This is a genomic window from Streptomyces sp. NPDC096339 (assembly GCF_044762985.1).
GTDB lineage: Bacteria > Actinomycetota > Actinomycetes > Streptomycetales > Streptomycetaceae > Streptomyces.
On sequence record NZ_JBIWFI010000005.1, the window covers coordinates 54670 to 110527 of the forward strand.

Here is a 55858-nt window from a genome sequence, read left to right on the forward strand (position 1 = left end):
CCGGGGTGCCGGGACGGGGCTGGGCTGGACCGGACTGTCCGCGGCAGCGAGTGCGAGTGATCCGCGACTGCCGCTGCCGCTGCCGGGACTACGGCAGGTACCGCTCGATGACCTGCGGACCCTCCTTCTCCATGAGCTGGCGCGCCTTCTCGACCCGCTCCGGAGTCGGGTCGTGTCCTGTCGCCATCACGAGGTCTTCGGGGTCGTACGGCCGTTCCCCGCCCGTGAAGAGCTGGTCCGACCGTGTGGGCTGCTCGTCGGGTTCACTGACCATCGCGTACCTCCTACGGTTTCCCCTGGCCCCATACTCCGGCCACGTCCCCATGAACGCACCTCGGACGGGGGCCGGCCTGCCGTGCGGGCGTGCGGTACGGGCAGAACGCATCCAGAATCGTTACTGCTCGTTAGCCGCCCGGGGGCCGAAATCCTAAGGACAGGTGAATGCACGCTCTCGACGTCGACTGGGACCACCCCTCCGACCCACCCCCCGGCCCGCGCCTCGACCACGTCCACGCGTACACGAGCACGGCGGGCGCCGACGGACACCTCTGGCACGGAGTCCTCACCCTCCTGCTCACCACCCTCGACCGCGCCACCGGCCGCACCGCCCGGACCCCGCTGATCTACGGCACGGACGAGGACCGGCTGATCGTCGTGGCCGCCGGATACGGCGCCCCGCAGCATCCCGCCTGGTACCGGAACCTCACCGCCCATCCGGAGGTCCGCGTCCAGGTGGGCGCCGCGCTCTTCACGGCGACGGCGCGCACGGCCACGCCCTGGGAACGGGACGCGTACTGGGAGATGATGGCCGGCCTGTGGCCCCCGTTCGAGGACGACCAGGCCCGGACGGCCCGCGAGATCCCGCTGGTGATCCTGGAGCGCTAGCCACTCGTTCGAGTCATCTCTCGGCCGGTGGCCGGCGCGACCGTCCCCCCATCCGCTAACAACAGGGCGGGAAGGGGGGATGGTTGAACACGAACACCCGCAGGCAGGAACACCAGGGGCAGGGCGACGACGGCCCGTTCCTCCTCGCCAAGGTCCTGGCCGACGCCCTCGTGACCGTCGTACGGCAACCGCAGCCGCAGCCGCCGTCCGCCGCGCAGGAGGGCCGCCCCGCCGTCTGCCGCCTCTGCGGCGAAGCCGCGTACTGGCACAGGACGGTCCGGGGCAAGTGGCTCCTCGTACAGCCCGGCGAACGGCCCGGCCACCTCGTACCGGCCGGCCGGCGCTGGCGCATCGCGGGCGACGGCACCGCCGTGAACCTGGGCGCCGCCCTCCCCTCGGACACCTGCCGGGTCAGCCACTTCGACGTGTGCCCGGCACGGCGGACGGAACGCGGGTGAAGGAGCGCCGGTAGGCCCGGGGCGGCACGCCCCGGCGGCGTACGAACTGCTCCCGCAGCACGGCCGCACTCCCGAAGCCGACCCGGCGGGCGATCTCCTCCACCGGCAGGTCCGTGGTCTCCAACAGCTCCTCGGCACCGCTGAGGCGCAGGTTCAGCAGCCAGGCGTGCGGGGTGGTACCGGTGGCGGCGGCGAAGCGGCGGGCGAAGGACCGTTTGCTCATCATGGCCCGCCGGGCCAACTCCGCGACGGGCAGCGGCTCGTCGAGGTGCTCGCGGGTCCAGGCCAGCACCTCGGAGAGCCGCTCGTCCTGACAGTCCGCGGGGACGGGGGCCGCCAGGTACTGGGCCTGCCCGCCGTCGCGGTGCGAGGGCAGTACGAGGTCCCGCGCGATGGCGTTGGCCGTCGAGGCCCCGTGCTCGCGCCGCAGCAGGTGCAGGCAGAGGTCGAAACCCGCCGCCGCGCCCGCGCCCGTCGCGATCCGCCCCTCGTCGACGTAGAGGGCCTCGGCCTCGACGGCGACGTCCGGGTGGCGGTCGGCCAGCAGCCCGGCGAACCTCCAGTGGGTGGTGGCCCGCCGCCCGTCCAGCAGCCCCGCGGCGGCCAGCGCGAACGTCCCCACGCAGTGGGCGGCGACCAGCGCGCCACGCGTGTGCGCGGCCGACAGCGCGTCGAGCACGGCGGGAGGCGGAGGCGTACGGAAGTCGGCCCACGGCAGCGCGATCACCAGATCGGCGTCGGCCAGCCGCTCCAGCCCGTGCTCGACGGCGACCGGCACCCCGACGTCGGTGGCCACCGCCCCGGGCCGCTCGGTGCACAACCCGAAGTCGAACCGCGGCAGCCCCGCCCCGCGCACCCCGAACACCTCGGCGACGATCCCGACGGCGAGCATGCCGACCCCGGGCGGGGCGTAGGCGGCGACGGTGGTGAAGGGGGCCATGCGGGGAGTCTGCCAGTCCGGCGATCGGGCATCGCGGCGGGCCGGCACGATTCCCGCGATCACTGGCAGCAGTGCCACTCGTGAACGACGCTTGCCCGGACCAGGATTGAGGACATGACGAACGCACAGACCAACACCCACGCCGGCACCCGGACCAACGAGCAGACCGACCCGCAGACCGACACGCCGACGGACGGCCCCTCCGACGCGCCGCTCGGCCGCACCGCGACCTACACGATCCTGACCACCGGCTACACCCTCTCCACCGGCCCCGGAGTCGCCGCCACCGTCTCCTACGTCTCCGACGGCGACCGGCACGTGATCGTCGACCCGGGCATGGTGGCGAGCCGCGACCGCATCCTCGGCCCGCTCGCGGAACTCGGCCTGGGCCCCGACGACATCACGGACGTCATCCTCAGCCACCACCACCCGGACAACACCATGAACGTGGGCCTCTTCGGCCGGGCCCGGGTCCACGACCACAAGGCCGTCTACGAGGCCGACCAGTGGACCGACCGCGACGCGGAGGGCTACGAACTCACCCCGTCCCTCCGGCTCATCCGCACCCCGGGCCACAGCCCCGAGGACATCACCCTCCTCGCCGGGACGCAGGAGGGCACCATCGCCTTCGTGGGCGACCTGTGGTGGCGCCCCAACGGCCCGGTCGACGACCCGGTCGCCCCGGACCACGACGTGCTGCGCGGCTCACGCCTCCGCGTCCTCGCGGCCACGGACGTGATCGTCCCGGGCCACGGCCCGGCCTTCCCGGCCGACGACACGGCCCCGCGCTAGGCGTTGGGCGTTGGGCGTTGGGCGTTGGGCGTTGGGCGTCAGGCGTCAGGCGTCAGGCGTGGTCGTAGACGGTGACCTCCACGTCCCGCGCGCACAGTCGATCACTGATCAGCGGCTCGATCCGCGTCCACGTGCCGCCGGCCAGTCCACATCCGATGCGCGGCATGTGCACACTGGCCCCGAGCTCGACGGCATGCCCCGCCAGCGCGGCGAGGCACCGCTCCACCGCGTCGTAACGTATCGGCGGCCCGCCGCTGCCGGTCCGTATCCCGCGCTGCCCGACCATGTTGGCGACCCACACATCGGGCTGGACCCGCACCAACTGCACGGCCCCCAGCCCGAAGTCGTTCCCACTGCGCCCCCGATGCCACGCCCGGAACGCCTTCTCGGGCTCGGGCCACCGCTTCGAAACGGCCAGCACGAACCCCTTGCCCCATCCCCCGAGGTCGTTGCACACATGGGCGATGACCTTGGGCCCCTTGGCCTGCGGACTGGTCGCGTCCCCGGCGATGATCCTGAGCGGTTTCATCCCCTCACGGTAGACGTCGCCACCGACAACGGCCGGGGGTCTTCCCGCCCTATCGGGACGCGCGGCAGGCCGAGTTGGCGTCGTTCGCGGAGACCCCGGCCCCCTGGAGGGTCGCGACACAGCTGGTCTGGTTGCCGATGGAGCCCTCGTAACACGCCTGGGCCACGTCGGCCGTGGCGGGCTTGCCGTGCGACATGACGTTCTGCTGACAGGCCTGGACGTCGGCGGAGGCGGCCGGGGCGGCGAAGAAGGCCCCGCCGGCGGCGAGGACCAGGCCGGCAAGGATGCTGGGGATACGGGCCGACGGACGCATGCGGATGCACCTGCTCTCTCGCTCGGTCACGCGATCCGCGAGTACGCCGGACCACGGGCGGGGGCGGCGCGGAGCAGGCACTCCGGGGGGCGACCGGCTCGACGCATCGCTCACCCCCGCCCTTCCGACGCTAGAACACCGCACAGCCGCCCGCACTCCGGTCGAGGGGCTCGCGGTACCGCCGTTCGCCCACCGCCGCCACACGCGGCGTCCCCCACCGGTTGCCGACCCACCCCCGCCTCTGCTTTAATAAATGAACATTCATTCACTAATGATCGGGAGGTGCGGCCATGGCCCCGCCCGGCCGTCCGCGCGGTATCGACGACGCCGCGATCCTTCGGGCCGCCGTCGACGTCATGGGCCGTACCGGGCCCGCGCGGCTGACGTTGGCCGCCGTGGCCAAGGAGGTCGGGCTGGTGCCGGCCACCCTGTCGCAGCGGTTCGGCTCCAAGCGCGGGTTGCTGCTGGCCCTCTCCGAGCGGGGTGTCGCGGAGATCGGGCGGCTCCACGAGCGGGTCCGGGCGGAGCACGCCTCGCCCCTCGACGCGCTCGCCGCGCTGACCGCCGGGGCGTGGAGTGCGGTGGTGACGCCGGAGGAGGTCGCCAACCATCTGGCGTTCCTGTGCGCCGATCTCGCCGACCCGGAGTTCCACCGCCTGGCCCTCGCCGCCGAGCAGGCCCAGCAGGACGCCGTCCGTTCCCTGCTGGACGAGGCCGTCGCGGCCGGCGAGCTCCGCCCGGACACCACGACCGCCCTGCTGGCCCGCTCGGTCCGGCAGGCCACGACCGGGGCCGGGGTGCTGTGGGCGGTGGACCGGGAGGGCACCTTCACCGGCCGCCGGCTCGACGCGCTCGAAACCACCCTGCACCCGCACCGCGCGGCCCCGCCCCGCCCGACCCCACACCGACCTGAGGAGACCCAGTGAGCAACACGCCGAGCCCGCGGGAGCGGGACTTCCGGACCGCCGTCACGATCGGCGTCAGCCTCGACGGGTTCATCGCCCGCACCGACGGCGACATCGAGTGGCTGACCTCGTACGCCGAGGAGGAGGTCGGGGACACCGGCTACCACGAGTTCATGGCCGGGATCGACACCCTCGCCATGGGCCGGGCCACCTACGAGAAGGTGCTGACCTTCGGCTTCTGGCCGTACGAGGGCAAGCGCGTGGCCGTCCTGAGCACCACGCTGACCACCGACGACGAGCGGATCACCGTCTACCGCTCCCTCGACGAGCTGCTGGCCGGCCTGACCGCCGCCGGGGCGAAGGGCGTGTACGTGGACGGCGGCAAGGTCGTGCAGACCTTCCTCCGCGAGGGCCTGCTCGACGAGCTGACCATCACCACGGCGCCGGTCCTCATCGGCACGGGCATCCCCCTCTTCGGCGAGCTCGCCGGCCGGGACGTGAAGCTCACCCTGCGCTCCACCAGGCCGCTGGGCGCGGGCTTCACCCAGGCCACGTACGACCTCTGAGCCCCCGGCCCCCTCCGTGGTCCCGGGGCAGGGTGACGAGCGCAACATCGCGCACCGCTCCCGCGGCCGCACACACCCATTCCGCAGGTCGGAACGGGGGCCCGCCCCGGATTCCAAGGGTGGGCGGCATCGCCGCCTGCCCATCGCGCGAAACGGGACATATCGTCCCTGCGCGTTCGGTCTAATTGGCCCAGCGGGCGATCGGCAGGACCCCGTAAGCTCCCGTCATGCAGGTGATCCAGTCAACGAAACTCGCCAATGTCTGCTACGAGATCCGCGGACCCGTCCTCGAAGAGGCGATGCGGCTCGAAGCAGCAGGTCATCGCATCCTCAAGCTCAACACCGGCAATCCCGCGGCCTTCGGCTTCGAGTGCCCGCCGGAGATCCTTGAGGACATGCTCCGCAACCTGGGCAGCGCCCACGGCTACGGGGACGCGAAGGGGCTGCTCTCCGCGCGCCGCGCGGTCATGCAGCACTACCAGACCAAGGGCATCGAGCTGGACGTCGAGGACATCTACCTCGGCAACGGGGTCTCCGAGCTGATCCAGATGTCGATGCAGGCGCTGCTCGACGACGGTGACGAGGTCCTCGTCCCCGCCCCGGACTACCCGCTGTGGACCGCCTCCGTCTCGCTGGCCGGCGGCACGGCCGTGCACTACCGGTGCGACGAGCAGTCCGACTGGATGCCCGACCTCGCCGACATCGAGCGCAAGGTCACCGACCGCACGCGCGCGATCGTGATCATCAACCCGAACAACCCGACCGGCGCCGTCTACGACGACGAGATGCTGCGCGGGCTCACGGACATCGCGCGCCGCCACAACCTGGTCGTCTGCTCGGACGAGATCTACGACCGGATCCTGTACGACGGGGTCACGCACACGAACACGGCCGCCATCGCGCCGGACCTGCTGTGCCTGACCTTCAACGGGCTCTCGAAGAACTACCGCGTCGCGGGCTACCGGGCCGGCTGGATGGCGGTCTGCGGCCCGAAGAAGAACGCCGCCTCGTACATCGAGGGCCTCACGATCCTGGCGAACATGCGCCTGTGCGCGAACATGCCCTCGCAGCACGCCATCGCCACCGCCCTCGGCGGCCGGCAGTCGATCGAGGACCTGGTCCTGCCCGGCGGGCGGATCCTGGAGCAGCGCAACGTCGCGTACGACCTGCTCACCCAGATCCCGGGCGTGACGTGCGTGAAGCCGAAGGGCGCGCTGTACGCGTTCCCGCGGCTGGACCCCTCGGTCTACAAGATCAAGGACGACCGGCAGATGGTCCTGGACCTGCTGCAGGCCGAGAAGATCATGGTCGTGCACGGTACGGGCTTCAACTGGCCCGAGCCCGACCACTTCCGGATCGTCACGCTGCCGAGCGCGGCGGATCTGGCCGATGCGGTGACGCGGATCGGGAAGTTCCTCGACGGCTACGGCCAGCCGTAAGGGGAGCGGCGGGTACTGGATCTCCGACGGGACACGCGCTCAATCGATCAACAGGATTGAGCTCAACTTTAGAACGGATCCAATGTAGGATGGTCTCCTGACAACGCAGGAGGCCACCTCATGTACGAGCCGATCCGCACGAAGTCGCCGTCGGTCGTCCACCGCATGGGCGCCGCCGCCACCGAAAGCACCGCCGACTACCCGCAGCGCAGCCGCGCCGAGGCGCTGGACATCCAGCTCGCCGGGCACCTGGCGGCGCTGCTCGCCGTGACCGACGAGCTCGGGCTCGCCGAGAGCGCCGCTGAGATCGCCGCCCAGGTGACGCGGCTGCGCGGCGCCGAGCCGGCGCGGGCCCCGCGGGGCTTCACCGAGGCCTCGCCGGCCCTGCACCAGCGCGCGCACGACCTCGCCGCCCGCGCGCTCCTCGTCGCCGCGTCCCGCGCCGACACCACCGTCGCGATCCTCGCCGCCGAGCGGATGGACGCGCACGCCGCCGCGCTGGAGTCCCAGGACCTGGCCGGCGCCCTCTGACGGCCCCGGTCCGGGGCCGCGGAGGCTCCGGACCGGGCGCCACGACCCCTGCGGGGGGCTCGGCGGAAAAAGCGGGCCCTGCCGTGCCCGCACCCGCCTGGGGGCTCCGCCCCCGAACCCCCGCGCCTCAAACGCCGGCGAGGCTGGTTTTGCCCCGGCAGCAGCCACAATCCAGCCCCTCCGGCGTTTGAGGAGCGGGGTCTGGGGCGGAGCCCCAGGAGCAGAGCGGCAGACGGGCGGCATGCGCACCGCGGGTCAAAGGCGGAGCCGCAGCGGCGGCGCGCGGCCCGGTCATCCCGCCGCCGTGAACTCGGCGGCAGCGACACCGCACCACGGCGTCGTCGCCGCCGGCCAGACCGGGCCCAGGGCTTCCCCGTACTCCGTCGCGCCCGGGGCGACCCCCGGGATCCTCACCAGGGCTTGCGCCGCACGGCCACCCGCCGCGGCCCGGTCACGGAACTCCACCGTGACCACGTACGCGCCCGCCCCCTCCGCGCGGCCCGTCGCCTCCACCGTCGCCGCGATCCTGCGGCCCGCCGGATCGACGCGGCACCCCGTGACCCGTACGTACTCCACCGCCGGCCGCGGCGCGGCCTCCGGCAGGGCGCCGCCGCTCGCCCACACGTACAACCCCAGCGGGGCGAACACCAGCAGGCCCGCCAGTGTCACCAGACCCACCAGCCAGCCCTGCCACTTCAAAGCGCTCGTGCTCGTGCTCACGGCCATGCCCCGATCCTCCTCGGCGACCGGCCCGCCCACCAGCACCACCGGGCCCACACAGCATTTCGAAGTGGGACCGCCCCGTCACCCGACGTTCATTCAACCGGCCGCGGAATGTGGGTTTCCGCGAGCACGCTGCACCCGTGAGACGCATCCTGGGAATCATCCTGGGCCTCCTCCTGATCGGCGGCGTCGCAGGCGTCGTCCTCCTCAAGGGGCAGGACCCGGAATCCACGGCAACGAAGACCGTGCGTGGCGTCATCGGCTCGGAGAAGTCCGACTTCTTCCGCGATCCGGACGTCGTCAAGGCCCTTGCGGACAAGGGCTACACCGTGAAGGCGGAGTCCTCCGGCTCCTGGGCGATGGACAAACTCGCCCTCAAGGATTTCGATTTCGCCTTCCCCAGCAGCAGTGAGCCCGCCAAGGAGGTCGAGGCCGCCGCAGGGATCCAGGGAGCCCAGGAGGCCAAGCCCTTCTTCTCCCCGCTCGTCGTCATCGCCCGCCCGAGCGCCGCGAAGGTCCTGAGTGACGGCGGCCTCGTGAAGATGTCCGGCAAGAACACCGGGACCCTGCTCATGGGCCCCTTCCTCAAGGCGGCCGAAGAAGACCGCAACTGGCAGCAGCTGCCCGGCGCCGCCGCCCACCCCGAGCTGGCCGGCAGGGTGTTCATCAAGACGACCGACCCGGCCACCTCCAACTCCGGCGCCCTCTTCCTCGCCCTCGCCTCCAACGTCGCCAACGGCAACACCGTCGTGGCCGACGACGCCGGGATCGAGCGCACCGCGCCGCTGATGCGCAAGCTGATCTCCGTACAGGGCGCCCTGGAACCCAGCACCGACGGCCCGTTCCGGGCCTTCATCAGCGGCAGCGGCGAACCCCTGATCCTGGCGTACGAGTCCCAGGTGGCCTCGATGCTGCTCCAGCACCAGGACCCGGGCGACATGGTCGTGCTCTACCCGGACACCACCGTCAACTCGGCGCACACCTTCGTCCCGCTGAACGAGAAGGCCCGCGACCTGGGCACCCTCCTCACCACCGACCCCGCACTGCGCGACCTCGCCATGCAGCGCGGGTTCCGCCCGCAGGAGGGCATGGCCCTGTTCACCGCCGCCACCGCCCCGTACGCCGACCACCTCAACTCGGGTCTGACCGGCATCCGCCAGGTCGGCACGCCCACCGTCAAGATCCTGATGGCGCTCGCACAGCGCGCCAAGGGCTAGGGGGACCGATACACGATGACACTCACGCCTCCCGAGGACGGCACGTTCGTCCTCAACGCTCCCGAGCCCGTCGCCCCCGTCCGCCGCGAGCAGGCCTCCGGCCTGGTACCGCTCCAGGACGGCGTACGCGAGGAGATGGCCCGCCGCGCCGACGAGTACGTCGGCCGGCTCGCCGGGATCGACACCCGCTCCCCCGAGTTCGCGACGCGGATCGGCGAGATCGCCGGGCTCGGCACGGCGGACATCCGAAGCGCCGCCCAGCAGTCCAACCGGATGCTGGAGCGGGCCGTGCGCTCCCTCGGCTCGGACGGCGGCGGCGACGCGCAGGCCCGGGTCGCCGGGTCACTCGTCGAACTGCGGCGCACCGTCGAGGACCTCGATCCGCGGGACGCTCCCGCGAAGGGGTTCGGCAGGCTGCTCTCGAAACTGCCGGGCGGCAACCGGTTCCGCGACCACGTGGCGAAGTACGCCTCCTCGCAGGCGACCCTGAACCGGATCGTCGGCGCGCTGCGCGGCGGGCAGGACGAGCTGCGCCGCGACAACGCGGCGCTGCACACCGAGCGGGCCCGGCTGTGGGAGACCATGGGCAAGCTCCAGGAGTACGCGGTGCTCACCGAGGCCCTGGACACGGCCGTCGAGCAGCGGATCGCGGACACCCTGCTCACGGATCCGGCGCAGGCCGACGCGATGCGGGCGGACGTGCTGTTCCCCGTCCGGCAGAAGCACCAGGACCTGCTGACGCAGCTCGCGGTGTGCGCGCAGGGCTACCTGGCGATGGACGTGGTCCGCCGCAACAACGAGGAACTGATCAAGGGCGTCGACCGGGCCGCGACGACGACGGTGTCGGCACTGCGGATCGCGGTGATGCTGGCGTCGGCGCTGGACAATCAGCGGAAGGTCGTCGAGCAGGTCAACGCGCTCAGGGGGACGACGGAGGAGCTGATCCGGGGGAACGCGGAGATGCTGTCCTCGCAGAGCGGCGAGATCCAGCGGATCGCGGCGGATCCCGCGGTGGGGGCGGAGACCCTGCGGGTGGCCTTCGCGCAGATCTACAAGACGCTGGACGCGATCGACACGTTCAAGGTGCAGGCGACGGAGAGCATGGCGGCGACGGTGGAGTCGCTGACGGACGAGCTTCGGACCGCTTCCGACTACTTGGCGCGGACGCGGACCGCCTCCGCGCTTGAGGGTGGTGCGCAGTGAGTGCCGTCGAGCGGGGCGGGCCGCCGCGCGGAGCTTTCCCCCGCCCCGCCCCTTCCCGAATCCATGGGCTCCGCCCCCTGACCCCCGCGCCTCAAACACCGGCGAGGCTGATCACGCGACGCTGGGTGGCCGCGCTGGCCGTCGTCAGCCTGATGGCCCTCACCGGGTGCAGTTCCGAGTCGGCCGACAAGCCCGACGGGACGAAGCCGTCCGTCTACAAGGACGGCACGCTGCGGGTGTTGGCCTCCAGTGAGCTGGGCGACATGAAGCCCGTGCTGGAGCAGGCCAAGAAGGCCACCGGGGTCACCGTGGAGCTCACCTGGTCCGGGACGCTCGACGCCGTGGAGCAGGTCGCCTCCGGGAAGGCCGACGGGAAGTACGACGCGATCTGGCTCTCCTCCAACGACTATCTGCGGCTGCGCCCCGAGGCCGCCGGGAAGCTCGCCAACGAAACCCCGGTGATGTCCTCGCCCGTCGCCCTCGGTGTCAAGCCGGAGGCGCTGGCACGCCTCGGCTGGCAGCCCGCGGACGTCACCTGGTCCAAGGTGCACGAGGCCGTCGCCGCCGGGAAGCTGACATACGGGATGACGGACCCGGTGCGGTCCAACTCCGGTTTCTCCGCCCTGATCTCGGTGGCCTCGGGCCTCTCCGGCGCCCAGGCCGCGCTGACCGACGCGGACGTGAAGGCGGCGCAGCCCAAGCTGAAGGAGTTCTTCTCCGGGCAGAAGCTGACCTCCGGCTCCTCGGGGTGGCTGGCCTCCGCCTACACCAAGCGCGCGGACGTCGACGCCCTGGTCAACTACGAGTCCGTGCTGCTCTCGATGAACCGGGACTCGAAGACGAACCTCCAGGTCATCCGGCCCTCCGACGGTGTGGTCACCGCGCACTACCCGCTGACCCTGCTGACCTCGGCCCCGGCCGGCGCCCGTGAGTCGGGTCGGGTGCTGACCGACTACCTGCGCGGGCCCGAGGCACAGCAGGCGATCACCGGGCAGACCTTCCGCCGCCCGGTCGCCTCCGGGATCTCCCCGGCGCCGGGGCTGGGCGCCGACAAGCGGCGCGAGCTGCCCTTCCCCGGCTCGCGGCAGGTCGCCGACGGGCTGCTGGCCTCGTACGAGAACGAGCTGCGCCGGCCCTCGCGGACGGTGTACGTGCTCGACACCTCGGGTTCGATGGCCGAGCAGGACCGGATCGGGCGGCTGAAGTCGGCGCTCACCGACCTGACGGGCACGGGGACTTCGGAGACCGGGCACCGGTTCCGGGACCGCGAGGAGGTCACCCTGCTGGCCTTCGGCTCGAAGGTGAAGTCGACCCGTCCGTACGTGGTGGAGCCGGGCAGGCAGCAGAGCGCCCTGGACGCCATCCGCGCCGACATCGACGGCCTGAAGCCGGAGGGGGGTACGGCGATCTACAGCAGTCTGGAGGCGGCGTACGAGCACATCGGCAAGGGCGGCCAGGACGCGTTCACCTCGATCGTGCTGATGACGGACGGGGCGAACACGGAAGGGGTGGGGGCCAAGCACTTCGACTCCTTCTACGCGGGGCTGCCCGAGGCGCGGAAGGGCACGCCGGTCTTCGCGGTTCTCTTCGGGGACTCGGACCGCAAGGAGCTCACCCACATCACCGAACTGACCGGCGGGCGGCTCTTCGACGCCACCGAGGGCAACGGTTCGCTGAACGGAGCGTTCGAGGAGATCCGTGGCTACCAGTAGCGGGAAGCTGCTCCGGTTCCTGGAGTCGAAGAAGAACCTGGCCGGCAGCGCCTGCGGCGTGGCCGGGGTGGGTCTCGCCCTGACCGGGGCGGCCGGCGCGTGGTGGCCGGTGGTGGTGGCCGGGCTGTACGGGGCGGGCGCGCTGATCGCCCCGCCCGAGCGGACGGCGCCACCGCCCTTCGATCCGAACGCGGAACTCGACGTACTGCGCGCGGACTTCGGGCTGCTGCGCGAGTACCTGGCCGGGGTGGAGCTGCCGCAGGCGGCCGGGGACCGGCTGACCGAGCTGATGGGCTTCTACGAGGCCCTGCTCGATCCGGGGTGGGTGGCGGAGGTGCTCGTCGCCGATCCGGAGTCGGTGCACGCGGTGTCGCGTGCGGTGCGCCGGGACGTTCCGGAGTGCGTGGACACCTTCAACCGGACGCGCTGGTGGGCGCGGCTGACGCCGGGCGGCGAGTCGCCCGAGCGGCAGCTGGAGCGGCAGCTGGACCTGCTGCACGCGGAGGCGGAACGACTGACGGCCGACCTCCGCGAGGCGGAAGCCGGCCGTCAGCAGTCGCACACGACCTATCTGGAGGAGCGCGGACAACGCTCCTGAAGGAGGCCGGGTGCTGCGGTGGGGGCCGCTTGGTCGGGGGCTCCCACAGCGGTGGGCGCCGCTTGGTCGGGGGCTCCCACGTTCATCGGCCCGGTGCTACCGGGTTCGGGCTCTCAGCCCAGGCGCTCGACGAGCGCGTGGTACTGGTCCCACAGCTCCTTCGGCGTGTGGTCGCCGTAGGTGTTCAGGTGCTCGGGGACCAGGGCGGCCTCCTCGCGCCAGACCTCCTTGTCGACGGTGAGGAGGAAGTCCAGGTCCTCGGCGGGCAGGTCCAGGCCGTCGAGGTCGAGGGAGTCCTTGGTCGGCAGGATGCCGATGGGGGTCTCGGTGCCCTCGGCGGTGCCGTCGAGGCGGCCGACGATCCACTTCAGGACGCGGCTGTTCTCGCCGAAGCCCGGCCACACGAACTTGCCCGCGTCGTTCTTGCGGAACCAGTTCACGTAGTAGATCTTCGGGAGCTTGGACTGGTCCTTGTCGGCCGCGACCTTGACCCAGTGGGCCATGTAGTCGCCCATGTTGTAGCCGCAGAACGGCAGCATGGCGAAGGGGTCGCGGCGCAGCTCGCCGACCTTGCCCTCGGCGGCGGCGGTCTTCTCGGAGGCGATGTTCGAGCCGATGAAGACGCCGTGGTTCCAGTCGAAGGACTCGGTGACCAGCGGCACGGCGGAGGCGCGGCGGCCGCCGAAGAGGATCGCGGAGATCGGGACGCCCTTGGGGTCCTCCCACTCGGGGGCGATCGTCGGGCACTGCGAGGCCGGGACGGCGAAGCGGGCGTTGGGGTGGGCGGCGGGGGTCTCCGAGTCCGGAGTCCAGTCGTTGCCCTTCCAGTCGATGAGGTGCTTCGGCGCCTCTTCGGTCATGCCCTCCCACCACACGTCGCCGTCGTCGGTGAGCGCGACGTTGGTGAAGACGGTGTTGGCGTACATCGTCTTCATGGCGTTGGCGTTGGTGTGCTCGCCGGTGCCGGGGGCGACGCCGAAGAAGCCGGCCTCGGGGTTGATCGCGTAGAGGCGACCGTCCTCGCCGAAGCGCATCCAGGCGATGTCGTCACCGATGGTCTCGACCGTCCAGCCGGGGATGGTCGGCTCCAGCATGGCGAGGTTGGTCTTGCCACAGGCGGACGGGAACGCGGCCGCGACGTACTTCGTCTCGCCCTCGCCGGCCGGCGGGGTGAGCTTGAGGATCAGCATGTGCTCGGCGAGCCAGCCCTCGTCGCGGGCCATGACGGACGCGATGCGCAGGGCGTAGCACTTCTTGCCGAGCAGGGCGTTGCCGCCGTAGCCGGATCCGAAGGACCAGATCTCGCGGGTCTCGGGGAAGTGCGAGATGTACTTGGTGGTGTTGCACGGCCACGGGACGTCCGCCTGGCCCTCTTCCAGGGGGGCGCCGAGGGTGTGCACGGCCTTGACGAAGAAGCCGTCGGTGCCGAGCTCGTCCAGGACGGGCTTGCCCATGCGGGTCATGGTGCGCATGGCGACCGCGACGTAGGCGGAGTCGGTGATCTCGACGCCGATCGCGGAGAGCTCGGAGCCGAGGGGGCCCATGCAGAAGGGGACGACGTACATCGTGCGGCCCTTCATGGAGCCGCGGAAGATGCCCTTCTCTCCCGAGAAGAGGTCCTTCATCTCCGCCGGGGCCTTCCAGTGGTTGGTCGGGCCCGCGTCCTCCTCCTTCTCGGAGCAGATGAAGGTGCGGTCCTCGACGCGCGCGACGTCGGAGGGGTCGGAGGCGGCGTAGTACGAGTTCGGGCGCTTGGTCTCGTCGAGCTTCTTGAACGTGCCCTTGGCGACGAGCTCCTCGCACAGACGCTCGTACTCGGCCTCGGAGCCGTCGCACCAGACGATGCGGTCCGGCTGGGTCAGGGCAGCGATCTCCTCCACCCAGGAGATCAATTCCTGGTGGGTCGTCGGGACGGAAGTGGGAGCCGCGTTGTCGCGCGCCACGATTGCTCCTTGTTGAGGGGTTTGTTTGGTGTAGGCCCCGTGGGGGCTGCGACCCGGACGCTTCGCGCTCCGCTCATCCGGTGTCGACCGCACTCATCTGATCATCCGGTGGATGTGCGCATATGTCCAGAGGGCCTCTCACGTGAGCATCGCCACGTCCGTCAATCTTCCGTAAAGAGGACTAACAGAAACCTACGGACCCGTAGGTAGCATGTGGTTCATGACTTCTGACGCCGCCGCCGCACCGGCAGAGCCGGAGGCCAAGCCGCTGATGCGCGGCTGGCTGCACACCGGAATGTTCCCCGCAGTGGTGGTCGCGGGCCTGGTGTTGATGGCCTTCACCGACTCGACGAAGGCGCGGGTCGCCTGCGGCGTCTACATCCTCACGGCCTGCCTGCTCTTCGGCGTCAGCGCGGTCTACCACCGCGGTACGTGGGGCCCGCGCGGCGAGGCGATCCTGCGGAGGCTCGACCACGCGAACATCTTCCTGATCATCGCGGGCACGTACACGCCACTGACCGTGCTGCTGCTCCCGCCGTCCACCGGGCGCACCCTGCTGTGGGCGGTGTGGATCGCGGCCGCCGCCGGGATCGCCTTCCGCGTCTTCTGGGTCGGCGCCCCTCGCTGGCTGTACACCCCCTGCTACATCGCCATGGGCTGGGCGGCCGTCTTCTTCCTCCCCGACTTCATGCGCACCGGCGGCATCGCCGTCCTGGTGCTGGTGATCGTCGGCGGCCTGCTGTACAGCGTGGGAGGGGTCATCTACGGGATGAAGCGCCCCAACCCCTCCCCCCGCTTCTTCGGTTTCCACGAGGTCTTCCACTCGCTGACCCTCGCCGCCTTCGTCGCCCATTACGTCGGCATCTCGCTCGCCGCCTACTCGCACTGAGCCGGGCCGGCTCCGCCCCCGCCCCTCACCGGTCAGGTCAGGTCAGGTCAGGTCAGGTCAGGGCGACAGGTCGCGGGCGAGGGCGGTCAGCACCGCCCGGGTCTTGGTCTCACCGGTCCGCGGCAGGGTGAGACCCCGCTCCTCCAGGGCTTCGCCGAGCCGGTCCTGGGCGCCGGCCGCCTCGCCGAGGTCCGCGCGCAGCGACACCTCCAGGAACCGCAGCCCGCTGCCGGTGGTCCACTCCTCGATCGCCACCTCGCCTGGCAGCCCGTCCCAGTCCTGCTTCCACTTGACGGCGTGCACGGGGCCGAGCGCCGTCAGGCCGTCGAGGTCGTCCACCGCCGTACCGGCGGCCTCCAGCAGTTCCAGCTGCTCGTCGATGAGCGTGCCGTCGAGCCCGCCCGCCTCGGCGTCTAGCGCCGCCCCGAACTCCCGCTCGGCCTCCAGCGAGGCCGACAGGACGGGCGTGAACGAGGGTCCGGCCCTGTCCTCCTCGGCCCTGAACTCCCAGTCCTCCTCCTCGCGCTCCTCCTGCCAGTCGCCCGGAAGCGGGGGGCACGGGCGCAGTTTGACGGTCAGGTCCGCCTTCCGCTTGGAGCCGGGACCTTCCTCGTCCCGCCGCAGGCGCAGGATGAGACCCCGGTCCAGCAGGGGCAGCGAGACTCCGGCGCCGGCCGCCGTCTTCGGTCTGTCCCAGAAGTGGATGACGCGGGCGCGCCCCTCCTCCCGGTCGAGCTCCAGGGCGTCGAACGCCGCCCCTGCCTCCCCTCCGGCAAAGCTGATCTTGATTTCCGCGGCCGTGGCCGTGGGCGACTGCCTCATGAATTCGTTATCGCACGACGGGCCGGGGCCCGCATTCCGGTGGGCCGGAACGCGGGCCCCGGCACCCCCCTAGTCCCGCAGCACCCGCTCGACCAGCTCCTCCAGGGCGTCGCCGGTGTCCGGGTCCGCGAACTCGACCGTACGGTCGTCCACGGTCACGGTGTACCGGTAGCCGTCGGGCACCACACGGGCGGGGCCCTCGCCCGCCTCGGCGAGAACCTCCCGCGCGAGCGCCTCCAGCTCCGCCGCGTCGGGCCGCCCCGATGTGTCCAGCTCGCCCTTGCTCGTGATCCCTGCGAGGCCGCCGCTCCTGATCACACGGATGCGCACCGCTCAGCCACTGCCGTTGGCGTTCACGCCCACGTCCGCCCACGCCTTGCGGACCGCCTCCAGCTCCGCCGCCCGCCCGAAGCGCTTCTGCGCGGCGGCGGCCGTGGCCTGTGCGAACTCGTCGAAACCGGCGCGCTTGGACAGTCCGCCGGAGGTGAGGGTGTCGTACCAGATCTGCCCCGCCTTCTCCCAGGCGAAGCCGCCGATGGCGCTCGCGACCAGGAAGAACGCCCGATTGGGGATGCCCGAGTTGATGTGGACACCGCCCTCGTCGTCCTCGGTCTCCACGAAGTCGTCCATGTGGTCCGGCTGCGGATCCCGGCCGCCCAGCATGGGGTCGTCGAACGCCGTGCCGGGCGCCTTCATCGAACGCAGGGCCTGCCCTCGCACGGCGGGGGTGAAGATGCCCGCGCCGATCAGCCAGTCGGCCTCTTCCGCGGTCTGCCGGCGGGAGTACTGCTTCACCAGGCTGCCGAAGACGTCGGACATCGACTCGTTGAGGGCCCCGGACTGGTCCTCGTAGACGAGGTCCGCCGTGAACTGCGTCACCCCATGGGTGAGTTCGTGGGCGACGACGGCCCTGTCGAAGGTGAAGTCGTTGAAGACCAGGCCGTCCCCGTCGCCGAAGACCATGGACGAGCCGTCCCAGAAGGCGTTGTTGAACTTGCGGCGGAAGTGGACGGTCGCGTCCAGCGGCAGGTTCGCGTCGTCGATCGAGCGGCGGCCGTAGACCTCCTTGAAGAAGGTGAAGGTGAGGCCGAGGGCGTCGTAGGCCCGGTTGACCGTGCCGTCCAGTACCGGGTCCTGCCCCTCGGACCTGACGAGGTCGCCGGGCTGTTCCCGGGTGTTGTGGGTGTCGAAGATGCTGCGTTCCAGGACCGCGGGGCCGGTCGGCACCGCCTCGAGGACGACTCTGGGCGTCTCCTGCCGCTTCTCCCGGATCGAGGCGTCGATCGCGAGGGTCTTCTGGGCGGCCTCGCGAATCTTGGGGTCGTCCGCCTCGGCCAGCCTGTCGAGGATGTAGGGCGGCAGGATGCCGCAGAAGCGGTGGCCGTGACCCGGCTTCGGCGTCCTGTGTTCCCCGCCGACGGTGCATTCAGTGGTTTCCACACCGGAAAGCTCATGCCCCGGGCGGCGAAGGTCACGCACCGACCCGGTATCTCACCCGTCCCGCCCGCCGGATTCGCCCGAACGGCCCTGCCACCGGCTGCGGCAGGGCCGTTCGGCACGGGCGACTAACAGGTGTAGCCGTCCCGGTCCTGGTCCAGGCGGAGCGGATCGCTGCCGTTGACCTTCATGCGCTTCGGATACTGGTGGGCGGCCAGCCAGTCGCAGCGGGCCTTCGTCGTCTCCTTCACCTCGGCCGGGAAGCGCGTCGGCACGCACACGTTGGCCGTGCCGTAGTGCCGGTCGCAGCCCGCCACGGTCGGCGCCACCGGGGCGGAGTCCCGCTGGGCCGGGTTGTCCTTCGCCGGCTCCAGCTTGTCCGCGAAGGTGTGCTCGTGCGCGGTCGGCTGCTCGGCCGCGGCGGCCGCCGCGAGCGCGGGCGGGCCGCCCAGGTGCACCCACTGAGCGATGGACGGGACGCCGTTCGCGTCGACCGCGAAGAGCATGTACCAGCCGGGCGGGGCCAGGTTCGGGTTGCTGGTGACGTTGAGGTCGATGGTCGTGCCGTTGACGACCGTCATCGGCAGGTCCACGAACCGCTGGTTGGGGTCCGAGGAGTGGGTGACCGCCGCCGGGCGGATCAGCTCCGCCTTGGCGACCGCCCGGTTCACGGTGATCCGCTGCGTGTCCCCGTACACCCACTCCTTGTCGATCACCGAAGTGATCTGCGGGCGGGCGCCCTTGAACAGGTACGGCGGCGTGTAGATCGACACGTTGTGGTTGTAGGTGCCGTTGCCCGGGTTGTCGCCCACCGACATGACCCGGCCGTCGGGCAGCAGGAACGAACCCGAGTGGTAGGTCCGCGGGATCGGGTCGGTGGCCAGACCCGCCTGGTAGGTGTTGGTCGTCGGGTCGAAGAACGAGGCCTCGTAGACCGGGTCGGCCCGGTCGTGCAGCCCGCCGCCCGTCTCCAGCACCTTGCCGTCCGGGAGCAGCACCGCGGACACGAACATCTTGCCCTCGGCCCCGGTCTGCGGCCGCTTGCCCTGGCCCTGGTCGACCTGGCCCTGCGGCAGGTCCGGGCCGGCGGTGTAGGTGGGGCTCGCCGCCTTCAGGTCGATGATGTCGGTGAGGCGGTTGGCCGCCGGGTTGCGCTCGTTGTTGCCGCCGCCGATGGTCAGGACCCGCTGGTCCTGCGCGGGCGGCAGCAGCACGCTCGCCGACTCGTCGCGCTCGTCCTTGTTCCGCAGGCCCGGCACGTCGGTGATGGTGTTGGCGTCGTAGTCGTAGATCGACGAACCGGTGCCGGGGGTGCCGTTGCCGAAGGTGTGGCTGCCCGAGTAGAAGAGCCGCCCGTCCTGCATGAGGATCATCGACGGGTACAGACCCCAGTACGACCAGGTCTGGTTGACCTCGTTCATCGGCAGCCACTTGTTCTGCGCCGCCGAGAACTTCTCCGCCGTCACGTTGCCCGTGGAGTCCTCCTTCAGACCGCCGAAGGAGATCACGTCACCGTTGCCGAGGATCGTCGCCGACGGGTACCAGTGACCGCCGTTCATGTCGTTGGTCTTCGTGTACGTCTCGGTCGCCGGGTCGAAGGTGTACGAGTCCTTCAGCCCCTGGTAGCCGATCTTGCCGTCGGCCGACGGGTACCCCTTGTTGCCGCTCATCACCAGGACCCGGCCGTCGGACAGCTGCACGTGACCCGAGCAGAACATGTCCACCGGCGTCGGGATCGTCTTGACCGTCCCGTTCACCGGGTCGTAGACGGCGGAGGTGAACGTGCCCGCGTTGAACTGGGAGATGTCGTTGCCCGACCCGGCGATCAGCAGCACCTTGCCGTTCTTCAGGACGACGGCGTGCATCGAGCGCACGGGGTTCTTGGTGGCCATCACCTCCCACTTGCCCTTGGCGCACTCCTCGGCCGTGCCCGAACAGGTCGGCTGCGGCGGAACCGCGCCCACCTCCTCCAGGGCGTAGTCGTCGGTGGTGAGCGTGCCCACCCCGTAGACCGAGATGCCCCACGCGATCTTGTCGGTGTTCGGCGGGACCGCCGGCGTACGGACCTCCGTACGCGCCCACGCCGCACTGACCGGCGGGTTCTGCAGATCGGTCCAGTACTGCCAGCCCGCCGTCGTGTCGTGGCGGAACACCGTCACCGACACGTCCGGGGTGTCCGACTTGTACCAGGCGGACAGGTCGTACTGCTTCCCCGGCGCCACCGTCGGCGCGCACGCCGCGTTCTCGGTCACCAGGGCCTTGCGGTCGCCGGAGACCCGGCGCGTGAGCGTGACCTTCATCGCCTTGGTGCCGGAGTGCGCGTCGGCGACGGTCGCGAAGGAGAAGTCGTTGTCACCCCAACCGGACTTGTTCCAGCAGGACGGCATGTCGGAGCCGGGCGCACCGGCCGTCTCGAAACCGGGATTGGAGAGCAGATTGGGCGCTCCGGCCGTGGCCTGCTGCGATGCGGTCATCAGCAGGCCCGCGGTCATCGCCCCGACGGTCAGCAGGGCGGCCCGCCGCCCCGCCCTCCGCCGGATCCTCAGACGCATGAGAACTTCCCTTCTGTGCGGCTCAGCTCCTGCTTTTGCGAGGCAGGTAGACAAGGGCCTCCGTCGCCGCGAACCGCAGCACGAAGGTGGTGACCAGCGCGAGGGCGGTGGCCGGCAGCACCGTCATCCCCAGCTTGGCGACGAACAGCGCGATCAGCGGGATGCGCAGCAGCAGATCCGCGTTGGCGAGCAACGCGAACCGGCCGACCCGGTCCGCCCAGTGCCGGTGCCGCCTGCGGTCGCGGAAGAGCAGCACCTCGATGAGTACGAAGTTCCACAGCACGCCCGCCTGGTTGGCGAGGATCTCGGCCGGGAGGTAGTGCATCCCGGCGTACGTCAACAGCCACAGCGCGACCAGGTTCGGCACGAAACCCGAAAGCCCGATCAGACCGAAGCCGATCATCCGGGCCAGCGGTGTCGCCGAACGCAGCGAGGCCAGGTGCGCCAGGAAACGCATGCCCTCCCTGGCCGTGGACTTGGACTCGCCGGAAAAACGGTCCTGGAAGACGAACGGCACCTCGGCGACCTTGCCGGGACGGCAGCGCACGGCCAGCTCCAGCAGGATCTTGTAGCCCAGCGGCCTCAGGGCATCCGCGGTGACCACCGAGCGGCGCATCGCGAAGAAACCGCTCATCGGGTCGCTGATCCCGCGCAGGGCACGCGGGAAGAGGCCCTTGGCCAACCAGGTCGCACCCCGCGAGACGGCGATCCGGTAACTCCCCGCCAGCCCCGCCCGGCTCCCACCACTGATGTAGCGGGAGGCCACGACGAGGTCGGCGCCGGTGCGCACCCCCTCGCCGACAAGCTCGGGCACCAGGTGCGGCGGATGCTGGAGGTCGGCGTCCATGACCACGACCCAGTCCGTGTCCGCCGCCCGGATCCCCTCGACGACGGCCCCACCGAGGCCACCGTCGGGCACCTCCCGGTGCAGGACCGACACCCGGAACGGGTGCTCGGCGGCCGCCTTCTCGATGACGGCCGGGGTGTCGTCCGTGGAGTCGTCCACGAACAGCACGTCGCAGGGCAGGTGTTCGGGGAGCGCCTCACCGAGCCGGCGCAGCAGCTCCGCGACGTTCCCCGACTCGTTGAAGGTCGGGATGATCAGGGTGACACTGCCCGCCAAGGCCACCGGAGCGGCGAGTTCCGCTTCGACCGGGGCATGGAGGGACCGCAGGTCCTCGGTCATCGTCGATCAACTCCCGGTGGCCGTCTTGCGGATCTCGATCCGGTCCTCGCCCTCGCCGAACACGGCCACGACGGTCGAATGCTCCAGCGCCGCCTTCACGTTGGGCAGGTCCACGGCGTCACGGCGCACCGTCGGCGAGGACACCACGTAGTCGATGTCCCGCCAGCCCCGCGGCATCGTCTTGGTGACGGCGGGGTCGAGGTCGGCCTTGTAGAACCAGATGGCCCCCTGCCCCGGCTCGAAGCCGCGGTGCACGGCGTCCAGCCAGAGCGCGTCGTCGAGCAGCACCCGGGTGTGCGCGGGGTCGGGCACCTCCCGGCCCAGCCAGGCCGCGGCCTGCCGGTACGGGGCGTTCGCGTCGGTGGTGAGCGCGGTGCGGTTGCCCTCGTACCAGCGCGGCAGCACGTACACCGCGGCGGACACGGCGAGCACCACCGTCAGCGCCCGGCGGGCCCACAGCAGTTCACGCCGCTCTCCCGCGTCCCGGCGGCGGCGGAGCACGGCGTGCGTGACGCTGGCCGCGCCGCCGGCGAGGACCAGCGCGAGGAACGGCAGCGCCTGGATCACGTACATCGCCGGGAGGTAGCCGGAGCCCCGCATCGCGACGAGCGCCAGGATCACGCAGGCCAGCGCGGGCCCGGCGAGCGCACGCGCGGTCACGGACCAGCGGACGGTGACGATCAGCAGCACGGCGCCGGCCAGCCCGCCGAGCGGCAGCACCGCGTCGTAGTACAGCCAGGACCGGAACACGCCGTTCGAGCCGGTACCCGGGGTGAGGATGAAGCCGGAGCCCGGGCGGCTCATCTGGTAGGTGATGCCGTCGATGAGCGAGACGTGCCCGGCGCCGGGCAGCAGCTCGCTGTTGAGGAGGGCGTACAGCGGATACGAGAGGCCGATCAGCGCGCAGGCGGTGATGGCGCCGGTGACGGCGAACTTGCGGGTGTCGCGGTGGCTGTGGCGCCACATCGTCACCAGCAGCGCCGGCAGCACCACCAGCATCGTCTCCTTGGTCAGCACCGCCGTGGCGGCGGCCAGCCCGGAGGCGAAGTGGTGCCACAGGTGCCGGCTCGGGGACGCGGCCAGGCAGAAGGCCAGCAGCATCCACATCACGGCGATGTTGTCGAGGAAGATCTCGCGCTGGAGCACCACGGAGAGCGGCGAGAGCCCGAACAGGCCCATCGCCAGCCCCGCCGCCCAGCGCGGCAGCCACAGCCGGCGCGCCAGCACGTACATCAGCACGGAACTGGCGGCCGACACAGCGAGCATCGCGAACCGCATCGTCGCGACGGTCATCGAGTCGGGCACGAACAGGGACGGCAGGTACGTCAGCCCCGCGAGCTGGATCCAGCCGAGCGGCGGATGGTCGTACCAGTACGTGTAGTGCGCGAGGCCGTCACCCTGCTGCACCGCCCAGGCCTGGGCGAGGTAGGTGCCCTCGTCGTCGCTCAGGGTCGGGAAGTTCGTGATGTTCCAGCCCTGCACGAGGACGATCACCAGCAGCAGCGCGCCGCACAGCAGCAGATCGGGGCGGGACGAACGGAAGCGCACCAGCGGCCGGAGCGGCGCGGGCCGGACCCCGAGGCCGCCGGCCGGACCGCGCCGCTGGGCGGGGAGGGTGGCCGCGGCCGGGGACTGGGATTCAGTGGCCGTGGGCAGGGTGGCGGTCACTGGCGGCCGTCCTCTCGGATCGCGGTGGCGGTGGCGGTGGCGGTGGAACCGGCGCCGACGGCGGCCGGAGCGGCCTGAGCGGTCTGAGCTGCCGCGCGCTGAACGGGAACGGCGACCGGGGTGGTGGTCGCGGCCTCCAGATGCGCGCCGGTGTGGCTCGTCAGCTCCCACTCGTTGCGGCCCCGGTGCTCGCGCCAGACCGCGCGGATCGCCGCGCCCGCCAGCATCACCTGGTAGAAGGGCCCGCCGACGACGAGCTTGACGTAGTGCACGAAGCGCACGCGCAGCCCGTACTGGCGGCCGAAGTCGTGCAGCCCGACGACCTCGAAGACGAAGGTCACCATCGCCGCGAGCATCGGGAGGAAGGTGACGAACGCGATCCCGACCGGCACGTCGAGGAAGACCGCGACGGCGAAGTTGACCGGGATGATCACCCCGGACGCGGCCTGCATGAAGGGGGTCATCAGCGTGTAGCGGGCCAGCCAACGCTGCCCGCGACCCGGCAGCTGGCGCCAGTCCTTCTTCCGGTAGACCTGCAGGAAGCCCTGGTTCCAGCGGGTGCGCTGCTTGAGCAGGCTCATCAGCGAGCCGGGCGTCTCCTCACGCGTCACCATGTCGGAGTCGTACGCGACGACCACCTTCTTGCCGACGGACGACAGCCGCACACCCAGGTCGCAGTCCTCGGCGAGGCAGTTCTGGTCCCAGCCGTCCGCCTCGCGCAGCACGTCGGTGCGCACGAAGACGGTGTTGCCGCCGAGCGGGATGAACCCCTTCTCGGCGTGCAGGTGGAGGCGGGAGCGGAACCAGAAGAAGTACTCCAGGCAGTTGCGCAGGCTGTACCAGCTGGAGTGGAAGTTGATGAGCTGGACCCCGCCCTGGACCACGTCGGCGCCGGTGGAACGGAAGGCGTGGTCGACGTGGGAGAGCAGCTCGGGATGGACCTGGTCCTCGGCGTCGAAGACACCGACGATGTCGCCCCGGCAGTGCGGGAGGGCGGTGTTGAGCGCCTTCGGCTTGTTCTTGGTCTCGTGGTGGTCGACGACGACGCGCACCCGGTCGGGCGCACGGCCCGCGGCCCGTTCGGCGACCGCCGCGGTCTCGGGGTCGTCGTGACCGACGATCACGATGATCTCGTAGTCGGTGTGGCTCGACTCCAGCAGCCGCTCGATGGTGTGCTCCAGGACCGCCTGTTCGTGGCGGGCCGGCAGCAGCAGCGAGAACGACAGGCGACCGCCCCCGTCAGGGCGGTTGAAGCGGGTCGAGGCGAGCACCTCGGGAGTGCGCCACGCGTGCATCTGCCACCAGAGCGTGAACGCGGCGATCCCGAAGAGCGCAAGCGAAATGACCGTAATGAACACAGCGGTGAACAAGCGTCCCCCCACAGGCATGCCGCAACCCCGAGCGGCAGTCGTCAACCCCCCGGAAGCTCACGGCGGGCCCCCATGCCCGCCGCCCCCAGCTTCCGCTTTCCCCTTGTGCGCGCACCCCTCAGCGCGCCGTCACAGTGGCCAATCCAGCCACACTCCGGCAATCCTCGAAGACATGAGATTAGGCAGTGAACATGACACTCAGGTGCTGTACGGATAAAAAAGCGGTTTCCGAACTCCAGCACACCTAACCGGAATTGATTCTACTCTGGATACTTCAGGGACGAACCATGCCCAACTGCACCCCCAACTCGACCGGATCGGTCGTAGGCCGCGCGCAGACGAAATGTCGACACACATACGCCGTCGGAAGGTCGCGTACAAGTGTGCGCTCGGCCAACAGGGGGAACTCACCACCGCTGCCGTCCGCCGCCCGCGGCAGCCCGACCGCCACCACAGCCCCGGGAGCCGTCCCCAGCAACGCCGCACGGTGCAGCGCCGCCCGGGCCGGGTCCTCCGGATGCCCGACGACCGCCACCTCGCGCGGCCCGTCGAGCAGTGCCTCGGCGACCGACAGCCCGTGCCCGATGAACCTCGGCGCCCGGGGCCCGAGCGCGTGCACGACCCCGAGCGCCCGCTCGGCAGCCGTACGGTGCGCCTCCGAGCCGGTGTGGGCGGCGTACGACAGCAGCGCGCCGGCGGCGGCGGTCCAACCGGACGGAGCCGCGGTGTCGGTCGGGTCCTGGGGCCGGCGGATCAGCTTCTCGGCGTCGTGCGCGGTGTCGTACAGCGACCCGTCCTCGGCGGTGAACCGGTCCAGGACCAGGTCGACGAGGAAACCGGCGAATTCCAGCCACACCCCCTCGCCGGTGACCGACGCCAGCGCCAGGAACCCGTCGGCGACGTCGCCGTAGTCCTCCAGCACTCCCGCGTTGACCCCGACCTGCCCGTCCTTGCTGGTCCGCGCCAGCCGGGCGCGGCCGGCCGCCGCGTCGAAGTGGACCCGCACCAGCAGATCGGCGGCCTCGGTGGCCCGCTCGACGAGGTCCGGCCGCTCGAAGTACGCCCCGCACTCGGCGAGGGCGGCGATGGCCAGCCCGTTCCAGGCCGCGACGACCTTGTCGTCCCGCCCGGGCGCGGGCCGCAGGTCCCGCGCGTCGAGCAGCCGCCGCTTGATCCCCTCCACCCGGGCGGCGTCCACCACGGGCCCGTCCTGCGGCAGTTGCAGCACCGACTTCCCGTGCTCGAAGGTCCCCTCCTCGGTCACCCCGAAGTACGCGGCGGCCAGGTCCCCGTCCTCCTCGCCCAGCACCTCGCGCAACCGGGCGGCGGTCCAGGCGTAGTAGGCCCCCTCCACGTGCTCGCCGCTGTCCGGGTCCTCGCTGTCGGCATCGAGCGCGGAGGCGAACCCGCCCTGCTCCGTGCGCAGTTCCCGCACCATGAAGTCGGCGGTCTCCAGCGCGACACGGCGCGCGAGATCCGACCCGGTGGCCCGCCACAGGTGCGCGTACACCCGGCAGAGCAGAGCATTGTCGTAGAGCATCTTCTCGAAGTGCGGGACGACCCACTCCCGGTCCACGGAGTACCGCGCGAACCCGCCGCCGAGCTGGTCGTAGATCCCGCCCCTGGCCATGGCCTCACAGGTGTCGGAGGCCATCTGCAGCGCGCCCTCGGACCCGGTGCGCGCGTGGTGGCGCAGCAGGAACTCCAGCACCATGGACGGCGGGAACTTCGGCGCCCCGCCGAACCCGCCGCGCGCCGCGTCGTACTCCCGCGTCAGCCCGAGCAGCGCCTGCCCCAGCTCCTCGGGCCCGGGCGTACCGGCCTTGCCGTAGTCCAGCTGCCGCCCGGCCAGGTCCCGCACGATCTTCTGCGCGACCTCGTCCACCTCCTCGCGCCGCCCCTCCCAGGCGGTGCGCACTCCTTCGAGGACCTGCATGAAGGAGGGCATCCCGTGCCGGGGCTCGGGCGGGAAGTAGGTCCCGAAGTAGAAGGGCTCGGCGTCGGCGGTGAGGAACACGGTCATCGGCCACCCGCCCTGACCGGTGGCGGCCTGGACGGCCTCCATGTAGACGGCGTCGATGTCGGGGCGCTCTTCGCGGTCGACCTTGATGTTGACGAAGTGGTCGTTCATGTACGCGGCGGACGGCTCGTCCTCGAACGATTCGTTGGCCATGACGTGACACCAATGGCAGCTCGAGTACCCGACGCTCAAGAGCACGGGCACGCCCCGCTCCCGCGCCTCGGCAAAGGCCTCCGGGGACCAAGGCCACCAGTCGACGGGATTGTCGGCGTGCTGGAGGAGGTAAGGAGAGGTTTCGTTCGCGAGGCGGTTCGGCATGGGGCCAATCTATTCACACCGAGGCAGGCCACGCCCGTCCGCCGACAGGTGTCTCGGCGCATAAGACGACCCGGTCCACCTCCCACGCCGCCCGCGCCTTCTCCACCTCCATGGCGGGGATGCTCGCGGTCGCCATCGGTGATGTGCGTCGTAGCGTCCACAGCCCGTTCCGTCTTCGAGGATTACCGCCGCAGGAGCGGGTCCAGGTCGCGGGTCCAGGCGGACCGGGTCTCGGCCCAGGTCGTGGCGCAGTGGGCGCGGGTCGGGGTCGCGAGGTCCGGGTGGCGTGCCGGGGCCGCGCCGTGGACGGCGCAGCGGTGGGATTCGGCGCGGGTGGCCGGTGGGGCGTGTTCGTCCGAGGGGTCCGGGGCGGGGTCGGCCTCGGCGGCGAGGTCGTAGGCGCGGGCGGCGGTCAGGAGGGTGGTCTCACCCTCCGGGCGGCCGGTGCGCAGGAGCATGAGCTGGGCGAAGCGGTCGGCGGCGTCCTCCTCGGCGCGGTCGTCGAGTGCCAGGTCCAGGGCGTCGGCGAGGGCGTGGCCCGCCTCGTGGTGGATCGTTTCGCGGACGACTTCGGCGAGGTCCTCGTCCGGGTGCGGGGACCCGGCGTGGTCGAACAGCTCGCGGTCTTCGGTGAGGTCGTCGTAGCAGAGCTCCACGAGCCGCTCGGCCGGGTCGTAGCCGGTGCCTTCGCCCGCGCAGGAGCGGGCGGTGACGGTGACCCGGTGCGGGAGGGCGAGGTACGCGTTGAGGTCGGCGAGGACGGGTTCGATGAGCTTGCGGTCGCGGAGGAAGCGGGCCTCGGCCGCGTCGGCCGGGGCCGGCTCCTCGTAGCGGATCGCGAACTCCGGGGTGGGGGGTTGCCCGGCGCATCCGGTCAGGGCGAGCGGGAGGAGGAGCGTCGCCAGTCCCGTCGCCGCCGCGCGTGCCGCGCGTGCCGCGCTTGCCCTCGCGTGCGTGTTCCGTGCCGTCATCCGGTCCCCCGTTTCCGCCCGCCGGATCAACGCGGGGCGGCTGCGGGCAGGTTCCCGAAGTGGCCAACTCCCTCTGATCTACCTCAAGTTCCCTCGCGCAATCGACCGTACCGGCGGACACTTGTGGCACGTTGCCGGAGCTCTCTTAGGGGGATGCCGATGCGGGACAGCCATCGCGGTGAGGCCGAGCGGCTGTTGGTGCGGGCCGTCGACGAGGAGGCCCGGCGGGTGGCCGCAGGCGGGCCGGTCGTCGATCGGGCGGCCCTGCTGGCGCGCGGCAAGGAGGCGCTGGACGCGCTCGCCGCGAGTGCGGCGCCCGAGTACGAGGCGTACGTGCGGGCCCTGGACGAGGCGGCGGCCGGGGAGGAGTCCCTCGGGGAGGCCTTCCGGCGGGGGAACACGTCGACGGCGGTGCTGGTGACGGCCGTTGCCGCCGCGACGGCCGTCGGGACGGACCTCGCTCTCGGGGTCGCGGCCGGCACGGCGCTGACCACCGGGGCCGTCGTGGGCATCGCCGGGGCGGTGGCGACGGTGGCGAAGGTGACGGCCCTGCACTTGCCGGCCGCGAACCGGCGGGCCGGCGAGCTGGGCCGGCCGGGCGGGCCGGAGCAGCTGCGGCTGCAGTGGCTGTCGGCGCTGGAGGTGCGCGGGATCCGGCCGTTCCTGGAGGCGCAGCGCAAGGTGTCCGCGGCGGCCCGGGCGCCCCGCCCCACGGCTCCCCGGCCCGCGACGCCGCAGTTGCGCGGTACGGACCGCAGTGCGGAGGCTCGGCGCCGCAGTGCGCTGGAGCAGTCGTTCGGGCAGCTCCCGGATCCGTCGGGCGTGTTCACGGGCCGGCGGGCGGAGTTGACCCGGATCGCGCAGTGGGTGCAGGCGGCGCGGGCGAGCACGGAGACGCGGCCGGTGGTCGTGGTGCTGCACGGTGAGCCCGGGGTGGGCCGTACGGCCCTGGCGTTGCGGGCGGCGCACGGGCTGCGGGACCAGTTCAAGGGCGCGTGCGTGGTGGACCTGCGGGGCGGCGGTTCGACGGGGGCGGGGGCTGGCGGGCAGGCCGGCGCGGAGGCCCCGCTGTCGACGAGGGAGGCGCTGCTGCACCTGCTGAACCGGCTGGGTGCCCCGCGTGAGCAGCTGCTGTTCCGCGAGGGGGCTTCGGCGGAGCAGCAGGTGCGGCGCCTCGGCGAGCTGTACCACCAGCATCTGCAGGGGCTGGCGGTGACGGTGGTCCTCGACGACGCGGTGGACGCGGAGCAGGTGCGCATGCTGGTGCCGGAGCGTTCCGAGAGCCTGGTGTTGGTGACGGCGCGGGAGCCGCTGGAGCTGCCCGCGGATCTGCCGGCCTGGGTGCACCAGCTGCCGGTGGAGCGGTTGGGGCCGCAGGACGCGGCGGAGCTGGTGCGGGCGGTGCCCGCGGAGGAGGGGGCGGGCGGGGCGGAGGGTGAGGCGGCCCCGGAGGCCGTCGCGGCCGTCGTGCGGCTGAGCGGCGGGCTGCCGCTGGCGCTGCGGATGCTGGGCCCGTCGGCGCGTGCGGGCGTGGTTCCGGGAGCCGGGGGTGCGGATCCGGTGGAGTCGGCGCTTCGGGCCGCCGATGCCCGGCTCGCGGAGCCGGCGCGGCAGTTGCTGCGGCGGCTGCCGTTGGCCGGGCGGGCGTCGCTGGGCGGTGCGGCGGCGGCCGCGCTGGCCGACGTACCGGAGCAGGCGGCGCTGCGGTTGCTGGAGGAACTGTGGGAGGCGGGGCTGATCGAGCGGGTGCGCGGTCAGCGGTTCCGGATGCACGACGCGGTGCGGGCGTACGCGGCGGCGCAGCCGGCGACGGACGAGGAACGGGAGTCGGCGGTGGCGGCGCACGAGCGGCTGATCCGCGTGTACGCGCAGCTCGCGGACTCGGTGATCCGGATGGTCGACGGGAAGATGTCGACGCGGGCCAATCAGTTCGGAGTGCACGGTTTCACCTCGCTGGACGCGGCGCTGCGCTGGCTGGACGACGAGTCGAGCTTCATCACCGCGGCGCTGCGGCATTCCGAGGGGGTGGACCAGCAGGCGGTGCTGGACCTGCTGGGCGCGCTGTGCGATTTCTGTCTGCTGCGCGGGGACCTGTACCGGCTGGGTGAGATCGACGAGCTGACGCAGGCCGTGGCGGCGGGCCGGGCCGGTGACGGGAGCGTGGACGGGGGCGGGGAGGCGGACGGCGGGGACCGGCAGGGGCGGCTGGTGCGGTCGGTGCAGTGGCGTACCGGTATCGCGGCCCGGCAGCTGGGCGAGCTGGACAAGGCCCGTACGACGCTGACCTCGGTCGTCGACCAGTACATGGAGGCGCATCAGGAGGCGGGGGCGGCGATGGCGCTGGTGTCGCTCGGCATCACGCTGCACCACCAGGGCAACCTGCCGGAGGCCGCGGCGCGCATCCGCGAGGCGCTGGTGCTGCAGGAGCCGGCGGAGCTGGCGGGTGACCGGGCGTGGGGGTTGCACGCGCTGGCGGCGGTCGAGCGGGACCTGGGCCGGCTGGCGGAGGCGACGGCCCTGCTGGAGCGGTCGCTGGCGCTGCACCGGGAGAGCGAGAGCGTGCACGGCGAGGCGTGGGCGCACTTCCAGCTGGGGCAGGTGCGTCTGCGGTTCGGGGACGTGGAGCGGGCGGAGGCGGAGCTGCGGCTCGCGTTGGACCTGTACGGGCGTACGCGCGACGACCGCGGTGAGGCGTGGGCGCTGACCCAGCTGGGCCGGGCGCGGGTGGTGGACGGGGATCCGGGGGCGGCGCTGGAGCGGCTTCGGGACGCGCTGGCGCGGCACCGGGAGGCGGAGGACGCGCGCGGCGAGGCGTGGACGCTGTACCACCTCGGGCAGGCGCTGGAGGAGGCGGGCGAGCGGGATCAGGCGGTACGGGAGCTGGAGCGGGCGCGCACGATGTTCTCGCGGATGCGGGACGTGTACGGGCTGGCGCACGCGCGGCACCATTCGGGGCGGGTGACGCGGGACCAGCGGGCGGCGCAGACGGGCAATCTGCGCAACTCGGGGTTCGCGCGGCAGCTGCTGGTGGACGCGCGGGCGGATTTCCGGCGGATCGGGCTGGCCCACGGGGAGGCGTGGACCTGCCTGGAGCTGGCCGTGGTGGACGCGGGCAACGGGAGGGTCTCGCAGGCGCTGGGGCTGTGCGAGGAGGCGGTGCGGCTGTTCATCTCGTACGGGGACCGGCGCGGGGAGGACTGGGCCCGGTTCCTGCGGTGCACGATGCTGCCGTACGCGGTGCCCGCCGCCCCGGAGGAGGCGCGGGCGGAGCTGGCCCGCCTGTCGGAGGCGCCGCATCCGGCGCGGGACGGGCGGCTGGAGGACTGCCTGGAGACGTACGGGGTGATCCTGGGCCGGGGCGCGGATCCGGCGGAGGGCTGGCAGGCGTGGCGTCTGGGCCTGGTCCCGAACCTCCAGGCCCGCGAGGTCATGGGCGTCCCGACCCCGGACCGGACGTAGCCGTCAGTCTCGTCACCCGCCCCGCCGGGGGCGCGGGCGGGCCTGGCGCGGGCGCGGCACGGCCCGGCGGGGCTCGTTTCCGGGTGCCGGGGCCTTGGCAGCCGGTGCTCGGGGCCGGGTCTGCGGGTTCCGCCGGGGCCGAGCGCGGCCACCGGGCCGGCCCGCCTCCCGGCGTCGCCCGGGCGAATCCAGCCTCGCCGGCGTTTGAGGCGCGGGGTCTGGGGCAGAGCCCCGGGACGGGTCCGGGCGGAGCACGGGGGCTTTTCAGCCTCGCCGGCGTTTGAGGCGCGGGGTCCGGGGCGGAGCCCCGGGGAACGGCGGAAGGGCGGGTAGGGGACAGCTCCGCGCAGCGGCACCCCGGGGCGGCCCGCACGCAACGGGCCGTCGGGGCCGGGCGCGCGCCGGGGCACCTCCTCGGGCGTCGAACGTGACGAGGCGGTGCGAAGTGCGGGGTGGTCGCGTTCGACGCCCTGCGGGGGCACCCCACCGCACACCCGACCCCGACGGCGCGGAAGTGTCACACGGGGGCGCACCGCCGGGCACGCGCGGCGACGCCCTGCGGGGGCGCCCCACCGCACACCCGACCCCGACGGCACGGGAGTGTCACACGGGGGCGCACCGCCGGGCACGCGCGGCGACGCCCTGCGGGGCACACCGGTGCCCGGCCGCCGGGCCGGAGGCCGGGGGCAAGGGTGCCTACGGGGCCCGGGTGCCTTCCGCGGTCGCGGAACCCGGTTCCGGGGTCTCTTCGAAGTTCACCCGGCCCATGTGCCGGTTCATCGACTTCATCAGACCCCACGTCCCGAGGGCGAGGACCGCGAACACGATGAACCCCAGGACTCCGGGGGTCACCTTGTTCTTGTCGAAGGTGTCGGCCGCCAGCGGAAGGAACTGGGTGATTGCTGCCTGCGTAGCGCTCATGGCTAAGCATTCTCCCGGATGCCGGCGAAGAGGTCGGACTCGGGGAGGGAGGTGTCGACGAGCGACTTCGCCAGCTCGTACTCCTCCGTCGGCCAGACCTCCTTCTGGATGTCCATCGGGACGCGGAACCAGCCGCCGTCCGGGTCGATCTGCGTGGCGTGCGCGATGAGCGCCTTGTCGCGGATCTCGAAGAAGTCGGCGCAGGGGACGTGCGTGGTCAGGGTCCGCTCCTTGCGTTCGAACTCCTTCCACCGCTCCAGCCACTCGCCGTAGGGGGATTCCATGCCGCGGGAGAGGAGGGCCTCGTGCAGGGCGACGGTGCGGGGCTTGTTGAAGCCCTGGTTGTAGTAGAGCTTCTGCGGCTGGTGGGCCGGGCCGAACTCGGCCTCCGGGTACTTCTCGGTGTCGGACGCGCCCTCGAAAGCCGCCATGGAGATCTTGTGCGTCATGATGTGGTCGGGGTGCGGGTAGCCGCCGTTCTCGTCGTACGTCGTGACGACCTGCGGCTTGAAGGCGCGGATCTTCTTCACGAGGCGACCGGCCGCCTCGTCGACGTCCTCCAGGGCGAAGCAGCCCTCGGGCAGCGGCGGCAGCGGGTCGCCCTCCGGGAGGCCGGAGTCCACGTATCCGAGCCATTCCTGCTCGACGCCGAGGATCTCGCGGGCCTCGTCCATCTCCTTGGCGCGCACCTCGTGGATGTTCTCCTCGATGTACTTGTCGCCCTGGAGCTTGGGGTTCAGTACGGATCCGCGCTCGCCACCGGTGCAGGTGACGACCATCACGGGGATCCCCTCGGACACGTACTTGGCCATGGTGGCCGCGCCCTTGCTCGACTCGTCGTCGGGGTGGGCGTGGACGGCCATCAGTCGAAGCTGCTCGGTCAAGACAGGATCCTCTGTAATTCGGCGCGACACAGTCGGCTTCTATATTGACTCCTCCCTCAGCAATCGAATGACGCGGGGGATTCCTGACTCACGCAGCCTGTCGGGCCGGCGGCCCGTCGGGTCTTCCGCGATCAACGCCAGCCGGGTTGAGACCAGCCCGGACGAGCATCACGCGCGCGGAGTTCCTGTCCCTCGGGGAGACGGCTCCGCACGCTGTGCACGTGTACGTACGTTCCGACAACGGGAGTGCGTCCCAGCCACTCGTTCCGGCTGCGCCGGCCGGTCAGTCTCCTGTCGAGACCGGCAGGCCCGCACGCGTCCCCCGCCTTGTGCGCCGCCCTCGACTCGGCGACGCATTGGTTCCACACCCACCGGCACCGGTCCCACTCACGGATCAGAGCCACATTGGCGGAAGGCGAAACGCGCAGGCGGAAGGTGTACCGGGTGTGCCCGCCCTCCCGCAGCTCCGCCGATGCAGCCATGACGCCCAACCTAGAGGCCTGGCACCGGCCGATCTCGGGAACCTCGGCACCCCACCCGAACGAGTGACCGAGTGTCCGCGCAGCCCTGGCCTGATTCCCCGCCGACGCGAGGGCCATGACATGCTCCACTTACCAGGCGCAAAGGCCAAGCACAGAATGTTCCGGCCCCACGGAGAGGACACGATCATGAGCGCGGTGCGCGAGGGGCTGCCCGAGGGCCGGTACGGCCGGTCGGCGGACGAGCGTGCGGACCGGAAGCTCAAGATCGTCGGGTCGGTCCTGGGCGTCGTTCTGCTGGGTGCGATCGGCTGGATCGGCTGGGACTACATGGCCGGGCAGAGCGTCAGCGCCGAGGTGATCAAGTTCCAGGTGGTCTCCGACAGCGAGGTGAAGGTGCACCTGGAGGTGCGCAAGGACGCCTCGGAGACCGGGGTGTGCACGCTGACCTCGCAGGACAAGGAGCACGGCGAGGTGGGCCGTGCCGACTTCACCTTCGCGCAGTCCGCGGCGCGGGTGGACGAGATCGTGTCGCTGAAGACCACCGGGCGCGCGGTGATGATCGAGCTGGTCGGCTGCCAGCCCGCCGCCGGCGGCTGATCCGCCGCCGGGCCCGTACGCCGGGCTCGCCCGCCGGGCCCGTACACCGGGCCCGTACACCGGGCTCGTACACCGGGCTCGTACACCGGGCTCGTCCGCCGAGCCCGCCCGCCGGGGCTCGTCCGCCGTGCCCGGCTGGGTCATCCTGGAAGTGGACGGCCCGGACATCACGGACGCTCGGGTCCTCCCCCTTTTCTTCCCGAATTGTTAGGCTCGTGGTTTCGCCCGCCGCTGGCGGCTATGTAGTCCCCTGTACCGACGAGGAGCACCCGTGACCCAGACGAGCGAGAGCGTCACCTGGCTGACCCAGGCGGCGTACGACCAGCTGAAGGCAGAGCTGGACTACCTCTCTGGTCCCGCACGCACGGAGATCGCCACGAAGATCGCAGCCGCCCGCGAGGAGGGCGACCTGCGCGAGAACGGCGGTTACCACGCGGCCAAGGAGGAGCAGGGCAAGCAGGAACTGCGCGTCCGCCAGCTCACGCAGCTCCTGGAGAACGCCAAGGTCGGGACGGCGCCGGCGTCCGACGGCGTGGTGGCCCCCGGCACCGTCGTGAAGATCGCCTTCGACGGCGACGAGGACGACACGATGGAGTTCCTGCTGGCGTCGCGCGAGTACGCGTCCGCGGACTTCGAGACGTACTCCCCGCAGTCCCCGCTGGGCAGCGGTGTCATGGGCAAGGCCGTCGGCGAGGACGCCGAGTACGAGCTGCCGAACGGCAAGAAGGCGTCGGTCAAGATCCTCGACGTCAAGCCCTTCACCGGCTGATCACCCTCGCACGAACGCCGATGCCCGGCCGGACAGCTGACCGTTCCGGCCGGGCATCGGCGTTCTCGCGTGCGGTACGGGCCTATGCCGTCGCCGAGCGGTACTTGCGGACCGCCAGGGTGCGGAAGACCACGATGATCAGCACCGACCAGAGGATCGAGGCGATCACCGGGTGCTGCATGGGCCAGGCGTCGGGGACCGGGTAGCCCTCCGGGAGGTTGCCGAAGAGCACGCGGGCGGCCTGGACCGTGGCGCTGAACGGGTTCCACTCGGCGATGGTCTGGAGGAAGGACGGCATGTTCTCGGACGGCACGAAGGCGTTCGAGATGAACGTCAGCGGGAACAGCCAGATCAGCCCGCCCGAGGTGGCGGCCTCCGGGGTGCGCACCGACAGGCCGATCAGGGCGCCGATCCAGGAGAAGGCGTAGCCGAGCAGGAGCAGCAGGGCGAAGCCGGCGAGGACCTCTCCGAAGCTGGTGTGGGTGCGCCAGCCGACGAGCAGCGCGACGACGGCGAGGACGACCAGGGTGACCGTGGTCTGGACGAGGTCGGCGAGCGTGCGCCCGGTCAGGACCGCGCCGCGGGCCATGGGCAGGGAGCGGAAGCGGTCGATGAGGCCCTTGTGCATGTCGTCCGCGATGCCCGCGCCGGCGCCCGCGGTGGCGAAGGTGACGGTCTGGGCGAAGATGCCCGCCATGAGGAACTCGCGGTAGGCCTGGGGCGAGGTGCTGCCCCCGACGCTGATCGAGCCGCCGAAGACGTAGCTGAAGAGCACGACGAACATGACCGGCTGGATCAGCCCGAAGATGATCATCTCGGGGATCCGGGACATGCGGATCAGGTTCCGCTTGGCGATCACCAGGGAGTCGGCCGCGCTCTGGACGACGCCGCCGCGGGGGCGGGGTACGGCCGACTCCGGCGTCCGGGAGGTCAGGGTCACTTCGCCATCTCCTTCCGTGCCGCCGCGTTGCGTCCGTTGGCCGCCCCGGCCGCGGGACCACCGCCGCTCTCGTCGCCGCCGTCTTCGCCGTTCTCGCCCGCCTCGCGTTCGGCGGCGTGGCCGGTCAGGGATATGAACACGTCGTCGAGGGTGGGGCGGCGCAGGCCGATGTCGTCGATCTCGATGCCCCGGCCGTCGAGTTCGCGGATGACCTCGGCCAGCAGCTTGGCGCCGCCGGAGACCGGCACGGTCAGCTTGCGGGTGTGGTCCTCGACCGTGGTCTCGCCCTTCCCGAAGGCGGCGAGGACCTCTCGGGCGGTGGCGATGTGGTCGCGTTCGTGGACCACGACCTCCACGCGCTCGCCTCCGGTACGGGCCTTGAGCTGGTCGGACGTACCGCGGGCGATGACCTTGCCGTGGTCGACGACGCAGATGTCGTGCGCGAGGTGGTCGGCCTCCTCCAGGTACTGGGTGGTGAGGAGCAGGGTGGTGCCGCCCGCGACCAGTTCCTTGATGATCGCCCACAGCCGCTGCCGGTTGCGGGGGTCGAGGCCGGTGGTCGGCTCGTCCATGAACATCACGGGCGGGCTGACGACGAGGGCGGCGGCGAGGTCGAGCCGTCGGCGCATGCCGCCGGAGTAGGTCTTCGCGGGGCGGTCGGCCGCGTCGGAGAGGTGGAAGCGTTCGAGCAGTTCCTCGGCCCGGGCCTTCGCGGCCTTGGCCTTCATCTGGTAGAGCCGGCCGACCATGTGGAGGTTCTCGCGGCCGGTGAGGTATTCGTCGACGGCGGCGAACTGGCCGGAGAGCCCGATGGCCCGCCGGACCTCGTTGGGGTGTTTGAGTACGTCGATCCCGGCGACGACGGCCTTGCCGCTGTCGGGCCGGAGGAGGGTGGTCAGGACGCGTACGGTCGTGGTCTTGCCCGCGCCGTTCGGGCCGAGCAGACCCAGGACGGTGCCTTCGGGGACATCGAGGTCCACGCCGTCCAGAGCCCGTACATCACCGAAGGTCTTGATGAGACCTTCGGCGTAGATGGCGCCTGGCATACGGATTCTCCCAGTGCAATTCGGGCCAGCAGAATCAGTGCTATCGGTGCTATCGGTGCAATCAGCGCATTGGTACGCAGATCATATGGGCGCCGGGCGGACTTCGCCCGGCCGAACGGGTGAATCCCCGTTCACCCGGGCACACGTTATCGCGTTATATCGCGTACGGCAGGCGGTTGTGGCGTCCGCTAGCTCATCACCTTGTAACCGGCGCTGTGCAGCGAGCGCGCGACCTCCGCGCAGTGCTCCGGGCCCTTCGTCTCCAGCTGCAGCTCCACCTCCACCTCCGTGAGGCCCAGCCGCGGGTCCGTCCGCACGTGGCTCACGTCCAACACGTTCGCATCCACCACCGACAACACCCCCAGGAGCCCGGCCAGGGCCCCCGGCCTGTCGGCCACCCGCAGCCGCAGCGACAGGTACCGGCCCGCCGCGGCCATGCCGTGCCGCAGGATCCTCTGGAGCAGCAGCGGATCGACGTTCCCGCCGGACAGGACGGCCACCACCGGCCCGTCGTCGTACCGTTCGGGTTCGCTCAGCAGCGCGGCCACCGGACTGCACCCGGCCGGCTCGACCACCAGCTTCGCCCGCTCCAGACAGAGGAGCAGGGCACTGGAGAGCGCGTCCTCCGAGACCGTACGCACGTCGTCGAGGAGCTCGCCAATGATTTTGAAGGGGACGTCCCCCGGGCGGCCGACCTTGATCCCGTCCGCCATCGTCGTCGGGTTGTCGATGGACACCGGATGCCCGACCAGCAGCGAGGGCGGGTACGCGGCCGCGCCCGCCGCCTGGACGCCGATGACCCTCACATCGGGCCGCAGCGCCTTCACCGCCACCGCGACACCGGCCGCGAGACCGCCGCCCCCGATGCCGACGAGGATGGTCCGCACCTCCGGGCACTGCTCCAGGATCTCCAGGCCCACCGTGCCCTGGCCCGCGATGATGTCGCGGTGGTCGAAGGGGTGGATGAACACCGCCCCCGTGCGCTCCGCGTGGTCCTGGGCGGCCGCGAGGGTCTCGTCGACGACCTGCCCGTGCAGGCGCACCTCCGCGCCGTACTCCCGCGTCGCGGCCACCTTGGGCAGCGGCGCCCCGACCGGCATGAACACCGTCGAGCGCACCCCGAGCAGGGAGGAGGCCAGCGCCACGCCCTGCGCGTGGTTGCCGGCGCTGGCCGCCACGACACCGGCCGCCCGCTGCTCGGGGCGCAGGCCCGCGATGCGCACGTACGCGCCGCGCAGCTTGAAGGAGCCGGTGCGCTGGAGGTTCTCGCACTTGAGGTGGACCGGGGAGTGCGTGAGGGAGGAGAGGTACCGGCTGCCCTCCATCGGGGTGATCCGGGAGACGCCGGACAGCATCTTCTGGGCTCCGCGGACGTCGTCGAGGATGACCTGCGGAACGGGACGGGGCACTCGGTAGTTCATGCCGCCAGTCTCCCAGTCCGGGGGCGGCCCGGCTCAGGGTGCGCGCGCCGCTCCCCGAAGGACTCCCGGAAAGGGGCCCGCGACGAGGGGCTCCCGACAAGGGGCGAAATCTCGCCATCCGGGACGGCTCCGGGCGGTCGTCCGGGACCGGCCGTATCAGTTCTCGTACGGGGCGTACGAGCCGCCGCACGGCCGCGTACTCTGTCCCCCATCCTTGTCGGACCCACGCGAAGAGAGCCCACGGCCATGCCTTCCTACCCGGCCAATTCCGACCTGCCCGCGGCGCCGGACGCGCCCGCCGGAGCGGGTCTCCTCGACGCGCTCCAGCACCAGGTCGCCGTCTTCGCGCGCCGCGCCGAGCAGACCCGCCTGGGCGGCGTCGGCCAGGCCCGCAACTCCATGGACCGGGCCGCGTACCTGCTGCTGAACCGGCTCGACCTGGAAGGCCCGATGGGCGTCAAGGCGCTCGCCGGAGGCATGGGCATCGACTCCTCCACGGTCACCCGTCAGGTCGCGCCGCTCGTCGACAGCGGCCTGGTCAAGCGGACTTCGCACCCGGAGGACGGGCGGGCCGTGGTCCTCGCGCTGTCCCCGCGGGGGCTGACGCGGCTGGAGGAGGTCCGCTCCTCGCGGCGCGAGCTGATGGCGCGGGTCACGGAGGGGTGGAGCGAGGGAGAACGCGAGTCGTTCACGGCGCTGCTGACCCGCTTCAACCTGTCGCTGTCCGAGCTGATGGCCGCCGTCGCCGACGCCGGCCCGGCCTCCTGACCGGCCTCCCGACCGGCCTCCTGCCCGAGCTCGCGACCGGGGTACGTCAGAACCCTTGACCTCGACGGTCCCGCTGCCCGCACTATGTGAACCATGCGGGCGGTGGAGCAACGCTTGGGCCCCTACGTGGAGTTCGAGGCCTTCGTCGCGGGCGCGGCGGGGCGGCTCCTGCACGTCGCGATCCTGCTGACCGGTGAACCGGAGGCGGCCCGCCGGCTGCTGGCGGGCGCGCTGGCCCGCACGTACGCCGACTGGCGGCGGGTACGCGGGGACGACCCGTACGACTTCACCCGCCGGGAACTGTGCACCGCGTTCGCCCGCACCGGGCGGCGTCACCTTCGGGGCACCGGACTGCTGGCCCGGCTGAGCCCGCTGGAGCGGCTCGTACTGGTACTGCGGATCTACGAAGGGGTCGCGGAGGAGGTCACCGCGGCGCAGCTGGGGCTGACGCCGGAACGGGTCCGCGCGGTGTGCAACCGGGCCGTGGCGGAGCTGCGGTGAGCGGCCTGCCGGAACGCAAGGAGGTCCGGGTGCGGCGCCTGCTGGAGGGCCCGTACCCGGTGGTCCCGCCGGGCCTCGCCGCGGGCGCGGCGGCGCGCGGGAGCCGCATCCTGCGCCGGCGTCGGACCCTTCGGCGCATCGGCTGGGCCGTCCTCCTGGCGGCGGTGGCCGCCTTCTGTGTCTGGGCCGCCCTGACCCGCCCGTGGGCTGTACCCCCGAGCGGCATCTCCCCACCCCTGGAACGCTGGTGACCCTGCGGGGTGGCCGCCACCGCCTGCCGGGCGCGGCTCAAGGATCCGGGGCTCCGCCCCGTACCCCGCGCCTCAAACGCCGGCGGGGCTGGGATTCGGCATCGGCAATCCAGCCTCGCCGGCGTTCGAGGCGCGGGGGTCCGGGGGCAGGGCCCCCGGCAACGGCGCCGCACCCGGCACGTCAACCGGCGCGGCACCGGCACCGCACTCCCCCACCGGGCCCGGGCAGAGCCCGGCAGGGGGTGCGGGGCGTCAGCCCAGGGCCTGGGTCAGGTCCGCGATCAGGTCGTCGGCGTTCTCGATGCCGACCGAGACGCGGATCAGGTCCGCCGGGACCTCGAGGGCCGAACCGGCCACCGAGGCGTGGGTCATGCGTCCCGGGTGCTCGATGAGGGACTCGACGCCGCCCAGGGACTCGGCCAGCGTGAAGATCTTGGTGCGGCCGCAGACCGCGACGGCCTCTTCCTCGCCGCCGGCGACCTGGAAGGAGACCATGCCGCCGAAGTTGCGCATCTGCTTGGCGGCGATCTCGTGGCCCGGGTGCTCGGGCAGGCCCGGGTAGAGGACCTTGGTGACCTTCGGGTGGCGCTGGAGCACCTCGACGATCTTCGCGGCGTTCTCCGCGTGCCGGTCCATGCGCACCGCGAGGGTCTTGATGCCGCGCAGCACGACCCAGGAGTCGAACGGCCCGGCCACCGCGCCCATCGCGTTCTGGTGGTAGGCCAGTTCCTCGCCGAGCGCCGCGTCCGCGGTGACCAGCGCGCCGCCGACGACGTCCGAGTGCCCGCCCATGTACTTCGTCAGCGAGTGCACGACCACGTCCGCGCCGAGCGCGAGGGGCTGCTGGAGGTAGGGGGAGGCGAAGGTGTTGTCCACGACCAGCTTGGCGCCGGCCGTCCGCGCGATGTCGGCGACGACCGCGATGTCGGTGATGCCGAGCAGCGGGTTGGAGGGGGTCTCCACCCAGATGACCTTGGTCTTCGGGGTGAGGGCCGCGCGCACGGACTCCGCGTCGGAGGTGTCGGCCACCGACCACTCCACGCCCCAGCGGGAGACGACCTTCGCGAAGAGGCGGAAGGTGCCGCCGTACGCGTCGTTCGGGATGACCACGTGGTCGCCCGGGGAGAGCAGCGTACGCAGCAGGCAGTCCTCCGCGGCGAGTCCGGAGGCGAAGGCGAGTCCGCGCCGGCCGCCTTCCAGCGCGGCGAGGTTCTCCTCCAGCGCGGTGCGGGTCGGGTTGGCGCTGCGGCTGTACTCGTAGCCGCCGCGCAGTCCGCCGACGCCGTCCTGCTTGTACGTGGAAACCTGGTAGATGGGGGGTACGACCGCGCCGGTCAGCGGGTCCGCCGTGTTGCCCGCGTGGATCGCGCGGGTCTCGAAGCTCTGGTGCTCGTGGCTGTCGTCGCTCATGGTCAGATGCTATGCCCCGGCGCCGTGTGCGGCCCGGGGGTCAGCCCCCTGTTGGCATCCGGCCATGTCGGTCTGGTTCGCTTGTGGCATGGAGATTCTGTGGTTCCTGTTCGCGGTCGGCTGGCTCGGGGTCGTCGTCGCTGTGTACGTACGGCGCAAGCGGGGCGGCGGCTTGCGCCTCGTCGATCCGGGCAGCGCTGACGCGGCCGACCCGGCGAACTACGGATTCGACCGGCAGGAGGACCTCGACGTCCGCATCCCCGGGCCCGACCAGGACCTGATGGACGCCCTCGACAACGTGCAGCGCACCGGCCAGTGGCAGGCCGCCTCCCAGCTGCTCGCCGGGACCCCGGTGGAGGGCGAGCAGCGCTGGCAGCGCGTGCAGTCCCTGGGCGGGGCCGCGGCGCTGGAGCTCGCGCAGCAGCCCGGTGTGGGCGCGCGGTGGCTGAAGGGCTGGCGGCTGGAGGCGGAGAAGGACGCGGGCGGCGCGCAGGTGCACGCGGAGCTGCTGGTGCAGCAGGCGTGGCGGGCCTCGGGCGGGGTCGGCTCCGACGACCACCGGATCATCCTGGAGGAGGCCCGGGAGGCGTGCCGCAAGGCCGCGCTGCTCGCGCCGGGCGACCCGGTCCCGTACATCACGGAGCTGGCGATCGCGCGGGGCCTGGGCTACTCGGAGGCCGAGTTCGACGAGCTGTGGGCGAAGGTCATCGACCGGGCGCCGGCGCACATGGGCGCGCACCTGGCGGCGCTGCACTACTGGTGCGAGAAGTGGCACGGCTCGCGGGAGAAGGCGGACGCGTTCGCGCACGCGGCGGCGGCCCGCGCCCCGCAGGGCTCGCTGCTGGCGGCGCTGCCGCTGTTCTCGGTGTACGAGAACCTCCCGGACGTGGTCCTGACCGGCGGTTTCCACCAGAGCGCGGTGGTGACGCGGGCCGTGGAGGGTGCGCTGTACGCGGTGCACACGGCGCGGCCGGACGACCCGATGTCGGCGCACGTACGGCACCTGCTGCTGCTGTTCCTGGTGAACATGGAACGCTGGGCGGAGGCGATGGAGCAGGTACGGCACGTGGACGGCTACGTGGGCGCCCTGCCCTGGTCGGCCTCGCCGGACCCGGCGGCGCACTACGCGGTCTTCCGCGCCCTGGCCGTGGCGGGCTACGAGGCGAACGGCGGCTCCCCGGCGACGCTTCCCCGGTAGGGGCGGGCCGCACGGCACTCCCACGCGGGCCCGGCACCGGGGCGGAGCCGGGGCCGGGCCCGCGACAGCCGCCCCACCAGCGGAAACCGTTCGGCCAATGAGGTTGCCGTAAGTGACCATCGGGCCGCATGATGCGGATCCGCACCGCACCACCGCACCTCGTCCCGGGGGGATCTGTCCACATGGGCGCTTCGCTGCGCGCTCTGCGCGCCCTCGTCCTGCTCGCAGGGTTCTACCTGCTCGGCGTCTTCCTGCTCGTCGCCCTGGCCGGCATCGACTACGCCGCCTTCGCGGCCGGCGGGCACGCGACCGCCGGCAAGATCACCGTCTTCTCCGTCGTCCTCGCGATCCCGATCGTGCGCGGCCTGTTCATGCTGCGCATGCCCAAGGAGGAGCCGCAGGCCGGCATCACCCTGAGCGTCACCCGGGCCCAGGAGCCCGCGCTGTGGGACGTCGTGCACGACGTCGCCCGGCAGGTCGGCACCCGCGCACCCGACGAGATCATCCTGATCGAGGACGTGAACGCGGCCGTCAGCGAGGATTCCTCGCTGGGCGGCCTGCGGCCCGGCACCCGCCGCCTCTACCTCGGCCTGCCGCTGATGATGGGCCTGGACGAGATGCAGTTGCGCGCCGTGCTCGCCCACGAGATGGGGCACTACGCCAACTTCGACACCCGCCTCACCCCTCTGATCGCCCGCGGCCGCGCCCAACTGATCCGTACCGTCGCCCACTTCCACGAGCGTTCCGCCGACAAGCAGGCCAAGGAGCGCGCCAGGCAGGAGCGGCACGCCGCCAAGCGGAGGGCCAAGGGCAAGAGGGTCACGATGGTCGACACCCCGGGCCTGGGTGCGACGTACCGCGGCATGGCCAGGATCTACACGGCGTACGGCAACTTCTACATGCGTGCCACCCTCACCACCTCCCGCCGCCAGGAGCTCGCCGCCGACCTGGCCTCGGTCCGGGTCGCCGGACGCGACGCCGCCGCGTCGGCGCTGCGCGAGATCAACGCCCTCGACTCGGCGCACGGCTTCTACATGGGCTCGTACGCCACCCTCGGCGTCGACGCCGGTCTGCTGCCCCGCCCCGGTGAGGTCTTCGGCGGTCTGCGCCGGCTCCTCGACGCCCGTCAGGCCGAGCTGGAGGAGATGCGCCGGGAGCTGTCCACGGAGCCCACCTCCCCGTACGACTCCCACCCCGCGCTCGCCGAACGCGTGGCCACGATCGAGGCCCTGCCCGACGACGGCCGCGGCCGGCAGAGCGCCCGCCCCGCCTTGGACCTGCTGGCCGACGCGGACACCGCGCTGGCCGCGCTGGAGCAGGCGGTGCTCACCCCCGAGGCGCTCGCGCTGAAGCGGCTGGACTGGGAGGACCTGGTCCACGAGTCGATGACCCTGTACGTCGCCCGGGGCGCGGAGAACATCCGCGAGGCCCTGGCCGCCGAGGGCGCGGGCCCCGGTCTCGCGGCCCTGCTCGACGCGATCGACGCCGACCCGGCGGTGCGCTGGCGGATCGCCGACCGGTTCCCGAAGTCCGAGCAGGCGGCGGCCGCGACGGGCCGCGCGGCCCGCGAGTTCTCCCGCCCGGTGCTGCGGCGGGCCGTGAACCAGCTGGTCACGGTGGAGCTGACGGCCCGCGGTGCCGCCCGCTGGCAGCTGTCCTGGTCCGAGTCGGCCACCCTGCGCTACCCCGCCGACGGCTTCGAGGAGCAGCTCGACCTGGCTCTGGACGCGGCCGTCGCGGACCAGGCCGACACCGAAGCCCTGCGAAAGCTGGTGCTTGCCCCGTGATCGGCCTCTACATCCTGGGCGCCATGCTGCTGTTCGGCGCCTTCAAGATCCTGCGCGGCGTCTACTTCCTCCGCAAGGCGAAGCGGCTGGAGGCGGAGACCGACCGGCTGAACGCGAGCACCGAGGCGATCCGGGCGCGAACCGCCGACGACGAGGCGGCCGCGGCGGCGGAGATCGTCGCGCTGGGCTTCGTACCGGGCGATGAGATCGACACCGAGAGCCTGATGCCGGAGCCCGCCGACCAAGCGGCGGCCGTCACCGCGGTCCGCTCCGGGGACTGGCAGGCAGGCGCGGACTGGATCGCCGAGACAGGACACGACTGGGAGGAGCGCCTCCACCGCGTCGGCGTGCTGGGCGAAGAGGCCGCCGAAGACGACGCCTGGCTGCTGGCCTGGCGGGCGGCCCGACCGGGCGACCCCACCGCGGCAGCGGTCAACGCCGACGCCGCCGTCACACTGGCGTGGAAGCTGCGCGGCGCCGCGGTGTCGCAGCACACCACGCAGGAGCAGTTCCGACTCTTCCACCAGGCGCTCGGCAAGGCCCAGGAGGCGGTGCACGAGGCCCAGCGGGTCACGGACCCGGCGGATCCCGTGCCCTACATCGTCGAACTGCGCATCGGACGCGGCCTGGGCTACTCCCACGAGCGGTTCCGCGACCTGTGGGAGCAGGTCGTCAAGCGCGCGCCGAAGGTGCAGGCGGCCTGGATCCAGGCTCAGCAGTTCTGGTGCGCGAAATGGTACGGCTCGCACACGCTGGCGCAGGAGTTCGGCCGCGAGGCGGTCGAGCGGAGCGAACCGGGGGACCTTCTGTCGCTGATCCTGCTGCGGGGGTACTTCGAGCACGAGGACCGCGAGGAGGATCTGGATCCGGACGTCTACTACAAGCAGCCGGAGATCGTCGCCGCGGCGACGACGGCGCTCGCGGACATCGCCGCCGCGTCCGATCCGGCCGACCGGCGGGTCGTCCGTCTGCGCCACATGCTGGCGTGGGTCCTGTACTGGCAGGACCGCTACGAGGAGACCGTCGAGCAGTTCCGGCACATCGACGGGTACTGCGGCGTGGAGCCCTGGTTCTACCAGTCGGGGAGCAAGGCGTCCTTCCTGAAGACGCGCGACTTCAGCGTCCGCCGGGTGACGCGCGGGGCGTGACGCGGAGCCCGGCGGCGGCGGGTCGGGGAATCCCGGCCCGCCTCCGTCCGTTGAGGGGGTACCGAAGGAGGCGACCCATGTTCTCGTACCGCCGCACGCCCGAGCTCCCCACCCGCGAGGAGGCCCTGACGGGCCGCGCGGAGCCGATGTTCTCGCTCCCCGACCGCCACACGGTCCTCGGCAACCCGCTGGCCGGCCCGTACCCCGCGCACCTGGAGGTCGCGGACTTCGGCCTGGGCTGTTTCTGGGGCGCGGAGCGCAAGTTCTGGCAGACCCCCGGGGTGTGGACCACCCTGGTCGGCTACCAGGGCGGCTTCACGGAGAATCCGACGTACGAAGAGGTCTGCTCGGGCCTGACCGGCCACACCGAGGTCGTCCGGGTCGTCTTCGACCCCTCGCTGGTCTCCTACGAGACCCTCCTGAAGCTGTTCTGGGAGTCCCACGACCCCACCCAGGGCTTCCGCCAGGGCAACGACGTCGGCACCCAGTACCGCTCGGCGGTCTACACCCACTCCCCCGCCCACCAGAAGACGGCGGAAGCCTCCCGCGAGGCCTACCAGCAGGTCCTGACGGGTTCGGGCTACGGCCAGATCACCACGGCCGTCCTCCCGGCCTCGGCCCGCCCCTTCTGGAACGCGGAGGCGTACCACCAGCAGTATTTGGACCGCAACCCGGGCGGCTACTGCGGCATCGGCGGCACGGGCGTGAGCTGCCCGATCGGTGTCGCCACCGCGGAGTAGCCAAGACAGCCGGGGGTCAGACCACCGTCACGTACGGCTGCGCCCACGAGGTGTGGTCGTAGGAGGTGCGGGCGTTGGCGTCCTCCACCACCAGGTGGAGGAGGCGGATGCCCGTCACGTCCAGGTCGATGCGGGCCGGGCCGCCCGCGCCGGTGAGGGTGGCGGTGGTGTGGAGGGTGCGGCCGTCGCCGCGGACGATGGCACGGGTGGCCCCGACCGAGGACTGCTTCGTCGAGAAGTCGTCGATGCCGACGAGCGCCGTGAAGCGGGAGGCGCGCCCGCCCAGGTGGTAGACGATCTCCGAGGGCGCGTGGACGCCGAGGCCCTTCGCGTACGTCACGCCTCCGAAGGCGATGGGGGTGCCGTCGCCCGCCGCCTGCTTGCCGTTGGAGCGGTCGATCTCGACCGGGCCCCAGCCGTTGGCGGCCGAGACCCACGGCAGGTCGCTGAGGTAGCCGTCGCGGGTGGGCGGGGCCGGGAGCGGCGCGTAGCTGACGGGGGCCGTGAAGCGGAGCGCGGATGCGGTGGTGGCCTGCGGGGTGAGCCGGCCGGCCGTCGCCCCGGGGGCGGTCACCCGCCAGGTCGTGGTCAGTGCCTCGCCGGGCGCCAGGGAGGCGACGGCGGCCGGTGTCGTGGCGGTGGCCGTCCAGCCGGCCGGGACGGGGAGGGTCGCGCGTACGTCCGGCCAGGGGCGGGCCGTGCCGTTCGAGACGGTCGTGGTGACGGTGCCGGCCGACGCGTCCGCGACCGCCGTCAGTCCCCATGCGCGCCGCGCGTACGTGTCCGCCCAGGAGGCGCGCAGGAGGGCGGTCAGGGACGAGACGACCGACGGGTTCGCCGCGGCCACGTTGTTCTTCTCGGCGAGGTCCGTCGTGAGGTTGTAGAGCTCGAACGCCCATTGCGAGTCCGGCACGGTGCGGTCCCGTGCCGGGGCGAACCGTACGGCCTTCCACTGGTCCTTGCGGATCGCCTCGGCCACCTGCTTCGCACGGCCGCCGTCCTGGGTGTTGGCGCGGCTGGTGACGCCCTGCTCGTCCCGGTACCAGTACAGGTGGTTGTGGAGCGGCGCCAGATCCCCCCGGCCCGAGAGGACCTGGGCCGCCGAGAGTCCGTCGATGTCCGAGGGGGCCGGTGCGCCTCCCGCGAGGTCGGCGAGGGTGGGCAGGACGTCGTACAGCGGGGTGGGGCGGGCGCTGGTGGTGCCCGCGGCGATCCGGCCCGGGGCCCAGGCGATCAGCGGGACGCGCACCCCGCCCTCGTACAGGTTCCGCTTGTAGCCGCGCAGCGGGCCGTTGGCGTCGAAGAGGTCGGGGTTGACGCCGCCCTCCTCGTGCGGGCCGTTGTCGGAGGCGATCAGGAGCACGGTGCGCTCCGCGATGCCGAGGGCGCGGAGCCGGTCGACGATCGTGCCGACCTGCGCGTCGAGGTGGCTGATCTGCGCCGCGTGCGCCTTGTTGGCCTGGGTCCAGGACTGCGCGGCGTACGCGCCCGTGTCGGGGATCTCGCTGGGGGCGTGCGGGAGGTTCGGGGCGAGGAAGAGGAGGAAGGGGTCGGCGCCGGTCGCGTGGGTGTCGATGAAGGCGAGGGCTCGCTCGGCGATGGCGTCGGGGGCGAAGGTGCCCGCCGGGACGGTCTCCTTGGCGCCGTTGTGCCAGAGGTAGGTCGGGTAGTACTCGTGGGCGTGGCTGTGGTCGATGTACCCGTAGAACTCCTCGAAGCCGCGCGCCGCGGGGTGGCTGGGCTGGTCCGCCGCCTCGGGGCCGAAGCCCCACTTGCCGAACAGGCCCGTACGGTAGCCACGCGCCCGGAGCACCTCCGCGAAGGTGGTGTCCCCGGCGCCGAGGCTGCCCTGGCCGCCGCCGGCCGGGTTGGCGCGGACGGCGGCGTGGCCGGTGTGCAGGCCGGTGAGGAGTGCGGCGCGGGAGGGTGCGCAGACGGCGGCCGCGGAGTAGGCGTCGGTGAACCTGAGCCCCTCGGCGGCGAGTCGGTCGATGCGCGGGGTGGTGATCAGCTTCTGGCCGTACGCGCCCAGGTCGCCGTAGCCGAGGTCGTCGGCCAGGATCACCACGAGGTTGGGGGGACCCGAGGGGTCGGCGTCGGCCGCCTCCGGGGCCGCCGGGGCCGCCGCCGCGAGCTGCGGCAGGGCGGCGAGACCGGCGGCCGCCGCGGATCCGGCGAGGAAGTGGCGGCGACTGGGCATCGGGAACTCCTCGGCTGCGGAAGGGCGTTGGAGTGATCATCCGCAGCGGGCGCCGCCGGGGCCATGCACGGGGCATGAAGAACATGTGACACGACGCAGGCGCGAAGCGCGCGACTGGCGGCGGTTGCCTACAGCGTGAACTGGAAGTAGGCCGCGGCGCGTTCGCGGCGGTAGCCGAGGGCCTCGTTCACCCGGCGCATGGGGGTGTTCTCGTCGGCGACCGTCGTGGCGATCTGCCGCAGGGCCGGGTGGCGCCGGGCGGCCAGCGCCTGCATGTGGCGCTTGACGGTCCGGCCGAGGCCGTGGCCCCGGTGGGCGGGGACGACGACGGTGTCGTACTGGAGCGCCCGCGGGCCGGCCGGATCGGGCAGGACGAGTTCCGTGTAGGCCGCGACCTCTCCGTCCGGGGTCACGACCGCGACCGTGGTGAGCTCGCCGCCGCGGTCGAGGATCAGCTGCTGCGCCGCGTGGAGCTTGCGCGCCGACCAGGTCTCCGTCTGCTCGTCCACGTCGCCCGTGGGCGCGTCCTCCATCGCGCCGTGGGCCGTGGCGAGCGGCCCGGCCCAGTCGTCCGGGGCCAGGCCGTGCCAGGTCTTCAGCTCGTACCCCGGCGTGGGCTCCTCCTGCGGCTGCGGCTGCGCCACGTCCTGTACGTACCAGGCCATCGGCAGGACGTTCTCGAAGCCGAGGGACTCCGCGAACGCCTGTCCCGGGCCTCCCAGGTCCACCAGCGTGGAGACCGAGGTGCGGCCGTCGGCGAGGAGTTCCTCGCGGACCCGCTCCCACAGGGCCGTGCCGACGCCCCGGCGGCGGGCGTCGGGGTGTACGGCCAGCACGTCGAGGAACGCGGTCGTCGCGTTGGCCTCGTCGGAGAACAGGACCATGCCAGCCACGGCGGTACCGTCGTCGGTCGCCCACCGTGCGGCGCGCCCGCGCGCCGGTTCGACGCGCAGCCGGCCGCCGACCTCGACGCGGGAGGGCGGCGGCAGCTGCGGCAGGTCGGTGGCCGCGGCGGCGGCCACGACCGCCAGCCAGGCCTCCACCTCGGGGTCGGTCAGGGGCGCGGCGAGGGATCGGATCGTCATGCCGAGACCCTAGACCGGCGCCTGCCCCGCAGGTCAGGGGTTTTCGCGCCGGGCGCGCCGCGCGCCGCGGCCGTCCAGGGGGGGGGCGGCGGCGGCCCGGCGAGCGGCGGCCCGGCGAGCGGCAACGGAAAAGGCGGGGACCCCCTGGGGTCCCCGCCTTCCGTACCGGTTCAGTTGGAACGTGCCGCCGCGGACGTCAGACCGCGGAGCCCGCCTTCCAGTCGGCCCAGCTCATGTTCCAGCCGTTGAGGCCGTTGTCGGGCGTGATGGTCTTGTCCGGGGAGTTGACCACCGTGACCACGTCGCCGATGAGCGAGTTGTCGTAGAACCACGCCGCCGGCTGGTCGGGGTCGTTCGCGCCCTTGGCGTCGTTCAGGCCGACACAGCCGTGGCTGGTGTTGACGCTGCCGAAGACCGAGTCCGCTCCCCAGTAGTTGCCGTGGATGAAGGTGCCGGAGGTCGACAGCCGCATCGCGTGCGGGACGTCCTTGATGTCGTACTCGCCCTTGCCCTCTTCGTTCTTGAAGCCGACGGTCGAGCCGTCCATCCGGGTCTCCTTGAACTTCTCGGAGATCACCATCTGGCCGTTGTACGTCGGGTTCTGCGGGGAGCCCGCCGAGATCGGGATGGTCTTGAGGACCGCGCCGTCCCGGTTGACCGTCATCTTCTTGGTCTTCGTGTCGACCGTGGAGACCTGGCTGCGGCCGATCTTGAAGGTGACGGTCTTGTTCTGGACGCCCTGGACGCCGGGCGCGCCCTGCACGCCTTCGAGCGCGAGCTTCATCGTGACGGTGGAGTTCGCCTGCCAGTAGTTCTCCGGGCGGAAGTCCAGGCGCTGCGGGTTGAACCAGTGGCCGACGACTTCCTGGCCGCTGCTGGAGGAGACCGTGATCGCCGCCTGGACCGCCTTCTTGTCCCTGATGGGCTTGTTGAAGGTGATCGAGACCGGCATGCCCACGCCGACCGTCTGGCCGTCGTCCGGGATGAACGAGCCGACGAAGCTGTTCTCCGGGGAGAGCGTGGTGAACGAGGCGTTCTCGTGGGCCTCGCGGCCCGCCTCGTCCTTCGCGGTCGCCGACAGGGCGTACTTCGTCGAGCGCTTCAGGGCGGCGTCGGGCTTCCAGCTCTTGCCGTCGGCGGCGATCTTGCCGGAGACGGCGGTGCCCTCGGAGGTCTTCAGCTCGACCGCGGTGAGCGTTCCGTCGCTGACGGCGACGTTGGCCGCGTCGTTGAGGCCGACGTTGGTGGCACCGTCCTTGGGCGTGATCGTGATCTTGGCCTTGGAGGCGTCCTTGGCCGCCGCGGCGTCGACGTCCGCCTGGGACTTGCTGCTCTCGCTCGCGTTCGGCTTGTCACCGCCCCCGCCGTCGTTGCACGCCGAAAGCACCAGTACGCCACCGAGCACGGCGGATATGGCCATCAGAGACCTTCTCCGCCGCTTGCTGTCCGTCCTCACACGCCACTCCATCGTTGCCGGAAACCCCGGGGCTGCCGTCCCGGGGTTGGGCCGGGCAGGGGGAGTCGCCCCCTGCCTCGCCCTGACAACGCGCTAACTCCGCGGATCGGTTCCACATTCCATTCGGATGTGGGCAACCGCACGGTCAGACGTTGTCGGGTTGTTCGTCGAAGTCCCCATCTTCCTCGTCGATGTCCCACTCCATGGACTCGGGGTCGTATTCGACGGGCTCGCTGCTCCACGAGGCCTGTGCGAGCTCCACTCCGGGGATCTCCGCGACCAGGTCGGTGGGGTCGACGAGGTAGGCGAGGGCCTCCGATTCGTCCTCCCGTACGGCGGCTTCGGCGTGGCCGCGTTCCTCGTCCGGCATGAACTCGTCGGCCTCGATGTGGGCGAGCGCGGCTCCGGTGAGTGCCTGGGAATCCGGCACCTCCAGCACCAAATCCACCCGAAGCCGTACATAACGTGATGTCTCAGAAGGGTTCATACGACGGAGAGTAAGCCCGCGGAACCCCCGGCTTTCCCACGACCCGCCCCTTTCCGTAGCATCACCGCACACGGCCAATTCGCTGCTTCCGCAAGGGGGATCGCACCGTGTCCGCACGCCGTCCACTGCTCACCGCTCTCGGAGCGACCACCCTCCTCGGCGCCCTGTGGTTCGTACCCTCCGCGGGCGCCACCGCACCCGGGCCCGCGACGGGCCGCTCCGGCGCGCCGGCCGCCGCCGACACCCCGCGCTCGGCCCCGCCGGCCGCGCGCCGGGATTCCGCTACGGCTCCACAGTTGGAGTCCGTGACGCTCGCCGACACCGGCTCCGTCGACACCACGCCCTACCTCCTGGGCGGCACACTGCTCCTCGGCGTCGGGGCCGGCTTCGTGACTTTCTCCGTGCGCCGCTCCCGGACCTTCTGAACCCCCCGAGCGCGCACGCGAAGAGCCGCCCGGGCGGTTGCCCGGGCGGCTCTCACGCTCGTGCTCGCGGGGACCCTCGCGGGGACCGCCGTCAGGCGAGCGGACCCGTTTCCGTCTCCACGGCGGCGACGAGGGCACCGCTGCGGACGAACTCGTCGGCTGCGGCCAGGTCGGGGGCGAGGAAACGATCCGGCCCGGGACCCTCCACACCGGCCGCACGGGCCGCCGCGATGGCCGCCCGGCTGGCCGGGGCCGCGGTGAGCCCGTGACGCAGCTCGATGGCCCGGGTGGCCGCGTACAGCTCGATCGCGATGATCCGGGTCAGGTTGTCGACGGCGGTACGGAGCTTGCGCGCGGCCGACCACCCCATCGAGACGTGGTCCTCCTGCATGGCGGAGGAGGGGATCGAGTCGGCGGAGGCCGGCACCGCGAGCCGCTTCATCTCGCTGACCAGGGCGGCCTGCGTGTACTGGGCGATCATCAGACCGGAGTCCACGCCGGCGTCGTCCGCGAGGAACGGCGGCAGGCCGTGCGAGCGGTTCTTGTCGAGGAGCCGGTCGGTGCGCCGTTCGGCGATCGACCCCAGATCCGCGGCGGCGATGGCCAGGAAGTCCAGGACGTAGGCCACGGGCGCGCCGTGGAAGTTGCCGTTCGACTCCACGCGCCCGTCGGGCAGCACGACCGGGTTGTCGACGGCGGAGGCCAGCTCGCGGGAGGCCACCAGGGCGGCGTGCGCCATGGTGTCGCGGCCCGCGCCGGCCACCTGCGGGGCGCAGCGCACGGAGTACGCGTCCTGCACGCGCGGGGCGGACTCCTCCTGGAAGTGCCCGGTGAGCCCGGAGCCCTTCAGGACGGCGGCCATGTTGGCGGCGGAGGCGCCCTGGCCGGGGTGCGGGCGGATGGCGTGCAGCTCGGGCTGGAGCACCTTCTCGGTGCCGAGCAGCGCCTCCAGGGTCAGCGCGGCGGTGATGTCGGCGGAGGTGTACAGCTTGGCCAGGTCCGCGAGGGCCATGACCAGCATGCCGAGCATGCCGTCGGTGCCGTTGAGGAGGGCGAGGCCCTCCTTCTCGCGGAGCTCGACCGGCTCGATCCCGGCTTCGGCGAGCAGCTCGCCGGCGGGTCGGACGGTCCCGTCCGGGCCCTCGGCGTCGCCCTCGCCCATGAGCGCGAGCGCGCAGTGGGAGAGCGGCGCGAGGTCGCCGGAGCAGCCGAGGGAGCCGTACTCGTGGACGACGGGCGTGATGCCCGCGTTGAGCATGTCGGCCATGGTCTGGGCGACGGAGGGGCGCACGCCGGTGTGACCGGAGGCGACGGTCTTGAGCCGGAGGAACATCAGCGCCCGGACGACCTCCCGCTCGACGCGCGGGCCCATGCCGGCGGCGTGCGAGCGGACGATGTTGCGCTGGAGCTGGGCGCGCAGCTCGGGGCTGATGTGCCGGGAGGCGAGTGCACCGAACCCGGTGGACACGCCGTAGACGGGCTCGGGCTTGGCGGCGAGGCCCTCGACGATCTCGCGGGCGCGGGCGAGCGCGTCGAGCGCCTCCGCGGACAGCTCGACGCGTGCGTTGCCGCGGGCTACGGCGATGACGTCCTCGGCGGTGGTACCGGACGTCCCCACCACGACAGTGTGCATATCCATATTCAGCAGCGTACGGACTGAATCGCGCCATGTCACTAGTGACTTCCACCAGGACCCCTTACGGCCGCAGCCTCCCCGCCGCGCGGGGCCTCACGGGCCGCCGCCCATCCAGCGCCGGACGGTCGGGCCCGACACCGCTCCGGGGGCCCCGCCCCCACGCCCCCGCCCCTCAAACGCCGGCGGGGCTGGTTCTCGGCTGCGCCGAGCTTTTGCCTACCGCCCCGAACACGGCGCTCCGCGCCCGCGCCTCACACGCCGGCGGGGCTGAAATCACCCTGCGGCCAATCCAGCCCCCGAACCCAGCCCCGCCGACGCTCGAGGCACGGGGCCCGGGGCGGAACCCCGAATCCAGCCCCGCCGACGCTTGAGGCACGGGGCCCGGGGCGGAGCCCCCAATGCAGCCCCGCCGGCGCTCGAGGCACGGGGCCCGGGGCGGAACCCCGAATCCAGCCCCGCCGGCGCTTGAGGCACGGGGCCTGCGGCGGAGCCCCCAATTCAGCCTCGCCGGCGTTTGAGGCGCGGGGTCTGGGGCGGAGCCCCAGGGGGCCCGGGCGGAGCCCGGGGGCGCTTGCGCGGCGGCGGCGCAGACGAGGACGCCACCCGGCCCGGGAGGGCTACGGGCGGCCCCGGAAGCGGCGGCGTTCGCCCGAGGCGGCCTCGGCGGCGGCGTCCGCCATCCGGACCACCGCGGTGTCGCGCCCGGCGACGACCGGCTTCGGGGAGCGCGCCGCCTTCGCCTTGTACTGCGCGGCGTCCGCCAGCCGGAACAGCCGCCTGGAGGACTTCACCGGCCCGATCGGATCCCCGGTGGAGGCCACCCCGCAGGCCACCCCCTCACCCAGCTCCAGCTCGGCCGCCCGGGCACACAGCTCCTCCGTCACCCGTACGACCTCGTCCGCGCTCGGCCCGACCCCCACCAGGCAGAACTCGTCGCCTCCCAGCCGCGCCGCCAGCGCGCCGGGGAGTATGGCCCCGCACAGGCTCAGCACCGACCCGAACCGCTCCAGCAGCCGGTCGCCCATCGCATGGCCCAGGGTGTCGTTGACCTTCTTCAGCCCGTTCAGGTCGCACACGACGAGGCTCACCACCGCGCCCGTGCGCCGGTGTTCCTCCAACGCCTCGTCGAGCCGCATGTCGACCGCCCGCCGGTTCGCGAGACCGGTCAGCGGGTCCGTGAAGGCCAGGCGCCGGGCCTCCTCCAGCCGCTCGTTCTGGGCGAGGCCGGCCGCCACGACGGCCGCCAGTACGGTCGCGAACTCCGCGTCGTCCGCGTCGAAGTCGGGCAGACCCTCGTCCCGGGCCACGTACAGCTCGCCCCAGGCCCGCCCGCTGAGCACGACGGGCGCGACCACGCACGTCCCGCGCCCCCGCCGGCGCAGGGCGGCGCCCCGCCGCCCGGGGCGGTCGCCGACGGCGCTCTCGACCCAGGCATGGGGACCGCCGCCGCCCGCCCAGCGTTCGTGCAGGAACTCGGTGATCTCGGGGAAGTCGTGCACGGGGTAGGACTCGTCCTCGGGAAACTCCTCCTCCCCCGCCCGCCGCTCCCCCTCGTTCACGAGCACCCGCAGGCGCCCCCGCTCCCGCTCCCACGCGGAGATCGCGGCGAACGACCCGTCCAGCGCCACCCGCGCGCCCCGCGCGGCCGCCCGCACACTGTCCCGCGGCGTCGAGGCCGCGGCCATCGCCTGCGCGAGGCCCACCACTGCTCGCAGCCGCCCGTCAACTCCCATCACCACAGGTTAGGGAGTTTTGTCTGATTAGTAACAATCGGCGCGACTTTAGGTGCCGGGAAGATCACGAACGGTGATCACCCGGAGGTCGTTCGGAGCGCTCACTCACCCGGCCAGTTCGGCTTGCGCTTCTCGTTGAACGCCGCCACGCCCTCCGCCCGGTCCCCGGAGAAGGCCACCGTCCGCCAGGCCGCGTCCTCGATCTCCAGGCCCGCCGACAGGTCCATCCCGTGCCCCAGCCGCAGCGCCCGCTTGGCCGCGCGCAGCCCCACCGGGGAGTTCGCCGCCATCCGGGAGGCCAGCGCGAGGGCCTCGGCCGTGTCCTGCCCGGCCGCCACGACCGAGTCCACCAGGCCCAGGGACAGCGCCTCGGCCGCCTCCACCCGGCGCGCGGTGAAGATCAGCTCGGCCGCTCGCGCCGCGCCCACCCGGCGCGGCAGCAGCTGCGTACCGCCGCCGCCGGGGATCACGCCCACCGACACCTCGGGCAGGCCCACCACGGCCGTCTCGTCGGCGACGATCACATC

Annotated in this window: 51 protein-coding genes and 2 pseudogenes (1 of these 53 cut by a window edge); 23 read left to right on the forward strand and 30 right to left on the reverse strand. The window is 72.1% G+C overall.

Going from position 1 to position 55858, the window contains the following annotated elements:
* Positions 1-88 precede the first annotated feature (88 nt).
* Entirely contained in the window at positions 89-274 is a 186-nt protein-coding gene (locus ACIQ5Y_RS10355) for a hypothetical protein (protein ID WP_403877675.1), read from the reverse strand.
* A gap of 167 nt (positions 275-441) precedes the next feature.
* Here ACIQ5Y_RS10355 and ACIQ5Y_RS10360 point away from each other — a divergent pair, with 167 nt between their 5' ends.
* Positions 442-885 (forward strand): nitroreductase/quinone reductase family protein, encoded by a 444-nt coding sequence (locus ACIQ5Y_RS10360; RefSeq protein ID WP_403877678.1) that lies wholly within the window; start codon positions 442-444, stop codon positions 883-885.
* Positions 886-968: 83 nt separating this feature from the next.
* Entirely contained in the window at positions 969-1343 is a 375-nt protein-coding gene (locus ACIQ5Y_RS10365) for a DUF6083 domain-containing protein (RefSeq protein ID WP_403877681.1), read from the forward strand.
* On the opposite strand, the gene ACIQ5Y_RS10370 is transcribed toward ACIQ5Y_RS10365, so the two are convergent.
* Positions 1297-2283, reverse strand: coding sequence for a GlxA family transcriptional regulator (locus ACIQ5Y_RS10370; protein ID WP_403877684.1), 987 nt, complete (start codon positions 2281-2283; stop codon positions 1297-1299). The two genes, ACIQ5Y_RS10365 and ACIQ5Y_RS10370, sit on opposite strands and share 47 nt — an antisense overlap.
* Before the next feature lie 114 nt (positions 2284-2397).
* Here ACIQ5Y_RS10370 and ACIQ5Y_RS10375 point away from each other — a divergent pair, with 114 nt between their 5' ends.
* Complete coding sequence (locus ACIQ5Y_RS10375; RefSeq protein WP_403877687.1) at positions 2398-3075, forward strand: MBL fold metallo-hydrolase; 678 nt, start codon at positions 2398-2400, stop codon at positions 3073-3075.
* Positions 3076-3127: 52 nt separating this feature from the next.
* On the opposite strand, the gene ACIQ5Y_RS10380 is transcribed toward ACIQ5Y_RS10375, so the two are convergent.
* Entirely contained in the window at positions 3128-3604 is a 477-nt protein-coding gene (locus ACIQ5Y_RS10380; protein WP_403877690.1) for a macro domain-containing protein, read from the reverse strand.
* Positions 3605-3653: 49 nt separating this feature from the next.
* Entirely contained in the window at positions 3654-3917 is a 264-nt protein-coding gene (locus ACIQ5Y_RS10385) for a hypothetical protein (protein WP_403877693.1), read from the reverse strand.
* A 290-nt stretch (positions 3918-4207) separates the two neighbouring features.
* Here ACIQ5Y_RS10385 and ACIQ5Y_RS10390 point away from each other — a divergent pair, with 290 nt between their 5' ends.
* The 4 genes from ACIQ5Y_RS10390 to ACIQ5Y_RS10405 all read left to right on the forward strand — a co-directional run bounded on the left by ACIQ5Y_RS10390 (position 4208) and on the right by ACIQ5Y_RS10405 (position 7358).
* On the forward strand, positions 4208-4843 hold the full coding sequence (locus tag ACIQ5Y_RS10390; protein WP_403877695.1) for a TetR/AcrR family transcriptional regulator: 636 nt from the start codon (positions 4208-4210) through the stop codon (positions 4841-4843).
* Positions 4840-5388 carry a dihydrofolate reductase family protein gene (locus tag ACIQ5Y_RS10395; RefSeq protein WP_403877698.1) on the forward strand — a complete coding sequence of 183 codons (549 nt, stop codon included), beginning with the start codon at positions 4840-4842 and terminating at the stop codon, positions 5386-5388. The genes ACIQ5Y_RS10390 and ACIQ5Y_RS10395 overlap by 4 nt, the downstream gene beginning before the upstream one ends.
* A 227-nt stretch (positions 5389-5615) precedes the next feature.
* The gene (locus ACIQ5Y_RS10400; RefSeq protein ID WP_403877701.1) at positions 5616-6827 is read left to right on the forward strand and encodes a pyridoxal phosphate-dependent aminotransferase; all 1212 of its coding nucleotides are present in this window, start codon (positions 5616-5618) and stop codon (positions 6825-6827) included.
* Positions 6828-6947: 120 nt separating this feature from the next.
* A complete protein-coding gene (locus ACIQ5Y_RS10405; protein ID WP_403877703.1) occupies positions 6948-7358 on the forward strand; it encodes a hypothetical protein in 411 nt (136 codons plus the stop codon).
* Positions 7359-7649: 291 nt separating this feature from the next.
* Here the strand turns inward: ACIQ5Y_RS10405 and ACIQ5Y_RS10410 are convergent, their stop codons facing one another.
* The gene (locus ACIQ5Y_RS10410; RefSeq protein WP_403877706.1) at positions 7650-8084 is read right to left on the reverse strand and encodes a hypothetical protein; all 435 of its coding nucleotides are present in this window, start codon (positions 8082-8084) and stop codon (positions 7650-7652) included.
* Between the two features lie 137 nt (positions 8085-8221).
* On the opposite strand from ACIQ5Y_RS10410, the gene ACIQ5Y_RS10415 reads away from it, so the two are divergent.
* The 4 genes from ACIQ5Y_RS10415 (at position 8222) to ACIQ5Y_RS10430 (ending at position 12811) form a co-directional block, all read left to right on the forward strand.
* The gene (locus tag ACIQ5Y_RS10415) at positions 8222-9298 is read left to right on the forward strand and encodes a hypothetical protein (RefSeq protein WP_403877709.1); all 1077 of its coding nucleotides are present in this window, start codon (positions 8222-8224) and stop codon (positions 9296-9298) included.
* A 15-nt stretch (positions 9299-9313) separates the two neighbouring features.
* A complete protein-coding gene (locus ACIQ5Y_RS10420) occupies positions 9314-10501 on the forward strand; it encodes a toxic anion resistance protein (RefSeq protein ID WP_403877712.1) in 1188 nt (395 codons plus the stop codon).
* Positions 10502-10653: 152 nt separating this feature from the next.
* Positions 10654-12213, forward strand: a complete 1560-nt coding sequence (locus ACIQ5Y_RS10425) for a substrate-binding domain-containing protein (protein ID WP_403878184.1) — start codon at positions 10654-10656, stop codon at positions 12211-12213.
* Complete coding sequence (locus ACIQ5Y_RS10430; RefSeq protein ID WP_403877715.1) at positions 12200-12811, forward strand: hypothetical protein; 612 nt, start codon at positions 12200-12202, stop codon at positions 12809-12811. The genes ACIQ5Y_RS10425 and ACIQ5Y_RS10430 overlap by 14 nt, the downstream gene beginning before the upstream one ends.
* A gap of 113 nt (positions 12812-12924) precedes the next feature.
* Here ACIQ5Y_RS10430 and ACIQ5Y_RS10435 read toward each other — a convergent pair whose 3' ends face one another.
* Entirely contained in the window at positions 12925-14754 is a 1830-nt protein-coding gene (locus ACIQ5Y_RS10435) for a phosphoenolpyruvate carboxykinase (GTP) (protein ID WP_403877718.1), read from the reverse strand.
* Positions 14755-14965: 211 nt separating this feature from the next.
* Between ACIQ5Y_RS10435 and ACIQ5Y_RS10440 the strand changes: the two genes are divergently transcribed.
* Entirely contained in the window at positions 14966-15643 is a 678-nt protein-coding gene (locus ACIQ5Y_RS10440; protein ID WP_403877721.1) for a hemolysin III family protein, read from the forward strand.
* Positions 15644-15700: 57 nt separating this feature from the next.
* On the opposite strand, the gene ACIQ5Y_RS10445 is transcribed toward ACIQ5Y_RS10440, so the two are convergent.
* The 9 genes from ACIQ5Y_RS10445 to ACIQ5Y_RS10485 form a co-directional block, all read right to left on the reverse strand.
* Entirely contained in the window at positions 15701-16465 is a 765-nt protein-coding gene (locus tag ACIQ5Y_RS10445; RefSeq protein ID WP_403877724.1) for a hypothetical protein, read from the reverse strand.
* Positions 16466-16534: 69 nt separating this feature from the next.
* A complete protein-coding gene (locus ACIQ5Y_RS10450; protein WP_403877726.1) occupies positions 16535-16783 on the reverse strand; it encodes a protealysin inhibitor emfourin in 249 nt (82 codons plus the stop codon).
* Between the two features lie 15 nt (positions 16784-16798).
* The gene (locus ACIQ5Y_RS10455; protein WP_403878187.1) at positions 16799-17830 is read right to left on the reverse strand and encodes a M4 family metallopeptidase; all 1032 of its coding nucleotides are present in this window, start codon (positions 17828-17830) and stop codon (positions 16799-16801) included.
* A 200-nt stretch (positions 17831-18030) separates the two neighbouring features.
* Positions 18031-20454 carry a galactose oxidase-like domain-containing protein gene (locus ACIQ5Y_RS10460; protein ID WP_403877729.1) on the reverse strand — a complete coding sequence of 808 codons (2424 nt, stop codon included), beginning with the start codon at positions 20452-20454 and terminating at the stop codon, positions 18031-18033.
* Positions 20455-20476: 22 nt separating this feature from the next.
* A complete protein-coding gene (locus ACIQ5Y_RS10465) occupies positions 20477-21640 on the reverse strand; it encodes a glycosyltransferase (RefSeq protein ID WP_403877732.1) in 1164 nt (387 codons plus the stop codon).
* A 6-nt stretch (positions 21641-21646) separates the two neighbouring features.
* A complete protein-coding gene (locus ACIQ5Y_RS10470) occupies positions 21647-23308 on the reverse strand; it encodes an ArnT family glycosyltransferase (RefSeq protein WP_403877735.1) in 1662 nt (553 codons plus the stop codon).
* A complete protein-coding gene (locus ACIQ5Y_RS10475; protein ID WP_403877738.1) occupies positions 23305-24696 on the reverse strand; it encodes a glycosyltransferase in 1392 nt (463 codons plus the stop codon). The genes ACIQ5Y_RS10470 and ACIQ5Y_RS10475 overlap by 4 nt, the downstream gene beginning before the upstream one ends.
* A gap of 256 nt (positions 24697-24952) precedes the next feature.
* Positions 24953-27016, reverse strand: a complete 2064-nt coding sequence (locus ACIQ5Y_RS10480; RefSeq protein ID WP_403877741.1) for a thioredoxin domain-containing protein — start codon at positions 27014-27016, stop codon at positions 24953-24955.
* 182 nt (positions 27017-27198) lie between these two features.
* Complete coding sequence (locus ACIQ5Y_RS10485) at positions 27199-27987, reverse strand: DUF4344 domain-containing metallopeptidase (protein ID WP_403877744.1); 789 nt, start codon at positions 27985-27987, stop codon at positions 27199-27201.
* Positions 27988-28146: 159 nt separating this feature from the next.
* On the opposite strand from ACIQ5Y_RS10485, the gene ACIQ5Y_RS10490 reads away from it, so the two are divergent.
* Entirely contained in the window at positions 28147-31446 is a 3300-nt protein-coding gene (locus ACIQ5Y_RS10490; RefSeq protein WP_403877746.1) for a tetratricopeptide repeat protein, read from the forward strand.
* A gap of 696 nt (positions 31447-32142) precedes the next feature.
* On the opposite strand, the gene ACIQ5Y_RS10495 is transcribed toward ACIQ5Y_RS10490, so the two are convergent.
* The 4 genes and pseudogenes from ACIQ5Y_RS10495 to ACIQ5Y_RS10510 form a co-directional block, all read right to left on the reverse strand.
* A complete protein-coding gene (locus ACIQ5Y_RS10495) occupies positions 32143-32367 on the reverse strand; it encodes a hypothetical protein (protein ID WP_403877749.1) in 225 nt (74 codons plus the stop codon).
* Between the two features lie 2 nt (positions 32368-32369).
* Positions 32370-33251: a mycothiol conjugate amidase Mca gene (gene mca / locus ACIQ5Y_RS10500; RefSeq protein WP_403877752.1), complete on the reverse strand. Its 882-nt coding sequence runs from the start codon at positions 33249-33251 to the stop codon at positions 32370-32372.
* Between the two features lie 88 nt (positions 33252-33339).
* Positions 33340-33501, reverse strand: a pseudogene (locus ACIQ5Y_RS10505) (RNA-guided endonuclease TnpB family protein); the annotation flags it as partial.
* 130 nt (positions 33502-33631) lie between these two features.
* Positions 33632-33850: pseudogene (locus ACIQ5Y_RS10510) on the reverse strand (hypothetical protein); the annotation flags it as partial.
* A gap of 69 nt (positions 33851-33919) precedes the next feature.
* Here ACIQ5Y_RS10510 and ACIQ5Y_RS10515 point away from each other — a divergent pair.
* Positions 33920-34330: a DUF4307 domain-containing protein gene (locus tag ACIQ5Y_RS10515; RefSeq protein WP_403877755.1), complete on the forward strand. Its 411-nt coding sequence runs from the start codon at positions 33920-33922 to the stop codon at positions 34328-34330.
* 271 nt (positions 34331-34601) lie between these two features.
* Positions 34602-35099 carry a transcription elongation factor GreA gene (gene greA, locus ACIQ5Y_RS10520; protein ID WP_376658232.1) on the forward strand — a complete coding sequence of 166 codons (498 nt, stop codon included), beginning with the start codon at positions 34602-34604 and terminating at the stop codon, positions 35097-35099.
* 82 nt (positions 35100-35181) lie between these two features.
* Here the strand turns inward: greA and ACIQ5Y_RS10525 are convergent, their stop codons facing one another.
* The 3 genes from ACIQ5Y_RS10525 to ilvA all read right to left on the reverse strand — a co-directional run bounded on the left by ACIQ5Y_RS10525 (position 35182) and on the right by ilvA (position 38506).
* A complete protein-coding gene (locus tag ACIQ5Y_RS10525) occupies positions 35182-36039 on the reverse strand; it encodes an ABC transporter permease (RefSeq protein ID WP_403877758.1) in 858 nt (285 codons plus the stop codon).
* Positions 36036-37085 carry an ATP-binding cassette domain-containing protein gene (locus tag ACIQ5Y_RS10530; protein ID WP_403877761.1) on the reverse strand — a complete coding sequence of 350 codons (1050 nt, stop codon included), beginning with the start codon at positions 37083-37085 and terminating at the stop codon, positions 36036-36038. Before ACIQ5Y_RS10530 ends, ACIQ5Y_RS10525 begins: the two co-directional genes overlap by 4 nt.
* A 188-nt stretch (positions 37086-37273) precedes the next feature.
* Entirely contained in the window at positions 37274-38506 is a 1233-nt protein-coding gene (ilvA, locus tag ACIQ5Y_RS10535; RefSeq protein WP_403877764.1) for a threonine ammonia-lyase, read from the reverse strand.
* Positions 38507-38752: 246 nt separating this feature from the next.
* On the opposite strand from ilvA, the gene ACIQ5Y_RS10540 reads away from it, so the two are divergent.
* The 3 genes from ACIQ5Y_RS10540 (at position 38753) to ACIQ5Y_RS10550 (ending at position 40026) form a co-directional block, all read left to right on the forward strand.
* Positions 38753-39274 (forward strand): MarR family winged helix-turn-helix transcriptional regulator, encoded by a 522-nt coding sequence (locus ACIQ5Y_RS10540; protein ID WP_403877767.1) that lies wholly within the window; start codon positions 38753-38755, stop codon positions 39272-39274.
* A 93-nt stretch (positions 39275-39367) separates the two neighbouring features.
* Complete coding sequence (locus ACIQ5Y_RS10545) at positions 39368-39775, forward strand: sigma factor-like helix-turn-helix DNA-binding protein (RefSeq protein WP_403877769.1); 408 nt, start codon at positions 39368-39370, stop codon at positions 39773-39775.
* Positions 39772-40026: a hypothetical protein gene (locus ACIQ5Y_RS10550; protein ID WP_403877772.1), complete on the forward strand. Its 255-nt coding sequence runs from the start codon at positions 39772-39774 to the stop codon at positions 40024-40026. Before ACIQ5Y_RS10545 ends, ACIQ5Y_RS10550 begins: the two co-directional genes overlap by 4 nt.
* Before the next feature lie 252 nt (positions 40027-40278).
* On the opposite strand, the gene ACIQ5Y_RS10555 is transcribed toward ACIQ5Y_RS10550, so the two are convergent.
* Positions 40279-41436 carry a cystathionine gamma-synthase gene (locus ACIQ5Y_RS10555; protein WP_403877775.1) on the reverse strand — a complete coding sequence of 386 codons (1158 nt, stop codon included), beginning with the start codon at positions 41434-41436 and terminating at the stop codon, positions 40279-40281.
* An 88-nt stretch (positions 41437-41524) separates the two neighbouring features.
* On the opposite strand from ACIQ5Y_RS10555, the gene ACIQ5Y_RS10560 reads away from it, so the two are divergent.
* The 4 genes from ACIQ5Y_RS10560 to msrA all read left to right on the forward strand — a co-directional run bounded on the left by ACIQ5Y_RS10560 (position 41525) and on the right by msrA (position 46309).
* On the forward strand, positions 41525-42634 hold the full coding sequence (locus ACIQ5Y_RS10560) for a hypothetical protein (protein WP_403877778.1): 1110 nt from the start codon (positions 41525-41527) through the stop codon (positions 42632-42634).
* A gap of 182 nt (positions 42635-42816) precedes the next feature.
* On the forward strand, positions 42817-44421 hold the full coding sequence (locus ACIQ5Y_RS10565) for a M48 family metalloprotease (RefSeq protein ID WP_403877781.1): 1605 nt from the start codon (positions 42817-42819) through the stop codon (positions 44419-44421).
* Complete coding sequence (locus ACIQ5Y_RS10570; protein WP_403877784.1) at positions 44418-45569, forward strand: hypothetical protein; 1152 nt, start codon at positions 44418-44420, stop codon at positions 45567-45569. The genes ACIQ5Y_RS10565 and ACIQ5Y_RS10570 overlap by 4 nt, the downstream gene beginning before the upstream one ends.
* Before the next feature lie 77 nt (positions 45570-45646).
* Complete coding sequence (gene msrA, locus ACIQ5Y_RS10575) at positions 45647-46309, forward strand: peptide-methionine (S)-S-oxide reductase MsrA (RefSeq protein ID WP_403877787.1); 663 nt, start codon at positions 45647-45649, stop codon at positions 46307-46309.
* Between the two features lie 16 nt (positions 46310-46325).
* On the opposite strand, the gene ACIQ5Y_RS10580 is transcribed toward msrA, so the two are convergent.
* The 4 genes from ACIQ5Y_RS10580 to ACIQ5Y_RS10595 form a co-directional block, all read right to left on the reverse strand.
* Positions 46326-48509 (reverse strand): sulfatase-like hydrolase/transferase, encoded by a 2184-nt coding sequence (locus tag ACIQ5Y_RS10580; protein WP_403877790.1) that lies wholly within the window; start codon positions 48507-48509, stop codon positions 46326-46328.
* Between the two features lie 128 nt (positions 48510-48637).
* Positions 48638-49594 carry a GNAT family N-acetyltransferase gene (locus ACIQ5Y_RS10585; protein WP_403877793.1) on the reverse strand — a complete coding sequence of 319 codons (957 nt, stop codon included), beginning with the start codon at positions 49592-49594 and terminating at the stop codon, positions 48638-48640.
* 196 nt (positions 49595-49790) lie between these two features.
* Positions 49791-51062, reverse strand: coding sequence for an Ig-like domain-containing protein (locus tag ACIQ5Y_RS10590; protein WP_403877796.1), 1272 nt, complete (start codon positions 51060-51062; stop codon positions 49791-49793).
* Positions 51063-51195: 133 nt separating this feature from the next.
* Entirely contained in the window at positions 51196-51480 is a 285-nt protein-coding gene (locus ACIQ5Y_RS10595) for a hypothetical protein (RefSeq protein WP_385364200.1), read from the reverse strand.
* Between the two features lie 164 nt (positions 51481-51644).
* Between ACIQ5Y_RS10595 and ACIQ5Y_RS10600 the strand changes: the two genes are divergently transcribed.
* Positions 51645-51962: a hypothetical protein gene (locus tag ACIQ5Y_RS10600; protein WP_403877799.1), complete on the forward strand. Its 318-nt coding sequence runs from the start codon at positions 51645-51647 to the stop codon at positions 51960-51962.
* Positions 51963-52053: 91 nt separating this feature from the next.
* On the opposite strand, the gene hutH is transcribed toward ACIQ5Y_RS10600, so the two are convergent.
* From hutH to ACIQ5Y_RS10615, 3 genes are all read right to left on the reverse strand, one after another.
* Positions 52054-53595 carry a histidine ammonia-lyase gene (gene hutH / locus ACIQ5Y_RS10605; protein WP_403878190.1) on the reverse strand — a complete coding sequence of 514 codons (1542 nt, stop codon included), beginning with the start codon at positions 53593-53595 and terminating at the stop codon, positions 52054-52056.
* 620 nt (positions 53596-54215) lie between these two features.
* Positions 54216-55331, reverse strand: coding sequence for a diguanylate cyclase domain-containing protein (locus ACIQ5Y_RS10610; protein WP_403877802.1), 1116 nt, complete (start codon positions 55329-55331; stop codon positions 54216-54218).
* Between the two features lie 101 nt (positions 55332-55432).
* Positions 55433-55858 carry the 3' portion of an enoyl-CoA hydratase/isomerase family protein gene (locus tag ACIQ5Y_RS10615; RefSeq protein ID WP_403877805.1) on the reverse strand. Its footprint extends 375 nt past the window's final position, so only the last 426 of its 801 coding nucleotides appear in the window; its start codon lies beyond the right edge, outside the window; the stop codon is at positions 55433-55435.

Excerpts from the sequence above, each read along its gene's own strand:
- ACIQ5Y_RS10355 (WP_403877675.1), bottom strand. The coding sequence starts at position 274 with ATGGTCAGTGAACCCGACGAGCAGCCCACACGGTCGGACCAGCTCTTC.
- ACIQ5Y_RS10360 (WP_403877678.1), top strand. The coding sequence starts at position 442 with ATGCACGCTCTCGACGTCGACTGGGACCACCCCTCCGACCCACCCCCC.
- ACIQ5Y_RS10370 (WP_403877684.1), bottom strand. The coding sequence starts at position 2,283 with ATGGCCCCCTTCACCACCGTCGCCGCCTACGCCCCGCCCGGGGTCGGC.
- ACIQ5Y_RS10375 (WP_403877687.1), top strand. The coding sequence starts at position 2,398 with ATGACGAACGCACAGACCAACACCCACGCCGGCACCCGGACCAACGAG.
- ACIQ5Y_RS10380 (WP_403877690.1), bottom strand. The coding sequence starts at position 3,604 with ATGAAACCGCTCAGGATCATCGCCGGGGACGCGACCAGTCCGCAGGCC.
- ACIQ5Y_RS10385 (WP_403877693.1), bottom strand. The coding sequence starts at position 3,917 with ATGCGTCCGTCGGCCCGTATCCCCAGCATCCTTGCCGGCCTGGTCCTC.
- ACIQ5Y_RS10390 (WP_403877695.1), top strand. The coding sequence starts at position 4,208 with ATGGCCCCGCCCGGCCGTCCGCGCGGTATCGACGACGCCGCGATCCTT.
- ACIQ5Y_RS10400 (WP_403877701.1), top strand. The coding sequence starts at position 5,616 with ATGCAGGTGATCCAGTCAACGAAACTCGCCAATGTCTGCTACGAGATC.
- ACIQ5Y_RS10405 (WP_403877703.1), top strand. The coding sequence starts at position 6,948 with ATGTACGAGCCGATCCGCACGAAGTCGCCGTCGGTCGTCCACCGCATG.
- ACIQ5Y_RS10410 (WP_403877706.1), bottom strand. The coding sequence starts at position 8,084 with ATGGCCGTGAGCACGAGCACGAGCGCTTTGAAGTGGCAGGGCTGGCTG.
- ACIQ5Y_RS10420 (WP_403877712.1), top strand. The coding sequence starts at position 9,314 with ATGACACTCACGCCTCCCGAGGACGGCACGTTCGTCCTCAACGCTCCC.
- ACIQ5Y_RS10425 (WP_403878184.1), top strand. The coding sequence starts at position 10,654 with ATGGCCCTCACCGGGTGCAGTTCCGAGTCGGCCGACAAGCCCGACGGG.
- ACIQ5Y_RS10440 (WP_403877721.1), top strand. The coding sequence starts at position 14,966 with ATGTGGTTCATGACTTCTGACGCCGCCGCCGCACCGGCAGAGCCGGAG.
- ACIQ5Y_RS10445 (WP_403877724.1), bottom strand. The coding sequence starts at position 16,465 with ATGAGGCAGTCGCCCACGGCCACGGCCGCGGAAATCAAGATCAGCTTT.
- ACIQ5Y_RS10460 (WP_403877729.1), bottom strand. The coding sequence starts at position 20,454 with ATGCGTCTGAGGATCCGGCGGAGGGCGGGGCGGCGGGCCGCCCTGCTG.
- ACIQ5Y_RS10465 (WP_403877732.1), bottom strand. The coding sequence starts at position 21,640 with ATGACCGAGGACCTGCGGTCCCTCCATGCCCCGGTCGAAGCGGAACTC.
- ACIQ5Y_RS10475 (WP_403877738.1), bottom strand. The coding sequence starts at position 24,696 with ATGCCTGTGGGGGGACGCTTGTTCACCGCTGTGTTCATTACGGTCATT.
- ACIQ5Y_RS10480 (WP_403877741.1), bottom strand. The coding sequence starts at position 27,016 with ATGCCGAACCGCCTCGCGAACGAAACCTCTCCTTACCTCCTCCAGCAC.
- ACIQ5Y_RS10485 (WP_403877744.1), bottom strand. The coding sequence starts at position 27,987 with ATGACGGCACGGAACACGCACGCGAGGGCAAGCGCGGCACGCGCGGCA.
- ACIQ5Y_RS10490 (WP_403877746.1), top strand. The coding sequence starts at position 28,147 with ATGCGGGACAGCCATCGCGGTGAGGCCGAGCGGCTGTTGGTGCGGGCC.
- ACIQ5Y_RS10495 (WP_403877749.1), bottom strand. The coding sequence starts at position 32,367 with ATGAGCGCTACGCAGGCAGCAATCACCCAGTTCCTTCCGCTGGCGGCC.
- ACIQ5Y_RS10515 (WP_403877755.1), top strand. The coding sequence starts at position 33,920 with ATGAGCGCGGTGCGCGAGGGGCTGCCCGAGGGCCGGTACGGCCGGTCG.
- ACIQ5Y_RS10530 (WP_403877761.1), bottom strand. The coding sequence starts at position 37,085 with ATGCCAGGCGCCATCTACGCCGAAGGTCTCATCAAGACCTTCGGTGAT.
- ilvA (WP_403877764.1), bottom strand. The coding sequence starts at position 38,506 with ATGAACTACCGAGTGCCCCGTCCCGTTCCGCAGGTCATCCTCGACGAC.
- ACIQ5Y_RS10540 (WP_403877767.1), top strand. The coding sequence starts at position 38,753 with ATGCCTTCCTACCCGGCCAATTCCGACCTGCCCGCGGCGCCGGACGCG.
- ACIQ5Y_RS10545 (WP_403877769.1), top strand. The coding sequence starts at position 39,368 with ATGCGGGCGGTGGAGCAACGCTTGGGCCCCTACGTGGAGTTCGAGGCC.
- ACIQ5Y_RS10555 (WP_403877775.1), bottom strand. The coding sequence starts at position 41,436 with ATGAGCGACGACAGCCACGAGCACCAGAGCTTCGAGACCCGCGCGATC.
- ACIQ5Y_RS10560 (WP_403877778.1), top strand. The coding sequence starts at position 41,525 with ATGGAGATTCTGTGGTTCCTGTTCGCGGTCGGCTGGCTCGGGGTCGTC.
- ACIQ5Y_RS10565 (WP_403877781.1), top strand. The coding sequence starts at position 42,817 with ATGGGCGCTTCGCTGCGCGCTCTGCGCGCCCTCGTCCTGCTCGCAGGG.
- msrA (WP_403877787.1), top strand. The coding sequence starts at position 45,647 with ATGTTCTCGTACCGCCGCACGCCCGAGCTCCCCACCCGCGAGGAGGCC.
- ACIQ5Y_RS10580 (WP_403877790.1), bottom strand. The coding sequence starts at position 48,509 with ATGCCCAGTCGCCGCCACTTCCTCGCCGGATCCGCGGCGGCCGCCGGT.
- ACIQ5Y_RS10585 (WP_403877793.1), bottom strand. The coding sequence starts at position 49,594 with ATGACGATCCGATCCCTCGCCGCGCCCCTGACCGACCCCGAGGTGGAG.
- ACIQ5Y_RS10590 (WP_403877796.1), bottom strand. The coding sequence starts at position 51,062 with ATGGAGTGGCGTGTGAGGACGGACAGCAAGCGGCGGAGAAGGTCTCTG.
- hutH (WP_403878190.1), bottom strand. The coding sequence starts at position 53,595 with ATGCACACTGTCGTGGTGGGGACGTCCGGTACCACCGCCGAGGACGTC.
- ACIQ5Y_RS10610 (WP_403877802.1), bottom strand. The coding sequence starts at position 55,331 with ATGGGAGTTGACGGGCGGCTGCGAGCAGTGGTGGGCCTCGCGCAGGCG.